At 66.6% G+C, this 57671-nt stretch carries 49 protein-coding genes and 2 pseudogenes (1 of these 51 running past the window's edge); 35 read left to right on the forward strand and 16 right to left on the reverse strand.

The window, feature by feature from the left end; translation table 11 throughout:
• From A9G05_RS27820 to A9G05_RS12075, 4 genes and pseudogenes are all read left to right on the forward strand, one after another.
• A pseudogene (locus A9G05_RS27820) lies at positions 1-695 on the forward strand (type VI secretion system tip protein VgrG); the annotation flags it as partial.
• Between the two features lie 16 nt (positions 696-711).
• Positions 712-2901 (forward strand): phosphatidylserine/phosphatidylglycerophosphate/cardiolipin synthase family protein, encoded by a 2190-nt coding sequence (locus A9G05_RS12065; protein ID WP_069561212.1) that lies wholly within the window; start codon positions 712-714, stop codon positions 2899-2901.
• Between the two features lie 49 nt (positions 2902-2950).
• Positions 2951-3787: a tetratricopeptide repeat protein gene (locus A9G05_RS12070; protein WP_069561213.1), complete on the forward strand. Its 837-nt coding sequence runs from the start codon at positions 2951-2953 to the stop codon at positions 3785-3787.
• Between the two features lie 201 nt (positions 3788-3988).
• Positions 3989-4825, forward strand: coding sequence for a tetratricopeptide repeat protein (locus A9G05_RS12075; RefSeq protein WP_069561214.1), 837 nt, complete (start codon positions 3989-3991; stop codon positions 4823-4825).
• A gap of 213 nt (positions 4826-5038) precedes the next feature.
• Here the strand turns inward: A9G05_RS12075 and A9G05_RS12080 are convergent, their stop codons facing one another.
• The 4 genes from A9G05_RS12080 to A9G05_RS12095 all read right to left on the reverse strand — a co-directional run bounded on the left by A9G05_RS12080 (position 5039) and on the right by A9G05_RS12095 (position 10359).
• Entirely contained in the window at positions 5039-6388 is a 1350-nt protein-coding gene (locus tag A9G05_RS12080) for an aminotransferase class III-fold pyridoxal phosphate-dependent enzyme (RefSeq protein ID WP_069561215.1), read from the reverse strand.
• Positions 6389-6399: 11 nt separating this feature from the next.
• A complete protein-coding gene (locus A9G05_RS12085; protein WP_069561216.1) occupies positions 6400-7821 on the reverse strand; it encodes an aldehyde dehydrogenase family protein in 1422 nt (473 codons plus the stop codon).
• Positions 7822-7889: 68 nt separating this feature from the next.
• The gene (locus A9G05_RS12090) at positions 7890-9344 is read right to left on the reverse strand and encodes an APC family permease (protein WP_069561217.1); all 1455 of its coding nucleotides are present in this window, start codon (positions 9342-9344) and stop codon (positions 7890-7892) included.
• Positions 9345-9555: 211 nt separating this feature from the next.
• Entirely contained in the window at positions 9556-10359 is an 804-nt protein-coding gene (locus tag A9G05_RS12095) for a helix-turn-helix domain-containing protein (protein ID WP_069561218.1), read from the reverse strand.
• Between the two features lie 84 nt (positions 10360-10443).
• Here A9G05_RS12095 and panB point away from each other — a divergent pair, with 84 nt between their 5' ends.
• Complete coding sequence (panB, locus tag A9G05_RS12100; RefSeq protein WP_069561219.1) at positions 10444-11274, forward strand: 3-methyl-2-oxobutanoate hydroxymethyltransferase; 831 nt, start codon at positions 10444-10446, stop codon at positions 11272-11274.
• Between the two features lie 17 nt (positions 11275-11291).
• Here panB and A9G05_RS12105 read toward each other — a convergent pair whose 3' ends face one another.
• The 3 genes from A9G05_RS12105 to A9G05_RS12115 all read right to left on the reverse strand — a co-directional run bounded on the left by A9G05_RS12105 (position 11292) and on the right by A9G05_RS12115 (position 16869).
• Positions 11292-12302 (reverse strand): two-component system response regulator, encoded by a 1011-nt coding sequence (locus A9G05_RS12105; protein WP_069561220.1) that lies wholly within the window; start codon positions 12300-12302, stop codon positions 11292-11294.
• Positions 12299-16000: a PAS domain S-box protein gene (locus A9G05_RS12110; protein WP_069561221.1), complete on the reverse strand. Its 3702-nt coding sequence runs from the start codon at positions 15998-16000 to the stop codon at positions 12299-12301. The genes A9G05_RS12105 and A9G05_RS12110 overlap by 4 nt, the downstream gene beginning before the upstream one ends.
• 143 nt (positions 16001-16143) lie before the next feature.
• The gene (locus A9G05_RS12115; protein WP_069561222.1) at positions 16144-16869 is read right to left on the reverse strand and encodes a dienelactone hydrolase family protein; all 726 of its coding nucleotides are present in this window, start codon (positions 16867-16869) and stop codon (positions 16144-16146) included.
• A 259-nt stretch (positions 16870-17128) separates the two neighbouring features.
• Here A9G05_RS12115 and A9G05_RS12120 point away from each other — a divergent pair, with 259 nt between their 5' ends.
• Positions 17129-17731, forward strand: coding sequence for a hypothetical protein (locus A9G05_RS12120; RefSeq protein ID WP_069561223.1), 603 nt, complete (start codon positions 17129-17131; stop codon positions 17729-17731).
• Positions 17728-18315 carry a hypothetical protein gene (locus A9G05_RS12125; protein ID WP_069561224.1) on the forward strand — a complete coding sequence of 196 codons (588 nt, stop codon included), beginning with the start codon at positions 17728-17730 and terminating at the stop codon, positions 18313-18315. Before A9G05_RS12120 ends, A9G05_RS12125 begins: the two co-directional genes overlap by 4 nt.
• Before the next feature lie 68 nt (positions 18316-18383).
• On the opposite strand, the gene htpG is transcribed toward A9G05_RS12125, so the two are convergent.
• The 4 genes from htpG to A9G05_RS12145 form a co-directional block, all read right to left on the reverse strand.
• On the reverse strand, positions 18384-20288 hold the full coding sequence (htpG, locus tag A9G05_RS12130; RefSeq protein WP_069561285.1) for a molecular chaperone HtpG: 1905 nt from the start codon (positions 20286-20288) through the stop codon (positions 18384-18386).
• Positions 20289-20445: 157 nt separating this feature from the next.
• Positions 20446-21687, reverse strand: a complete 1242-nt coding sequence (locus A9G05_RS12135) for an MFS transporter (RefSeq protein WP_069561225.1) — start codon at positions 21685-21687, stop codon at positions 20446-20448.
• A 48-nt stretch (positions 21688-21735) separates the two neighbouring features.
• A complete protein-coding gene (locus A9G05_RS12140; RefSeq protein WP_069561226.1) occupies positions 21736-22179 on the reverse strand; it encodes a PaaI family thioesterase in 444 nt (147 codons plus the stop codon).
• Positions 22176-22640: a PaaI family thioesterase gene (locus A9G05_RS12145; RefSeq protein ID WP_069561227.1), complete on the reverse strand. Its 465-nt coding sequence runs from the start codon at positions 22638-22640 to the stop codon at positions 22176-22178. The genes A9G05_RS12140 and A9G05_RS12145 overlap by 4 nt, the downstream gene beginning before the upstream one ends.
• Positions 22641-22758: 118 nt before the next feature.
• On the opposite strand from A9G05_RS12145, the gene A9G05_RS12150 reads away from it, so the two are divergent.
• A complete protein-coding gene (locus A9G05_RS12150; RefSeq protein WP_069561228.1) occupies positions 22759-22977 on the forward strand; it encodes a hypothetical protein in 219 nt (72 codons plus the stop codon).
• Between the two features lie 89 nt (positions 22978-23066).
• Here A9G05_RS12150 and A9G05_RS12155 read toward each other — a convergent pair whose 3' ends face one another.
• From A9G05_RS12155 to A9G05_RS28105, 3 genes are all read right to left on the reverse strand, one after another.
• Positions 23067-23456 (reverse strand): MAPEG family protein, encoded by a 390-nt coding sequence (locus A9G05_RS12155; RefSeq protein WP_069561229.1) that lies wholly within the window; start codon positions 23454-23456, stop codon positions 23067-23069.
• Positions 23453-24181 carry a DUF599 domain-containing protein gene (locus tag A9G05_RS12160; RefSeq protein ID WP_069561230.1) on the reverse strand — a complete coding sequence of 243 codons (729 nt, stop codon included), beginning with the start codon at positions 24179-24181 and terminating at the stop codon, positions 23453-23455. The genes A9G05_RS12155 and A9G05_RS12160 overlap by 4 nt, the downstream gene beginning before the upstream one ends.
• A 311-nt stretch (positions 24182-24492) precedes the next feature.
• Positions 24493-24771 (reverse strand): hypothetical protein, encoded by a 279-nt coding sequence (locus A9G05_RS28105; RefSeq protein ID WP_240919494.1) that lies wholly within the window; start codon positions 24769-24771, stop codon positions 24493-24495.
• 12 nt (positions 24772-24783) lie between these two features.
• Here A9G05_RS28105 and A9G05_RS12165 point away from each other — a divergent pair, with 12 nt between their 5' ends.
• From A9G05_RS12165 to A9G05_RS12190, 6 genes are all read left to right on the forward strand, one after another.
• The gene (locus A9G05_RS12165) at positions 24784-25875 is read left to right on the forward strand and encodes an amino acid deaminase (RefSeq protein WP_256548378.1); all 1092 of its coding nucleotides are present in this window, start codon (positions 24784-24786) and stop codon (positions 25873-25875) included.
• Positions 25876-25950: 75 nt separating this feature from the next.
• The gene (locus A9G05_RS12170) at positions 25951-27303 is read left to right on the forward strand and encodes a gluconate:H+ symporter (protein ID WP_069561232.1); all 1353 of its coding nucleotides are present in this window, start codon (positions 25951-25953) and stop codon (positions 27301-27303) included.
• Positions 27303-28160, forward strand: a complete 858-nt coding sequence (locus A9G05_RS12175) for a MurR/RpiR family transcriptional regulator (protein WP_069561233.1) — start codon at positions 27303-27305, stop codon at positions 28158-28160. The genes A9G05_RS12170 and A9G05_RS12175 overlap by 1 nt, the downstream gene beginning before the upstream one ends.
• A 3-nt stretch (positions 28161-28163) precedes the next feature.
• Positions 28164-29618 carry an amidohydrolase family protein gene (locus A9G05_RS12180; protein WP_069561234.1) on the forward strand — a complete coding sequence of 485 codons (1455 nt, stop codon included), beginning with the start codon at positions 28164-28166 and terminating at the stop codon, positions 29616-29618.
• An 11-nt stretch (positions 29619-29629) separates the two neighbouring features.
• Positions 29630-30022 carry a RidA family protein gene (locus A9G05_RS12185; RefSeq protein WP_139131141.1) on the forward strand — a complete coding sequence of 131 codons (393 nt, stop codon included), beginning with the start codon at positions 29630-29632 and terminating at the stop codon, positions 30020-30022.
• A gap of 4 nt (positions 30023-30026) precedes the next feature.
• Positions 30027-30941 carry a sugar kinase gene (locus A9G05_RS12190; RefSeq protein ID WP_069561235.1) on the forward strand — a complete coding sequence of 305 codons (915 nt, stop codon included), beginning with the start codon at positions 30027-30029 and terminating at the stop codon, positions 30939-30941.
• A gap of 57 nt (positions 30942-30998) precedes the next feature.
• Here the strand turns inward: A9G05_RS12190 and A9G05_RS12195 are convergent, their stop codons facing one another.
• Positions 30999-33143, reverse strand: a complete 2145-nt coding sequence (locus A9G05_RS12195) for a 3-hydroxyacyl-CoA dehydrogenase NAD-binding domain-containing protein (RefSeq protein ID WP_069561236.1) — start codon at positions 33141-33143, stop codon at positions 30999-31001.
• Positions 33144-33303: 160 nt separating this feature from the next.
• Positions 33304-34509, reverse strand: a complete 1206-nt coding sequence (locus A9G05_RS12200) for an acetyl-CoA C-acetyltransferase (protein WP_069561237.1) — start codon at positions 34507-34509, stop codon at positions 33304-33306.
• 662 nt (positions 34510-35171) lie between these two features.
• Between A9G05_RS12200 and A9G05_RS12205 the strand changes: the two genes are divergently transcribed.
• From A9G05_RS12205 to A9G05_RS12295, 21 genes and pseudogenes are all read left to right on the forward strand, one after another.
• A complete protein-coding gene (locus A9G05_RS12205) occupies positions 35172-35531 on the forward strand; it encodes a rhodanese-like domain-containing protein (protein WP_069561238.1) in 360 nt (119 codons plus the stop codon).
• Positions 35531-36325, forward strand: coding sequence for a cytochrome c (locus tag A9G05_RS12210; RefSeq protein ID WP_069561239.1), 795 nt, complete (start codon positions 35531-35533; stop codon positions 36323-36325). Before A9G05_RS12205 ends, A9G05_RS12210 begins: the two co-directional genes overlap by 1 nt.
• Before the next feature lie 90 nt (positions 36326-36415).
• On the forward strand, positions 36416-36859 hold the full coding sequence (locus tag A9G05_RS12215) for a hypothetical protein (RefSeq protein WP_069561240.1): 444 nt from the start codon (positions 36416-36418) through the stop codon (positions 36857-36859).
• Positions 36860-36883: 24 nt separating this feature from the next.
• On the forward strand, positions 36884-39706 hold the full coding sequence (locus A9G05_RS12220; RefSeq protein ID WP_069561241.1) for a DUF4132 domain-containing protein: 2823 nt from the start codon (positions 36884-36886) through the stop codon (positions 39704-39706).
• Positions 39703-39969, forward strand: coding sequence for a hypothetical protein (locus A9G05_RS12225; RefSeq protein ID WP_069561242.1), 267 nt, complete (start codon positions 39703-39705; stop codon positions 39967-39969). Before A9G05_RS12220 ends, A9G05_RS12225 begins: the two co-directional genes overlap by 4 nt.
• 308 nt (positions 39970-40277) lie before the next feature.
• Positions 40278-41186: a glutamate/aspartate ABC transporter substrate-binding protein gene (locus tag A9G05_RS12230; RefSeq protein WP_069561243.1), complete on the forward strand. Its 909-nt coding sequence runs from the start codon at positions 40278-40280 to the stop codon at positions 41184-41186.
• Between the two features lie 162 nt (positions 41187-41348).
• Positions 41349-42095: an amino acid ABC transporter permease gene (locus A9G05_RS12235; protein ID WP_069561244.1), complete on the forward strand. Its 747-nt coding sequence runs from the start codon at positions 41349-41351 to the stop codon at positions 42093-42095.
• Entirely contained in the window at positions 42092-42760 is a 669-nt protein-coding gene (locus tag A9G05_RS12240; protein WP_139131142.1) for an amino acid ABC transporter permease, read from the forward strand. The genes A9G05_RS12235 and A9G05_RS12240 overlap by 4 nt, the downstream gene beginning before the upstream one ends.
• On the forward strand, positions 42757-43491 hold the full coding sequence (locus A9G05_RS12245; RefSeq protein ID WP_044412655.1) for an amino acid ABC transporter ATP-binding protein: 735 nt from the start codon (positions 42757-42759) through the stop codon (positions 43489-43491). Before A9G05_RS12240 ends, A9G05_RS12245 begins: the two co-directional genes overlap by 4 nt.
• Positions 43492-43555: 64 nt before the next feature.
• Positions 43556-45229, forward strand: a complete 1674-nt coding sequence (gene ggt, locus A9G05_RS12250; RefSeq protein ID WP_069561246.1) for a gamma-glutamyltransferase — start codon at positions 43556-43558, stop codon at positions 45227-45229.
• Positions 45230-45289: 60 nt separating this feature from the next.
• Positions 45290-47183, forward strand: a pseudogene (locus A9G05_RS12255) (ATP-binding protein).
• Positions 47180-48502 (forward strand): sigma-54 dependent transcriptional regulator, encoded by a 1323-nt coding sequence (locus tag A9G05_RS12260; RefSeq protein ID WP_069561248.1) that lies wholly within the window; start codon positions 47180-47182, stop codon positions 48500-48502. The pseudogene A9G05_RS12255 and the gene A9G05_RS12260 overlap by 4 nt, the downstream one beginning before the upstream one ends.
• Positions 48503-48826: 324 nt before the next feature.
• On the forward strand, positions 48827-49483 hold the full coding sequence (locus A9G05_RS27235) for a hypothetical protein (protein WP_069561249.1): 657 nt from the start codon (positions 48827-48829) through the stop codon (positions 49481-49483).
• The gene (locus A9G05_RS12270) at positions 49480-49881 is read left to right on the forward strand and encodes a PAAR domain-containing protein (protein ID WP_069561250.1); all 402 of its coding nucleotides are present in this window, start codon (positions 49480-49482) and stop codon (positions 49879-49881) included. The genes A9G05_RS27235 and A9G05_RS12270 overlap by 4 nt, the downstream gene beginning before the upstream one ends.
• Complete coding sequence (locus tag A9G05_RS12275) at positions 49878-50441, forward strand: DUF4123 domain-containing protein (RefSeq protein WP_083272557.1); 564 nt, start codon at positions 49878-49880, stop codon at positions 50439-50441. Before A9G05_RS12270 ends, A9G05_RS12275 begins: the two co-directional genes overlap by 4 nt.
• Entirely contained in the window at positions 50434-50799 is a 366-nt protein-coding gene (locus A9G05_RS12280) for a hypothetical protein (protein ID WP_069561251.1), read from the forward strand. The genes A9G05_RS12275 and A9G05_RS12280 overlap by 8 nt, the downstream gene beginning before the upstream one ends.
• A gap of 181 nt (positions 50800-50980) precedes the next feature.
• Complete coding sequence (locus A9G05_RS26560; RefSeq protein WP_171902715.1) at positions 50981-51640, forward strand: restriction endonuclease fold toxin 5 domain-containing protein; 660 nt, start codon at positions 50981-50983, stop codon at positions 51638-51640.
• 26 nt (positions 51641-51666) lie between these two features.
• Positions 51667-52386, forward strand: a complete 720-nt coding sequence (locus tag A9G05_RS26565; protein ID WP_083272558.1) for an Imm52 family immunity protein — start codon at positions 51667-51669, stop codon at positions 52384-52386.
• 390 nt (positions 52387-52776) lie between these two features.
• Positions 52777-53724, forward strand: coding sequence for a hypothetical protein (locus A9G05_RS12285; protein WP_069561252.1), 948 nt, complete (start codon positions 52777-52779; stop codon positions 53722-53724).
• A gap of 106 nt (positions 53725-53830) precedes the next feature.
• Positions 53831-55489, forward strand: a complete 1659-nt coding sequence (locus A9G05_RS12290) for a VRR-NUC domain-containing protein (RefSeq protein WP_069561253.1) — start codon at positions 53831-53833, stop codon at positions 55487-55489.
• Positions 55486-57671, forward strand: the 5' portion of a protein-coding gene (locus A9G05_RS12295; protein ID WP_069561254.1) for an ATP-dependent DNA helicase. The gene runs 76 nt beyond the window's last position; 2186 of the gene's 2262 nt are visible here — the first part of the coding sequence; it begins with the start codon at positions 55486-55488; its stop codon lies off the right edge, out of view. The genes A9G05_RS12290 and A9G05_RS12295 overlap by 4 nt, the downstream gene beginning before the upstream one ends.

Raw genomic sequence — 57671 nt, forward strand, 5'->3', positions numbered from 1 at the left:
TGGACGACCACCTCACCGTGGGTAATGAGCAGCACATCCAGATCGGTGCTGGGCAGTTCATCGAAGCGGGGCAGGAAATCCACCTCAAGGCCGGGCAGAAGCTGGTGATCGAAGCCGGCATGGAACTGACCCTCCAGGCCGGCGGCAGCTTCATCAAGCTCGACCCCGGCGGCGTCACCGTCAGCGGCCCGCTGGCCAGGCTCAACGCCGGCGGGGCACCGGGCAAGGGCAGCGGCAATCACAACATGCTGCCGATCACGCCATTACCGGCCGACTCCGCTCGCCCTGGCAAAGCCACACAGCGCGCGGTCTCCGAACCTGCCCCTGATGTCATCCACAAGCTCAGCGTCCAGGTCAGTCCGGTGCCTGGCCAACCCGGCTACGCCGACGAGCCCTACACGCTGTATGCAGACGGTGCTCAGATCAAACAGGGGCTGACGGGGCCGGGTGGACAGGTCGTTTTCGAACACATTCCCGGTACCCAGCGTTACGCCATCGAGCTGATCAATGGGCACCGCTTCGAAGTCGATGCCAGTCAGGACACCGCCACCACAGCCAGCTCACTGGCAGAGCGCGTGGCTCGCCAGGGGCATCGGGACTACCAGGCACAGCGGGATCAACTCGAACCGTTGAGCAGCAGCGAGGACTACCTCCTCGCCTCCTGGAACCCCAAAGGCAAACCCGAAACCCCGTGACACAGGGACCGACGTCATGAGCACGCCTCTTTACAGCAAGCAGAACATCGTCCTCACACCCAAGCAGGACAAATCCGCCACCCTCACCATGGACTGGTTCGCCCAGCACGCGCACTACCCGCCCCGAGCCGGCAACCGGGTCATACCGCTGATCAACGGCGAGCAGGCCTTTGCCGAGGTGCACGAGGCCATCCAGCGAGCCACTCGCAGCGTGGACATCATCAGCTGGGGGTTCGACCCGGCAATGCACTTCAAGCCCAAGGCGGATCGCATCGGCGAGTTGCTCGACCTGCGAGGGCGCAACCGGGTCAAGGTTCGTGTCCTTATCTGGAAGAACGCGATCGCCAACTTTCTCGAGAACACCATCATCGGTGACGGCCTGTTCGGTTCTGGCGGTACGGCCCTCGGCTCTGGCATGAGCCGCGGGAGCTCGGCGTCCGGGGACCACCAGCAGACCCGTGAGCAACTGGAGCTGCGCCGCAAAGTCAACCGCAACGAACTGGCGCTCCTTCGGGCCGGGCGCGTGCCTTACTACGACACCCCGGCCAAGCGTCAGCGACGGGAGCAGGAGCTGTTGGAGGAACTGCGCAAGGTAGAAGCCGAACTCAACGCCATGGGCGGGTACAACACCACCGGCGGCTCCGGCGGCACGAAACTCTCGCCGGATGACCAGGCCTTCACCCGCGACTGGTTCCGTCGCGTGCAGCGCGGCCAGATGCCGAACGTGGAGTTCCGCACCCGCGACTTCGCCATCGAAAACCAGGCCTCGATACTGCCCGGTGCGAGCCGCCAGGAGGAGCGGGGTCGCCTCGACATGCTCTACCGCTTGATGCAGGGCGACGGGACGGATACCCAGCTGCTGCACATGCTGGTGCTGGTGTTCTTCGCCAGCCACCACCAGAAGATGGTGCTGGTGGACTATGAGGAGCCAGGTGCCGCCATCGGCTTCGTCATGGGGCACAACATGCACCACAACTACTGGGACAGCAGCGCCCATCTCTACGACGACAAGGCCGCTGGTCGCAGCCCGGGGTTTGGTCCCTGGCAGGACCTGTCCATGAAGGTCAACGGCCCCCTGCTGCACGACCTCAACCACAACTTCTGCACCGCCTGGGATCGCGAAACGCCCTGGTACAAGCAATGGTTCAGCGGCAGCCTGAGCAGCCAGCGGCAAGCCATAAAGCCCGGCTATTTCGAAACACCCGGCAGCAGCCTGGCGCAGATCTGCCGCACACAGCCTCAGGAAGGCGCGGAAACCTCGATCCTGGAGATCTACCGCAAGGCCATTGGCAACGTCCGCAACTACGCCTACTTCGAGAACCAGTACTTCCGCTACCCCGAGTTCGCCCAGCAACTGCGCACCCTGGCCAGCCAGTACCAGGCCCGTGGGCGCAAGCAGGACCTCTATCTGTTCGTCGTCACCAACAACCCCAACAGCGGCCACTTCTCCAGCACCACCTACGCCATGCTCCAGGAGCTGGGGCAGGAACAACTGATGCCCCAGGCCCAACGCACCCTGACCGAGCGGATGCTGACCCGGCGCAGCCGATTGGCCTACCTGGAAGCCAACCTCCACAACGACCCCTATGTACGACGCACGCAGCTCAATGAAATCGCCCAGCTCAAGCGCGAGATCGCCCAACTGGAAGCCCAGGGCGTCTCCCCGGACGTGGAAGCACGCCTCGGCGGTATGCAGCCCAAGGACATTCCGAAGCTGGCGAGCAAGTCAGTTGAGGACGACGACGCACCAAAACCCTACACCCTGCGCGAGCTGGACGGGCTCAAGGTCGTCATCGCCACCCTCACCGCCTGCACCCCGGAGCCCGGGCAAACCCTGCCGGCCGGCAAGCAGGCGTACTTCCGCGACATCTACGTGCACTCCAAGCTGCTGGTGGTGGACGACGTGTTCTGCCTGCTCAGCTCCGCCAATATCAACACCCGCAGCATGCAAACCGACTCCGAACTGGGCCTGGCCACCCCGGACCCGGAGCTGGCGCGGCAGTGGCGGGAAAAGCTCTGGGGGCTGCATGTAGGTGAGGAGTCTATTAATAAAAAAAATGGCCAATGTGACGCCAAACGTAACTTCGACTTATGGAATCAAGTGATGGATAAAAACTGGAAAAACAAGAACAAGAACCTGCCACTGATCTCCCACCTGACCCGTTTCTGGGATGTGGAGACGCCCTATGCGACTGCCGTGGATTGAGGCCCTGTGTCTATGCCTATGCCTTCTTCTACTGCCCGGAGCCCCCACCATGGCCTACCCCCGCTTTACCTGCGCCTACGAAAAAGACCACAACCCACCGCTGGATGCCGAAGGCGAACGCTGGTTCCAGCACGCCCGCACCCTGGAGAAACAGGCGGGCGTCCTCGACTGGCCGGCCATCGTCGATGCCTATGAAAAGGCCATTGCCAAGGACCACTGGAAGGCCATGCACAACCTCGCCCGCCACTATCGCATCGGCCGCGCCGGCATGCCTGGGGTGGAGCAGGACACCGGCAAGATGCTCGCGCTCTACCAGCGCATGGTGGAACTGCAGGTGCCGCTGGGTTACTACAACTGGGCGGTAGCCGCCGAGCACGGCAAGGGCGTGCTCAAGTCCGACCGCATGGCCAGCTCCTTCATGTACCGCGCCGCCCAACTGGGCAGCCCGCTGGCCCAGGTGCGCCTCGGCAACTACTTCGCCTTTGAGCTGCCCCAACACAAGCAGGACGACGACATGGCCGAGTTGTACTTCCGCTGCGCCGGAGCACAGGACAACCCCGACGCCCTTATCGAAACGGCAGCGTTCTACGAAATCGCTCGGCAGAACAAACCCAGGGCCCTCTTCTACTACCAACGGGCCGCGTCTCTTGGCAGTGCCAGTGCATTGGACACTTTAAGCAGGGTATTCAATGAGAAATCCGGCCCTGGTTTCACCTTGGGCTATAAAGCCGACGCCAAGCTGCATGAGTTTTATGAAGCGTTGTACGAACAACTGGATGCCAACCCCGACCTGCGCTTCCCCAACCTGATGACCGAACACCCATTGCCCCCCCATCCGGAGCAGGGCTATGACGCCGAACACCCGGATCGTCGCCCCGAGCTGTAAACCCGTGCCCGGCCCAGGGCCTGCAGGGCACGTGTGGAGAACATGAGCACCCGAGGCCCTCGGCTGGGCGAAAACACCCGCCTTCAGAAACGCCTGCCCATCTGACCCACTTCCGGGATATGGAGACGCCCTATGCGACTGCCGTGGATTGAGGCCCTGTGCCTGTGTCTGTGCCTTCTTCTACTGCCCGGAGCCCCTGCCATGGCCTACCCCCGCTTTACCTGCGCCTACGAAAAAGACCACAACCCACCGCTGGATGCCGAAGGCGAACGCTGGTTCCAGCACGCCCGCACCCTGGAGAAACAGGCGGGCGTCCTCGACTGGCCGGCCATCGTCGAGGCCTATGAAAAGGCCATCGCCAAGGACCACTGGAAGGCCATGCACAACCTCGCCCGCCTCTACCGCACCGGTTGGCCCGGCATGCCCGGGGTGGAGCAGGACACCGGCAAGATGCTCGCGCTCTACCAGCGCATGGTGGAACTGCAGGTGCCGCTGGGTTACTACAACTGGGCGGTGGCTGCCGAGCACGGCAAGGGCGTGCTCAAGTCCGACCGCATGGCCAGCTCCTTCATGTACCGCGCCGCCCAACTGGGCAGCCCGCTGGCCCAGGTGCGCATCGGGCAGTACTTCGCCTATGAGCTGCCCCGAGACAGGCAGGACGACGACATGGCCGAGCTGTACTACCGCTGTGCCGGGGCCCAGGACAACCCGGATGCCATCATGAAAACCGCATCTTTTTACAAGAACGCAAAAGACAACTACCCCAAGGCCCTCTTCTACTACCAACGGGCAGCATCTCTTGGCAGTGCCAATGCACTGATCACCCTGGAGTCGGTCTTCAATGAGAAATCAGGTCCTGGATTCACGCTGGGTTATCCCGCCGATAGCAAACTCAAAACTCTTTACATGGAGCTGTACGAGCAATTGGATGCCAACCCCGACCTGCGCTTCCCCAACCTGATGACCGAACACCCATTGCCGCCCCATCCGGAGCAGGGCTATGACGCCGAACACCCGGATCGTCGCCCCGAGCTGTAAACCCGTGCCCAGCCAAGGGCCTGCAGGGCGCTTGTGGAGAACATGAACACTCATGGCCCTCGGCTGGGCGATAACACTCGCCTTCAGAAACAACTGCCCATCTGACCCACTTCCGGGATACTGATGCTCCTCATCCGCGCTGGGAGGTTGTTGTCGGTCTTCTGGGCAGAGGAAGGCCCGCGCGGCGCTGGCCGCGCGGGCGGGGCCGCGTGGTCAGCGGTTCTGGGCGAGCGCTGCGTCGAGCGCGGCCGCGAGGGTGCCGGCTTCGTCCAGGGTCAGGGTCAGCGGCGGCGAGAGGATGATCTTGTTGCCCACCGGGCGTACCAGCACGCCTTCGGCACGGGCGCTCTCGGCAATGCGGGCGGCGTGCTCGGCAGCCGGGTCCAGGGGTTGCCGGGTGCGTTTGTCGGCCACCAGGTCGAGGGCGATCATCAGCCCCTTGCCACGCACCTCGCCCACCACGTCGTAGCGTTCGGCCAGGGGCAGCAGTTGCTCGATGAGCGCGGCCCCGACCCGTGCGGCGTTGCCGGGCAGGTCCTCGGCTTCGACGATGTCCAGCACCGCCAGGGCGGCGGCGCAGGCGGTGGGGTGCCCGCTGTAGGTGTAGCCGTGCATGACCACGTTGCTGAAGCCGTGGCCGTGCTCGATGGCGTCGCTGATGCGCTGGTTGAACAGCGTGGCGCCCAGGGGGATGTAGCCGGCGGAGATGCCCTTGGCCAGGCAGAGGATGTCGGGGGCGACGCCCCAGCCACGGCTGCCGAGCATGCAGCCGGAGCGGCCGAAGCCGGTGACCACCTCGTCGGCGATCAGCAGGATTTCATGGCGGTCGCAGACCTCGCGCAGGCGCTTCCAGTAGGTGGCCGGCGGCACGATCACGCCACCGGCGCCCTGCACCGGCTCGGCGATGAAGGCGGCGATGCTCTGGGCACCGAGCAGGGCGATCTGCTCGTCGAGCTGGCGGATGCAGTACTCCACCAGTTGCTCCGGGTCGCGGCAGTCCCAGGGGTTGCGGTAGAGCCAGGGGGTGTCCAGCAGGTGGCAGCCGCCCAGCAGCGGGCCGTGGTTATGGTGGTACACGCCGTTGCCCCCCACCGAGGTGCCACCGATATGCACGCCGTGGTAGCCGTTGCGCAGCGACAGGAAGCGCGTGCGACCGGGCTGGCCGGCGGCGATCCAGTACTGGCGGGCCATCTTCAGGGCGGTTTCCACGGCGTCCGAGCCGCCGGAGTTGAACAGCACCCGGGTCATGCGCTCCTGGGCGAACATCGCGGTGAGCCGGTCGGCCAGGTCGAAGACCCGGGGGTGGGCGATGCCGTCGAAGGTCTGGTAGTAGGCCAGTTCGTCCAGTTGCGCGGCGATGGCGGCCTTCACTTCGGCACGGTTATGCCCGACGTTGACGTTCCACAGCCCGCCGACGCCATCCAGCAGGCGGTTGCCGTCGATGTCGGTGATGTGGTTGCCATCCCCCCGGGCGATGACCAGGGTCTTGCCGCGATGGGCAGCGGCGGAGGCACTCATGGGGTGCCAGAACTTCTTCTCGGCGGTCTTGTAACGCTCGTACATGGTGCGGCTCCTCACTGGCTTTCTTGCTTGCGTACGTAGAGCAACTGCTGGGTGGTGAACTCCAGCAGGCCCTCCAATCCGAACTCGACGCCGAAGCCGGAAAGCTTGCAGCCGCCGAAGGGGGTGTTGGGCTGGATCTGGGCGTGGCAGTTGACCCAGGCCACGCCGCTTTCCAGGCGCTGGGCGAGTGCCTGAGCCTCACCGGCATCGGCGCCCCAGACGGAACCGCCCAGGCCCATGTCGCTGGCGTTGGCGCGGGCCAGGACGTCCTCGACATCGCGGTAGGCGATCAGCGGCAGCACGGGGCCGAACTGCTCCTCGTCCACCAGGCGCTGGCCGTCGGTGACGTCGGCAACCAGGGTCGGCGGGTAGAAGAAGCCCTCCCGCTCCAGCCGTGCGCCGCCACACAGCACGCGGCCGCCCCGGGCCTGGGCATCGGCCACCAGGTTCTCCACCAGCGCCAGTTGCTCGGCGTTCTGCACCGGGCCAAAGGTGACCTCGGCTTCCAGGCCGTCGCCGATCACCTGGCGCCCGGCCAGTTCGACCAGGGCCTGGGAGAACGCCTGGTACTGGGACTCATGGATGTAGAGGCGCTTCAGCGCGGCGCAGGTCTGCCCCATGTTGAGGAAGGCGGCCTGGAAGATGGCCTCGGCCACCGGCTCCACCGGCGTGCCGGGCAGGACGATGCCGGCATCATTGCCGCCCAGCTCCAGGGTCAGCCGCTTGAGGTTGCCGGCGGCGGCACGCATCACGCTCTGGCCGGTGGCGGTGGAGCCGGTGAAGACGATCTTGCGGATGCCCGGGTGGCTGGCGATGGCGCCGCCGAAGCCGCGCTCGCCGGTGACGATGTTGATCACGCCCCGGGGCACGTGGCGGGCGATGATTTCCACCAGCTTGAGGGTGCTCAGGGGCGTGAGGCTGGAGGGTTTGCTGACCACGCAGTTGCCGGCACGCAGGGCGGGCATGATGTGCCACACGGCGATCATGAACGGCCAGTTCCAGGGGGTGATGGAGGCCACCACGCCCAGCGGCTTGTGGTGCAGCTCGATGCGCTGGGTGGGGGTGTCCTCCACCAGCCGCACGGGGATCTCGCTCTCGGCGCTGTAGCGGGTCCAGGCGGCGCCGCCCATGATCTCCGACATCGCCAGGGCGAAGGGCTTGCCCTGCTCCTGCACCACCAGGGTGGCCAGGGCCTCGGCTTCGGCCTCGATGTCGTCGGCGATGCGCTGCAGGGCCGTGCAGCGGATGGCGTGGCTGCTGGCCCGCCATTGGCGGAAGGCCACCTGGGCCGCGTGCACGGCCTGGTCGACCTGGTCCAGGGAGCCGGCGGGACACTGCGCGAAGGCACGCCCGGTGGCGGGGTTGATCACCCCGAAGTGACCGTTTTCGCCTGCTACCCAGGCGCCGTCGATGAGCATTCGATAGTCGTGCATGACCGTCCTCCATTAACTTGCCACCGCTTGGGCCGGCGGCCACAGGGTTTGCGTTGGGAAAGGCGCCGCTACAGCGTGTGGCTGCCCAGGGCGTTGAAACGCTCGGGGGAGCGCTTGCGCAGCCGCGCAGCCATGGCGACGCCGAGCAACAGCGCTACCGGGATCACCGCACACAGCCCGTAGGACAGGAGCTTGCTGGAGCCGGTGAGCACGTCGAAGTGCAGCACCGCGATGCCCAGCACCCCCAGCAGGGCAATGCAGGAGAAGCCCGGGAGGATGCGGCTGCGCAGGATGCCCAGGCGCAGCTCGGGGTGGCGGCTGAAGTACACCAGCAGCGCCGCCGAGGTCAGTGCCATCAGCAGCACCAGGCAGAGGGTGGCGAGGCTGGAGAACCAGGCGAACAGCTGCAGGATCGGGTCGGCCCCCAGGGCAGCGAAGACCAGCACCACCACTGCCGCGATCAGGCTCTGCAGGGCCGACCCCATGTGCGGGCTCTGGTGCAGCCGGTGGGTGGTGCCGAGCTGGCGCGGCAGCAGGCCGTCGCGGCCGATGGCGAAGAAGTAGCGGGCGGCGGCGTTGTGGAAGGCCAGCAGGCCGGCATAGATGCTGACCATGAACAGCACGCGGATCAGTGAGGTCAGGCCCGGCCCGACGAAGTGGTCGGACATGCCGTAGATGAAGGTGGTCGGGTCCGGCAGGGCCAGCAGGGTCGGAACGATCTTGTCGACCCCGACGCCGATCACCAGGGACCAGATGGACAGCGCATAGAAGCAGCCGATCAGCAGGACGGAAGCGTAGGTGGCGATGGGGATGGTGCGCTGCGGGTCCTTGGCCTCTTCGCCGTAGATGGTGGTGGCCTCGAAGCCGATGAAGGCGGCGAAGCAGAACAGCAGGCCGATGGCGGGCGCGCCGCTGAGGACATGGGACGGCTCGAAGGAGGCGAAGTTGATGCCGCTGTCGCCGCCGCTGCGCAGGATCGCCACGTCGAGGGTGAGGATCGCCAGGTACTCGGCAATGACGATGACCGACAGCAGCCGTGCCGAGAGGTCGATGTTGCGGTAGCCGAGGATCGCGATGCTGAGCATGGCCAGCAGCGAGTACGCCCACCAGGGCAGGTCCAGCCCGAAGACGCTGGACAGGGTGCCGGCCGCGACGCCGCCGAACATGCCGTAGAGCCCCACCTGGAGGATGTTGTAGGCACACATGGCGAGGACGCCGGCGGCACCACCCGCCAGCCCGCCAAGCCCCCGGGAGGAGAAGGCATAGAAGCCGCCGGCGTTGGTCACATGGCGGGACATGGTGGTGTAGCCGACCGAGAACGCCAGCAGCACCAACAGCGCCAGGACCAGCAGCGCCGGCGTGCCCGGGCCGTTGCCCAGCATGATGCCGATGGGAAAGCCGCCGGCGATGACGCTCAGCGGGCTGGCGGCGGAGACCACGAAGAAGATGATGAAGCCGACGCCCAGTGCGCCGCGCCTCAGCTCGTTGGATGAGGAGCCGTTGACCAACATAGATACGCTCATTTTCTTGACCTTGTTGTATGAGGCAGCCGATGTGAGGTTGTCCGGGAACCGGATGGAGCTTGTTGTTGTGCAATCACAGGCAGGTTCGATCCTAGGGAGATCCCCCCGGGTGCGTTAACCCAAATCGGCAGCATCGGTCACCGTCGCGTGCAGGGGCGACGGCCAGGTCAGGCGGGGGGAGGCGCGCCGGTCGGGCGGCCTCCCGCGTCGGTCAGGCGGCCCCGCCCAGGCGCTTGGCCCAGGCGCCCGGGGTGCAGCCGTAATGGCGCTGGAACAGGGCGATGAAAGCGGAGGTGGAGTCGTAGCCCAGCTCGCCCGCCAGCGCGGTGACGCTGACGCCTTCGGCCAGGCGCGGCAGTGCGGCGAGCAGACGCAGACGTTGCCGCCATTCGCTGAAGGAGAGTCGCGTCTGGGCCTGAAACAGCCGTGCGAGGGTACGGCGGGTGGCGCCCACCTCCTGGGCCCAGGCCTCGATGCCACGCCCGTCGCCGGGGTCGGCGCGCAGGCTGTCGGTGATGCGCCTGAGGCGCGGGTCGGTGGGCAGCGGCAGCTTGAAGGGGGCCTCGGGCAAGGCGCGGATCTCGTCCACCAGCACCCGCAGCAGGCGCGCTTCGACGCCGTCCTCGGGGTAGTCCGGGGCGAAACCGGCAGCGCGCTCCATCAGCTCCCGCAGCAACGGGGTGACCTGCAGCACGGCACAGGGCCGCTGGAAGCCATCGAGGATGCTGGCGTCCAGGTAGAGGCTGCGGAACTCCAGGGTGCCTTCGCTGGAGGCGGTGTGGGCCAGGCCCGGCGGGACCCACAGGGCGCACTGTGGCGGCACCAGGTAGCTGTGGTCTTCGGTCAGCACCTGCATGAGCCCGGAGCGGGCGTAGGTGAACTGCACCCAGGGGTGGCTGTGCAGGGCGATGGGGTGGCCCCCAGGAATGTCGAACATGCGCGGGTACACCGGGCGCGGCAGGCGCGCGCAGGTGGGGATCGGCGGGATCACGGCATCTTGTCCCCGGTGCGGCATGGGCTGTCTCTTCTGCTCAAGTGGGAAGCGAAAGGCCGATGGTAGCCTGCCTCGCGTTTCCATTGCCCTACCCCGGAGTCCGTCATGAGCAGCCACACCCGCATTTCCCGCATCAGCGTCCCCGAACTCGCCCGGCGCAAGGGCCCCGGCAGCATCGTGTCGCTGACCGCCTACAGCACGCCGATGGCGCGCTGGGTGGACGCCCAGGCGGACCTGATCATCGTCGGCGACTCGCTGGGCATGGTGCTCTACGGCCTGCCCAGCACGCTGGGGGTGAGCCTGGAGATGATGATCGCCCACGGCCAGGCGGTGATGCGCGGCTCGGAACGGGCCTGCGTGGCGGTCGACCTGCCCTTCGGCAGCTACCAGGCCAGCCCGGAGCAGGCCTTCCACGCTGCGGCGCGGGTGCTGCAGGAAACCGGGGCGGCCGCGGTGAAGCTGGAGGCCGGCGAGGCACTGGCCGAAACGGTGGCCTTCCTGGTGCAGCGCGGCGTGCCGGTGCTGGCCCATGTGGGGCTGATGCCGCAGCAGGTGAACGTGCTGGGCGGCTTCAAGGCCCAGGGGCTGGATGCGGCCGGCGCCGAGCGGGTGCGCCGCGATGCCCTGGCGATGCAGGCAGCCGGTGCCTTCGCGGTGGTGCTGGAGGGCATCGCCGAGCCCCTGGCCCGGCAATTGAGCGAGGAACTGGCGATCCCCACCATCGGTATCGGCGCGTCACCGGCCTGCGACGGCCAGGTGCTGGTGACCGAGGATGCGCTGGGCCTGTTCGGTGACTACCAGCCGCGCTTCATCAAGCGCTATGCGGCGCTGGCGCCGAGCATCGAGCAGGCCCTGGCGGCCTATGCCGAGGATGTGCGCCAGGGGCGCTTCCCGGAGCTGAGGCATTGCTTTGGTGTGAAGACGATGGTGGGCTGAGGCCCCCTGGGGCGCGGTTACGCCATGTGCCCTTCTTCGGCCCAGCGCGCCTTGACCTCCAGCACGGCGGGCAGTTGCTGGATGAACAGCTCCACCAGGTCGGGGTCGAAGTGCTGGCCGCTCTGCTCACGGAGGAAGGCCACCGCCTCCTCCACCGGCCAGGCCAGCTTGTAGGGGCGCTCGCTGGTGAGGGCGTCGAATACGTCGGCAATGGCGACGATGCGGCCCTCGATGGGGATGTCTTCGCCCGCCAGGCCGTTGGGGTAGCCACTGCCGTCCCACTTCTCGTGGTGGGTCAGGGCGATGCGCTGGGCTATGCGCAGCAACCCGGAAGGGTGCTCGCCGATGATGGTGGCGCCGATGCTGACGTGCTGGCGCATCACCGCCCACTCGTCCGCATCCAGCTTGCCGGGCTTGCGCAGCACGGCGTCGGGGATGCCGATCTTGCCCACGTCGTGCATCGGCGCGGCGTTGAGCAGGTCGTCGCAATCGGCCTCGCTCCAGCCCAGGGCGCGGGCGAGGATGCGCGAGTAATGGCTCATGCGGATGACGTGCAGGCCGGTCTCGTTGTCCTTGTACTCGGCGGCGAGGCCGAGCCGCTGGACGATCTCCAGGCGGGTGCGCTTGAGCTCGTCCAGGCGCACCAGGGACAGGTGGGTGCGCACCCGCGCCTTGACGATGGCCGGACTGACCGGCTTGGTGATGTAGTCGACGGCGCCGACCTCGAAGCCCTTGGCCTCGTCCTCGGTATCGGCCAGGGCGGTGACGAAGATCACCGGGATCTCGCGGGTGGCCGGGTCGTTCTTGAGCTGCTGGCACACGTCGTGGCCGGTCATGCCCGGCATCATCACGTCCAGCAGGACCAGGGCGGGCCGCTCGCGGCCGGCCAGTTCCAGGGCCTTGGGCCCGTCCTTGGCGAACAGCAGGCGGTAGTCGTCCTGGAGAATGTGGCGCAGCACCTGCAGGTTGGTGGGCTCGTCATCCACCAGCAGCAGGCACTGGCGCGGGTCCGGCGAAGTCGGGCTCATGATGGGGATAGCTCTCCTGTCTCCAGCCACGCCTGCAGCTCGGTGAGCTGCTGGAGGGCCTGGTCGAAGTCGAAATCGTCAATGGCATGTTGCAGCGCCTGCAGGCGCGCCTGGGCGGCCTGCCCCTCCAGCCCATGGCGCAACAGGGCGTGGGCGTCGTCGTCCAACCCACCACGGGCCAGCTCGGCAGCCAGACGGCGACTGGCCTCCAGCAGGGACTCCCGCGGGACCGGCGCGGACGCCGCCTCGGCCTGCTCCGGGAACACCGGGACCGCCGCACGGACACGGATCATGATAGCCGCCAGTTGTTGCAGCAGCGCCGCCAGGGCCTGCGGCTGGCCGCCGCTGCCAGCGTGCTCCAGCTCAGCGGCGCAGGCGGCCATCTCGTCCAGCCCGAGGTTGGCGGCAGCGCCGCGCAGGCGGTGTGCATTGACCACCACATCAGTGAAGTCACCCTGCCGCGCCGCCTCGCGCAGGTGCTCGAGGAGGCGCTCCTGCTCGTCGAGGAAGCGCACGATGGCGGTGGCCATCTGCACGGCACCGCCCCACAGGTGCTGGCCCCGGACCCAGTCGAACAGCCTGTCCGGGTCCGCCTGTGACAGGCCCTTCGCGGGACCGGCGCTGCCCTCCCCGGCCTCCCCCCCCAGCAGCCGGCCCATTTCGCAGAGCAGCTCGGCCATCTCCAGGGGCTTGCCGGCAAAACCGTTCATGCCGGCGTCCAGCGCGTTCTGCCGGTCGCGGTCGAGCACGCTGGCGGTGAGGGCGATGATCGGCACAGGGCGCCGTCCGGCAGCCTGCTCCTGCTGACGAATCGCGCGACTGGCCTCCAGGCCGTCCATGCCGGGCATCTGCACGTCCATCAGGACCAGGTCGAAAGCCCGCTCGCCGAAAGCGGCGACCGCGGCCGCGCCGTCTTCCACGCCGTGCACGCTGTGCCCCAGGCGTTCGAGGTTGAGGGTGAGCAGCTCCAGGTTCTGCGCCACGTCGTCCGCTGCCAGGATGCGCAGCGGCGGCAAGGTGGGCGAACTCTGACGCAACGCATTGACATGAGCGCGCTCGCCGGCGGCCAGCGGCACTTCGACGGTGAACACACTGCCCGCGCCTTCCCGGCTCTCGACACGGATGCGCCCGCCCATCAGCTCCACCAGTTGGCGGGAGATGGTGGTGCCCAGCCCGGTGCCGCCAAAACGCCGGCTCATGGAGGCGTCAGCCTGGGCGAAGGGGTCGAAGATCTTCTCCAGTCGGTCGGCGGCGATGCCGATGCCGGTGTCATGAATGGCCAGGCGCAGGGCACCTGGGGTGCCGTCCACCACCAGGCGCACGCGGCCGCGCTCGGTGAACTTGACGGCATTGCCCAGCAGGTTGGTGATCACTTGCTGCAGGCGCAGCGGGTCGCCGCGGAAGTAGTCGCCCAGGTGCGCGGCATAGTCCAGTTCCAGGCTCAGGCCCTTGCGCTCGGCGCCCAGGCGCTGGGAGTCACAGACCTGCTCGCAGAGTTCGCGCAGGGAGAAATCGATGTCCTCCAGCTCGATGGCGCCCCGGTCGAGCTTGGCGGTATCGAGGATGTCGTTGAGCAACCCCAGCAGAGAGCGGGAGGAATGCTGCACGGTGCGCAGGTGACGGCGCTGGGTCTCGTCCAGGGGCGTGTCCAGCAGCAGTTCGGTGAAGCCGATGATGGCGTTCATCGGTGTGCGGATCTCGTGGCTCATGTTGGCCAGGAAGCTGCTGCGGGCGGCGGCGGCCTGCTCGGCGCGGTCGCGGGCGTTGCGCAGGTCCTGCTCCATCATCCGCCGCGGGGTCAGGTCGGTGGCCAGCTTGAGGATCTTGAAGGGGCGGCCGTCGGCATCGAGGATCGGGTTGTAGGTGGCCTGAATCCACACGTCGCGGCCGTCCTTGCCGAGGCGGCGGTACTCCCCGGAGCGGAAGTGACCCTGGCGCAGGTCCTCCCAGAACAGGCGATAGCGCTCGCTGGCCACCAGGGCTGCATCGCAGAAGATGCGGTGGTGCTGGCCGATCAGCTCCTCGCGGGTGTAGCCGAACAGGTCGAGGAAATTCTCGTTCACCTCCAGCACCTGGCCAGTGAGGTCGAACTCGATCAACGCCATGGCCTTGCTGATGGAGGTGACCTTGCCTTCGTACTCGGCATTGCGCAGTTTGGTCTCGGTCTGGTCCAGCAGCACGCCATCCACCCAGCGCGGGACGCCCTGGTCGTCGAGGTCGACGCTACCGCTCTCCCACACCCAGTGCTCATGGCCGTCACGGTCGAACAGGCGGTACTCCACCACGTAGCTGCGTCCCAGGCGGGCGGCGTCGTTCACCTCGTCCAGCACCCGCTCGCGGTCGTCCGGGTGGCACAACTCGATCAGCGAGCGCTCGCCACTCATGAAGGTCTCCGCCGGCCAGCCGGTGACGCGGCGCACGGCATCGCTGACAAAGCGGGTGCTGCAACGCTCGTCCATCAGGCAGCGGAAAGAGACACCGGGAATGTTGCGGATCAACGACCGGTATTGCTGCTCGCTGTCGCGCAGGGCCTGTTCCATGGCCTTGCGCTCACTGATGTCGGCGACGAACACCACGAACCAGGGATTACCGTCGCGCTGGGTCACGCCGAGGCTGACGCGGACGGGGATCTCGCGTCCGTCACGGGTGATACCCGACAGCTCCAACTCGCTACCGGAGAGCCGGGAGAGGCCGGTACGGCGGTACTGATCCAGTGCCTCGGTGAACTGGCGGGTATGCCGCTCGGGCATGAGCAGGCCCATGTGCTGCCCGATCAGCTCGTCCGGCCGCCAGCCGTACAGGCCGGAGACGGCATTGTTGACGGAACGGATGATGCCCTGGTGATCGATGGTGAAGATCACCTCGAAGGCGGCATCCAGCAGCGAATTGAGGTGGTCGCGGCCGGACTCCAGCTCACGGTACAGCTCGCGGTAGCGCAGCAGGCCGTTGACCGCTGCCACCAACAGGCTGAAGGCCACGGTGGCCATGGCCACCGCCATCGCCAGGTAGGCCGCCCCGACCACAGGGCGCGGGATGCTGAACTCCTCGACGCCGGTGAAGCGTGCCGCCGCCATACCGGTGTAGTGCATGCCGCTGATGGCCAGCCCCATCACCGTGCCACTGAGCAGGATGGCCCAAACGCCGCCAACACGCCCCCGCAGGCCGAAGCGCACCCACAGGGCGATGATCGCCAACACCACCGCAACCAGGATCGACAGCCCGAACATCAGCGGGTCGTAGCGCAGCAGCGGCGCCAACTGCATGGCGGCCATGCCGCTGTAGTGCATGGCGCCGATTCCGGCCCCCACCAGCACGCCGCCGGTGGCGAACTGCACCAGCGACACCCGGCGACGTGCCAGCAGGTTGAGCGCAATCCAGGAGGCGAACAGGCTGGGCAGCATCGAGAGCACGGTCAGGCCGGGGTCGTAGCGCACGGCTGCACACAACTGGAAGGCCAACATGCCGATGAAGTGCATGGCCCAGACACCGCCCCCCAGGGCCACAGCCCCCGTGACGAGGGCCAGTTGGCGGTACAGCGGGACGCGGCTGAGGCGAGCCATGCCGGCCAGTTGCAGGGCCATGGCGGAGGTGAAGATGGCGATGCAGACCGACAACAGCACCAGCCAGGGGTCGTGACTGCCGAAGACCAGCAGCGTGGGCTGGTCGTGGTCGAAGAAAAACCGGGAGAGATCGAACATCGGATGGGTCTCGGGGCAGCGACTGGCATGTCTGGAGTCAATGCCCTCTTGCCCATCCGGTCAAATGCCGGCAGGCGCAATCAGGGGGCGGGACTCCGGCAAAATGCCATCATCCCATTCCCTTGCCAAGCGCCGGCTGGCCGCTACAGGAAGACTTCATCCAGCAATGCGTCCATGGCGGCGAAGGCCCGCCGTGCCACCTTCGGGTTGTACTGCGCGACGCCGGGGCGATCCGCTTCGGGGTCGGTGAAGGAATGCACCGCCCCGCCGTAGCTGAGCAACTGCCAGTCAACCCCGGCGGCGCTCATTTCCTCGGCGAAGGCCGGCAGTTGCGTGCGCGGCACCAGCGGGTCGGAGGCGCCGTCCAGCACCAGCACGGCACCCTTGATGTGGCGGGCATCGGTGGGGTCGGAGGTGTCCAGCGCGCCATGGAAGGAGACGAAGGCCTTGAGCTCGGCCCCGGCACGGCCCAACTCCAGCGCGCAGGTGCCGCCGAAGCAGAAGCCGAAGGCCGCCAGGCGCTGGGGATCGATGGCCACCGCGTGTTGTGCAAGCAGGGCCTGCAACGCGGCCTGCATGCGGCGGCGCAGCAAGGCGCGATCCTCCTTTAGCGGCTGCATGGCAGCAGCCGCCGCCTCGGCATCCTTCGGCCGCACCTCGGCGCCATAGAGATCCGCCACCAGCACCACACGCCGCTCCTCGGCCACCTGGCGCGCCGTCTCCACGGCGGTCTCGGTGATGCCGAACCAGTTGGGCGCCATCACCAACCCGGGGCGCGGGTCCTGCACGCTGGGGTCGTAGACCAACTGGCCTTCGAAGGCCTGCCCGTCGAGTTCATAACGGATGGCATGGGCGCGGATCTGGGTCATGGATCACCTCTCTCGGGACGGATGGGTCGGGCAGCCACTCGGCGGGGCCTCATCGGCCGGCAGTGGAGCTTAGCGCTACCGCGCACCAAGCGCATGCGACCGTTTGGACAGGCTCCGCCGGCCATTCGTGCAGGGTTTCGCGTTTCGCTGTATGGGATCACGGTGCCCCGTTGCAGCGGCGCCATCATATCGGCATCATCTCGCCGCCGTTTTCCCGGCACCAAGAACACTCAACCATTTCCCTCACAAGGAGCGTGACATGAAGGGGCCTTTCGCCGCTGTCCTTCTCGCCCTGTCGATGCTGACCGGGTGCGCTACCGTGCCCCAGGGCACGGACTTCCCCACTCCCGACAAGACCGCCACCACCAGCCAGCAGAGCGTCGCCCTGGCCAGCGTGGAGGTCACCGACAAGACCTTTGTCAACTGGAATGCCGGAAAGACCCAGTCCACCGGCATGACCCTCAGCCTGGGCAACTACCTCAAGGCGAGCAATCGGTTCAGCAACGTGCGCATGCCCGGCCAGGCCATCACGGCCGATGACCAGGTGCTCTCGTTCAGCTTCGACACCTACAACGTCCACCGTCGGCCCTATGGCGGCTACTTCCCCTTCGCCATCGTGACCCTGACCGGCTACATCTGGTTCGGCGGCACGACCCACATCGACGAGTCCAACGTCAGCGGCCGCCTCCAGGTCAGCGATGCACAGGGCAAGCTGCTCTACAGCTACCAGACCCGCCAGCACGCCGAACACAGCGTCTCGCTCTACTCGATGGGCACCGTCAACGGCAGCCCGGAGCGCCGCAGCGCGCTCGACGACCTGCTCAACCAGTATCAATCCGACCTTGGGAAACACACGAAATGACCCGTCTCCTGCGAATCTCCGCCCTCTTCCTGGGCCTGGCCCTGCTCACCGGTTGCGCGGGCTTCCGCTCCGGCGAAACCGCTGACCTGGGCGCCTGGCCGGCGGCCAAGGAACAGAAGCCTTCGATGCGTTATGTCGTGGAAGGCCAGATCAGGATGAACGATGAGCAAAGCGCCGTTCCACCGGCTGCCGTCAAAGCGTGGTCAGACATCGTCGGCAAGGCCTACAAGGAATCGAACCTGTTCTCCTCGGTCAATGAAGGCTTCGGCGATGCGGACATCACGGCGGAAGTGAAGGTGACCAGTGACGGCCACGGGAGCATGGCACTGGCTTTCATCAGTGGCTTCACATTCGCCGTCATCCCGGCAACTGCAGAAGAGCATGTGATCACTGAAACCATCTACCGTGATCGCAGCGGGCAGGAACTGGCCAGGCTGTCCAAGCAGGATGGCGTCCGCACCTGGTTCCAGATTCTCCTGCTTCCGGGTGCTTTCATTGCCAACCCCTTTACCCAGCTGAATCAGGTTCACTACGACAACAACAAGGCCACCATCCTGGAGGCCAGCAAGCAAGGCATCTTCTGATCGCCAATGCCCCATGAAAAAGCCCGCTGACGCGGGCTTTTTCATGGCAGCGGTTACGACCGTTCGACTCAGGCGGAGAGTTCCACCAGCAGCTTGTTCAGGCGGCGCACGTAGGCGGCCGGGTCCTTCAGGCTGTCGCCGGCGGCCAGGGCGGCCTGGTCGAAGAGGATGTGGGACAGCTCGCCGAAGCGCTCTTCATCCTGCTCGTTGTCGAGCTTCTCGATCAGCGGGTGGCTGGGGTTGAACTCGAAGATGGGCTTGGAGTCCGGCACCTTCTGCCCGCTGGCTTCGAGGATCTGGCGCATCTGCAGGCCCAGGTCCTGTTCGCCGATGGCGAGGATCGCCGGGGAATCGGTCAGGCGGTGAGAGACACGCACCTCGGCCACCTGCTCACCCAGTGCGCCCTTCAGGCGCTCCACCAGCCCTTCCTTGGCCTTGGCGACTTCTTCCTGGGCCTTCTTGTCCTCTTCCGAGTCCAGCTTGCCGAGGTCCAGGTCGCCACGGGCGACGTCGACGAACTGCTTGCCGTCGAACTCGGTGAGGTAGCTCATCAGCCACTCGTCGATGCGGTCGGTGAGCAGCAGCACTTCGATGCCTTTCTTGCGGAAGACTTCCAGGTGCGGGCTGTTCTTCACCTGGGCGTAGGACTCGCCGGTGAGGTAGTAGACCTTGTCCTGGCCGTCCTTCAGGCGGCCGATGTAGTCGGCCAGGCCGACGCTCTGCTCGCCGCTCTCGTCGTGGGTGGAGGCGAAGCGCAGCAGGCCGGCGATCTTCTCCTTGTTGGCGAAGTCTTCCGCCGGGCCTTCCTTGAGGACCTGGCCGAAGTTCTTCCAGAAGCCCTTGTATTGCTCGGGTTCGTTCTTGGCCAGTTTCTCCAGCATGTCCAGCACGCGCTTGGTCAGTGCCGACTTCATGGAGTCGATCACCGGGCCGTTCTGGAGGATCTCGCGGGAGACGTTCAGGGACAGGTCGTTGGAGTCCACCACGCCCTTGATGAAGCGCAGGTACAGCGGCAGGAACTGCTCGGCCTGGTCCATGATGAACACGCGCTGGACGTAGAGTTTGAGGCCCTTCGGCGCTTCGCGGTGGTACAGGTCGAACGGTGCGCGGCCCGGTACGTAGAGCAGCGAGGTGTATTCCAGCTTGCCTTCGACCTTGTTGTGGCTCCAGGACAGCGGGTTCTCGAAGTCATGAGCGATGTGCTTGTAGAACTCCTGGTACTCCTCGTCCTTCACCTCGGTGCGCGGACGGGTCCACAGGGCGCTGGCGCGGTTGACGGTCTCCCACTCGGGCTCGGCCGGCTTGTCCTTCTCTTCGCCGTGGTGCTCCTTCGGCAGTTCGATGGGCAGGGCGATGTGGTCGGAGTACTTCTTGATGACGTTGCGCAGGCGCCAGCCATCGGCGAACTCTTCCTCACCGGCTTTCAGGTGCAGGACGATGCGGGTGCCGCGCTCGGCCTTCTCGACGTTGGCGATGTCGAACTCGCCCTCGCCGCGGGAGGACCAGTGCACACCCTCGGCGGCGGAGAGGCCGGCGCGGCGGGTGAACACGTCCACCTTGTCGGCGACGATGAAGGCGGAATAGAAGCCCACGCCGAACTGACCGATCAGGTGCGAATCCTTCTTCTGGTCGCCGGAGAGGTTCTTCAGGAAGTCGGCGGTGCCGGACTTGGCGATGGTGCCGAGGTGGGCGATGACTTCATCGCGGCTCATGCCGATGCCGTTGTCTTCGAGGGTGACGGTCTTGGCGTCCTTGTCGAAGCTCACGCGGATCTTCAGCTCGGCACCGCCTTCGAGCAGCTCGGGCTTGGCCAGGGCTTCGAAACGCAGCTTGTCGGCGGCGTCGGAGGCGTTGGAAATCAGCTCGCGGAGGAAGATTTCCTTGTTCGAATAGAGGGAATGGATCATCAGGTGAAGCAGCTGCTTCACCTCGGTCTGGAAGCCCAGGGTTTCTTTTTGAGTTTCCACACTCATGGTCATCTAGCTCCAAGGACGGTTGAAGCCGCAGGGGCGGCGGATGTCAGCCGAGATGGGGCCATGCTGTGGAATTTCAAGGGCTTTTTTCACACGACGCTACGAGCGGCGTCGCCAGGGTGCGCGGGAGCGCACGCCTGGCGGGGTGGAAGCGGGTTCAGGGCTCCAGCAATTCGATCCGGGCGATTTCTTCGGGGCGCAGCACGAAGCTGGCGGAACCGGCACCGGAGACGTTGCGCTGGATGACCACCTGGCCATCGGGGTTGATCCCGGTGAAGCGCCCTTCCACTTGGCTGCCTCGGGCGGTCTGCACCCGTACCGTGAGGTTCTGGTAGCGGTTGGGGTTGGTCAGCAGGCGTTCCAGGGAAAAGCGCTGGCGGCGGTCCACCGGGCGGCTGGGGCGCGCCTCTTCGGGCTCGGCCTCGGCGGTGGCGGGCTTGGCCTCCACGGCGGGCAACGGCGGGAAGGCATCACCACGAATGGTCCAGCCACGCAGGTCGCTCTTGAGGAACTGCAGCGGCAGGCGCTGGGCCACGCCGTCGATGCGGGCCTCCACGTCCAGGTCCAGGTCGCGGGCCGGCAGGCTCACCGGGGGCAGATGGGTGACCTGCACCTCGCGGGTGGCGAAACGACGTTGCAGGTAGTCACGGGCGACGTAGGCCAGGGTGTCCTGGGAGTCGTGGCGCAGATCGACCTGGCCGTTGACGTAGCGCAGGCGGTCGGTGAACAGCTCCAGATCGCCGCTCAAGGTGGTGCGCAGTTGCGGCGGCAGCACCAGGTGGAAGCCGCCGGCCAGCGTATTGGGGCCGGTGCGCTTGAGGTCCAGGTGCAGGGTGTAGCCCTTGCTCAGGCGGCGGGCCTCCGGCAGCTCCTGCTCGGGGAGCAACCAGCTTATTTCCACTTCGGGCTTGCTGCCCGGATCGTCCGGGAGAATGTCCAGGCGCACGTCGCCCTCGGGCTGGCTGGGCAGGCGGATGCTCACCTCGCGGCGGGCGAAGAAGTCCTGCCCTTCGCGCAGGCTCAGCACACCGTCGATCAGCTCGGCCTGCTGGGGCATGAAAGGCTGGCCGTTGAGTTCGCCTCGCAGGTGGATGACCAGTTCGCCAGGGGCCTGCTTCTCCGGCTTGGCCCAGTCGAGGCTGAGCAGCGCGTGCAGGCGCTCGGGGTCGCGGTAGGCGAGCATGGTCAGGCCCACCACCAGCGGGATGATGCCCAGCGCAAGGAGCATCACGGCCTTGCGCGCAGTGCGCCAGTGCGCCGCGATGTAGGCCAGGGTGATCGGCGGCAGCAGCAGGCTGCCGAAGCCCCACAGCAGGCTGGTACCGAAAGCCAGCATGACCAGCCAGACCAGGCTGAAGAGGATCGACAGCAGGCCGCCGAGGATCAGGAGTGCATCCATCCAGGATTCCTTGTTGCATGGACCGGGCACATCGCGCCCGGCCACGGGTCAGGGTTCGTCGACCTTGAAGTGGGCTCGAGCAGTGGCAATGGGCTCGGTCTGAGTGGTTTGCCAGGCGGTGATGGCGACGTTGGCGACACGCCGCCCCTGTCGCCAGACCTGGCAGTGGGCGTAGGTGTCACGATAGTGCCCGGCGCGCAGGTAATCTATCGAGAAGTCGATGATTTTGGGCAAATGTGGCGTGCCCATGAAGGTCAGCAGGTGCAGCATCGCCGCGTGTTCCATGAACCCCGCGATCACCCCGCCATGGATCGCCGGCAAGGTCGGGTTGCCAATGCTGTCCTTGCTGGCGGGCAGGCGAAAGACCATGTCGTCGCCCAGCCGCAGGCACTCGATACCCAGCAGACGCGCATAGGGGATGGCGCTCACCAGGGCGTCGTAATCGTTCTTCTCGTGGGCTTCGCGCACCAGGGCGCTCAGGTCCAGGCTCATGCCGCACCTCCAGCTTTGCCGGTCTTCCCGCCAATGGCCTTGCCCATGCGCATGAAGGCGCCGACCACGTGGGCGATAGGCTGCTCGGGGTCGTCCTGGTAGGCATAGCCACGGGTGAAGATCACGTTCGGTGTGACGCGGTAGCACTCGGCGAACCCGTAGACGTCCTTGTTCGGCTCGGCCGGGTGCATGTAGTCGATGCGCAGGTCCAGGGTCGGGCAGATCTCGAAGGACGGCAGCACGCATACGGTGGAAATGCCGCAGGTGGTGTCCATCAGGGTGGTGATGGCGCCGCCATGGATCACGCCGGTCTCCGGGTTGCCGATGATCTGCTCGCTGTACGGCAGGCAGAGGGTCAGGCCCTTGTGGTCGGCGCTGTGCACGCGCATCCCGAGGACCTGACAGTGACGCAGCACAGCGAGGAATCGCTGGGCGTTATCGAAGATCGGGTTTTCGCTCATCCGGTACTTCCCATGGCGTTGGCGGTAAGGCGCGCATGATACCGCCGTCGGTCAACCGCCGGGCAGCCCCGGCTGGCGGCCTCATGCCCTAGCGTCCGCCTTGTCCAGGAGGACCACCGTGCGCAAACACTTCGCCCTGCCCCTCTGTCTCGCCCTCGCGCTGGCGCTCAGTGCCTGCGAACCCACCATCGAAGACCGCCTCGCCGCTGCCGAGGAGTCCGCCTCCCAGGCGCTGGACTCATTGCTCGCGGCCAGCCAGCCGTCCCAGGACGAACCGGCATGCCCGGCCACCCGGGACGCCTACGCCGGGCGGCCGTCCGCCGCCCGTGGTGGGTGAGGTTGCGCATACTGGCTTGAAGGGCCAGGCGCTGCTCGGCTGGCAGCGCTCGGCAGAAATGCGCCCCGGCCTGACCGGGGCCATGGGGATCAGAGTGCCGGGCTGAGCATCAGCACCAGGGAGCACAGCAGGCTGACGAACCAGGCCAGGCTGCGCGGGGTCGACAGGTCGCGCCAGTAGCAGAACAGGAACACCAGCCGCGCCGCGATGAAGGTCAGCGCCAGGCCATCCACCAGCCAGCCACGGGTATCGGTGGTGTGGGCCATCAGCACCCCGGCGACGAACAGTGGGAACATCTCGATGCTGTTGAGGTGCGCCGCCAGAGCCCGCGCCCCGAAACCGGTGAGGCGCGCCTGCTGAGCCCGGGGGTTGTGATTGTCGTAACCACTGCCCTCCTCCTTCATCGCCTTGCCCACGGGAATCCGTGCGATGTAGATCAGCAACGCGGCGAAGAACACACACCAGAACGGCAGACTCATTCCTCTTTCTCCTTGGGCGGCTCGGGTGCCCGGGTCGGGGTGTAGACCATCACGTCCAGAACAGCGGAATGGAACTCGCGGCGGTACAGCACCAGCACCACGCCCGCTGTCACGATCATGAAGAACCAGGGGTTGATGAACCAGGCCAGCATGGCCAGGCCGAAGTAGTAGCTGCGCAGGCCCAGGTTGAACTGGTTGGCCGCCAGGGAGATGACCCGTGCGGCGCGCACGGCGAAGTCCTTGCGCTCCTGATCACCCACGTTGCGCTCGCCGATCAGCGGGGCCGAACCCACCAGCACGGCGGCGAAGTTGTACTGGCGCATGCACCAACTGAAGGTGAAGAAGGAGTAGACGAACACCACTGCGATGGACAGCAGCTTCACCTCGGAGATGCCGCGGGTGGCCGACTGCACGAACGGCAGGTCGGCGAGGACCGACACCGCGCGCTCGGTAGAGCCCAGCACGGTGAGCACGCCGGCGAGGATGATCAGGGTGCTGGAAGCGAAGAAGGAAGCATTGCGCTCCAGGTTGGCGATCACGCTGGCATCGGCGATGCGGTTGTCGCGCATCAGCAGCCGACGCATCCAGTCCTCGCGGTAGAGGTGCATGACCGAGGCGAGGCAGGGGGTGTCGCGCCCCTTCCAGATGGCGTAGCGGGTGTAGCCGACCCAACAGATGATGAACCAGATGATTGCGATGACGTTGTGCAGAGCGTGGCTCGACATGGAGGCTCCTATGCAGAATGCCGCGCATTATAGCGGCCGACAGTCGCCCAGGTGCGTGCGGACAGCACGTTGCGCAGGCCTGCCGAACCACCGTCCCCACCCTTGCGTCCGACCGGAGCCGGAAGACTCATGGAGAGTTCGAGAAGCGGATAGAACCGATTAGGACGGGTTCGCCGTCCCATACCGGGACTGCAATCGACCACAGCGGCTGATGAATTCGATCCCGACCCGGCCAGCCTGAGCGAATCTCACCTCAGGAATCCGACACCCCCTTTCTGAAGCCCCGCCTCATCCCTGGATCTGCGACTGATTCACCTGGCTGACAGGAGTGCATCGGCCAACGCCTGCTCGCGGTTGCCGGCCAGTGGCGCCCTCCACAACGGATTGGTACTTCTTTTCACAAAGCCATGGAGGAACACGCGGTGGATGAAAATAAGTTTCAAGAGCGCCCCCTCGATCCCAACGGCAAAGGCCTGGGCCCGAGCCCTGCCAACAGCCGCATTGGCGATGTCCCGATGCTGGGCTGGGAGCTTCTCGCTGACGATGTCAGCTTGCCCGTAGCCGTCCTGCGCCAGGATCGTATCGAACACAACCTGGCCTGGATGAGCCGGTTCATCCAGGCCTATGGCGTGCAACTGGCCCCCCATGGCAAGACCACCATGAGCCCGGCGCTGTTCCACCGGCAACTGGAACACGGCGCCTGGGGTATCACCCTGGCCACCGCGCCCCAGGTCCAGGCCGCACGCAACCACGGTGTGCGCCGCGTGCTGATGGCCAACCAGCTGGTGGGCAAGGCCAACATGACGATCATCTCGCGCCTGCTTCGCGACCCGGGCTTCAGCTTCTGTTGCCTGGTGGAATCCGCGGCCAACGTCGAGGCACTGGGGCGCCATTTCAGCGAGGCCGGCCAGCGCCTGCGGGTGCTGCTGGAGTTCGGTACGCAGGGAGGGCGCACCGGCGTTCGGGATGCAGCCCAGGAAGCCGAGGTGCTGGCCGCCATCGCACGCTGGCCCCAGACGATCAGCCTGGTGGGCTGCGAGGTCTACGAAGGCGTGCTGCAGGAGGAGCATCAGGTCCGCCAGTTGCTCGGCCATGTGCTGGAGCGCACCCGCCGACTGGCCAGCGAGGGCCGCTTCGGCGAACCCGAGGTGATTCTCTCCGGTGCCGGCTCCGCCTGGTTCGACGTGGTAGCGGAGACCTTCAGCGGCCAGGACATCGGCAGGCCGCTGCAGGTGGTGCTGCGCCCGGGCTGCTACCTGACGCACGACGCCGGCATCTACCGCGAGGCGGCCCGGCGCATCCACGCCAGCAATGCCGTGGCCCGGGAGATGGGCAGCAGCCTGCTCCCGGCATTGCAGCTCTGGGCCCATGTGCAGGCCCTGCCCGAACCGGGCCTGGCGATCGTGGGCCTGGGCAAGCGCGACGCCGCGTTCGATGCCGGCATGCCGCTGCCGGCGCTGCACCACCGCCCCGGCGAAGGAAACCAGCCGACAGCCGCGCCAGCGGCCTGGACACTCACACGGATGATGGACCAGCACGCCTTCATGGAAACGCCTCCCGACGCCGACCTGCGCGTGGGGGACATGCTGGCTTTCGACATTTCCCACCCCTGCCTGACCTTCGACAAGTGGCGCCAGCTTCTGCTGGTGGATGACGGCTACCGCGTCCGGGGCGCGGTGGAAACCTTCTTCTAGCCCCCATCCCACGAACGAGCCGCCCCGCCCCTGCGCGCGGGACGGTCGGCCTTTGCCTCGACCAAGGAGGACACGATGCCCGCCACCGCCGGCAGTCACCTGCTGCTCCACGCTCTCATCGCCATCATCGCCCTGGTGCTGCTGATCGCGCGCTACCGCCTCAACCCCTTCATCGTCATCACCCTGGTTTCCATGGGGCTCGCCCTCTCCGCCGGGATGCCGCCCCACGAGATCATGACCGCCTACGAGGCCGGCGTCGGCCGCACGCTCGGCCACATTGCGCTGGTGGTCGCCCTGGGCACCATGCTCGGCAAGATGATGGCCGAGTCCGGCGGTGCGGAACGCATTGCACAGACCCTGATCGCCTGCTTCGGCGAGCGCAATGCGCATTGGGCCATGGCGGCCATCGCCTTCCTGTGCGGCCTGCCGCTGTTCTTCGAAGTGGGCTTCGTGCTGCTGGTGCCCATCGCCTTCACGGTGGCCCGCCAGGTCGGCGTGTCGATCCTGATGACCGGCCTGCCCATGGTGGCCGGGCTGTCGGTGGTCCACGGGCTGGTCCCCCCCCACCCCGCTGCCATGCTGGCGGTGGGTGAATACTCGGCCCAGGTCGGGCGGACGGTCTTCTACGCCATCCTGGTGGGCGTACCCACTACGGCAATCGCCGGCCCGCTCTTCACCCGGCTGGTGGCACCGCACATCCACCTGCCCGCCCACAACCCCATCGGCGAACAACTGCTCCGCGCCGAGGGCTCATCCGCTTCGCTGCCAGGCTTCGGCATCACCCTCGGCACCATCCTGCTGCCGGTGGCGCTGATGCTGCTCGGAGGCTGGGCCGATGCGCTGAGCCCCCGGGGCAGCGGGCTCAACCAGGTTCTCTCGTTCGTCGGCAACTCGGTGGTCGCCCTGCTGATCGCCACCCTCTTCAGCTTCTGGAGCCTGGGGCTGGCGCGAGGTTTCAACCGCGACGCGATCCTCAAGTTCAGCACCGACTGCCTGGCGCCCACGGCCGCCATCACCCTGCTGGTGGGGGCCGGTGGCGGCCTCAATCGCATCCTCATGGAGACCGGCATCACCACCGAGATCGTCGCCCTGTCCTCGCACTTCGAGCTGTCGCCCCTGCTGCTGGGGTGGCTGGTCGCCGCGCTCATGCGCATCGCCACCGGCTCGGCCACCGTGGCCATGACCACCGCCGCCGGCATCGTCGCCCCCATCGCCCTGGCCAGCGGCTACCCCCATCCGGAGCTGCTGGTACTGAGCACGGGTGCGGGCTCGCTGATCCTCTCCCACGTCAACGATGGCGGCTTCTGGCTGATCAAGGAGTACTTCAACCTGTCCGTGCTCCAGACCCTGCAGACCTGGACGGTGCTGGAAACACTGATCTCCCTGATCGCCCTGGCGCTCACCGGCGGCCTGGCGCTGGTGCTCTGATGGACATCCTGTACCTCATCCGCAGCCGCCGGGAAAAGCTCAGCGGCAACGCCGCCCGCATCGCTGAGGCAGTGCTGGACGACGTCGCCTTCGCCGCAGCGGCCAGCATCGACCAATTGGCCAACAAGGCCGGCGTGAGCAAGGCCGCCATGTCGCGCTTCGCCCGGCTGATGGATTGCGACGACCTGCGGGAACTGCGCCTCAAGCTGGCCCGGGCCTCGCGGGTCGGCCAGCGCTTCCTGGCGGGAGCGGCAACGCCGGTCTCGCCCTTCCACGGCCAGATGCTGGCGGACATCGAAACCAGCCTGCGCCGCCACCTCGACGGGCTCGACAGGGCACGCCTGGAGGCCGCCGTCGACCTGCTGGCCGGCGCGCGGCGCATCCATGCCTTCGGCATGGGTGGCTGCTCCACGGTGTTCTCCATGGAGGTGCAATACCGGCTGGTACGGCTGGGCTATCCGGTCTCCGCCTATCACGACCCGGTGATGATGCGCATGGTCGCCTCGACCTGCGCGGAGGGCGACGTGCTCATTGTCCTCTCCCTCACCGGCGCGCTCCCGGACATGCCGGACATCCTGCGCCTGGCGCGTGGCTATGGCGCCCGGATTCTCGCCATCACCCGCGAAGACGGGCCGCTGGCCCCACTGGCGGACGTGGTGCTCGGGCTGCACCTCGACGAAACCGACTTCATCCACAAACCGACGGCAGCCCGCTACGGGATGCTGCTGGTCATCGACCTGCTCGCCACGGAACTCGCCTTGCGCAACGTCGACGCCAGCCAGGAACTGCTGCGCCGGGCGAAGCTGGCACTGGACGAATACCGCCAGGACGGCGACCGACTACCACTGGGGGACTGAGGCATGACGCACTACGACACGCTGATCCGAAACGCACGGGTCATGGATGGCAGCGGCACGGAGGAATTCGTCGCCGATGTCGGGCTCAGCCAGGGACGCATCGCCCACATCGGCGAGACCGCCGGCGGCAGCACGGCCAACCGGGTGTTCGACGCCGAAGGGCTGATCCTGGCCCCGGGCTTCATCGACGCGCATACCCACGACGACATGGAAGTGATCAAGCGCCCCGCGATGCTGCCCAAGCTGGGCCAGGGCGTGACCACCGTGATCGTCGGCAACTGCGGCATCAGCGCCGCCCCCGTCAGGCTGTCCGGCGACCTGCCGGACCCGATGAACCTGCTGGGACCGGCCGAAGCGTTCCGCTATGGGCGCTTCGCCGACTACCGAGATGCGGTGGAGCAGGCGGCACCGTCCGTCAACGTCGCCGCCCTGGTGGGGCATACCGCCCTGCGCAACAACCACTTGGACCGCCTCGATCGCAGCGCCACCCAGTCCGAAATCCGGGCCATGCGAGCGGAGCTGGCGGCCTGCCTGACCGATGGTGCCATCGGCCTGAGCAGCGGGCTGGCCTATGCATCGGCCCGCGCTGCGGACATCGAAGAGGTGCGCCAACTGGCCGAGGAACTGGCCCTTCACGGCGGCCTGTACGCGACGCACCTGCGCGATGAGTTCGACGGCATTCTCGACGCGCTCGACGAAGCCTTCGCCATAGGCCGCCACGCCGACAGCCCGGTGGTGGTGTCCCACCTCAAGTGCGCAGGGGCCGGCAACTGGGGGCGCAGCGCCGAGGTGCTCGCCCACCTGGAAGACGCCAGCACGCGCCAACCCCTGGGCTGGGACTGCTACCCCTATACCGCCAGCGCCTCGACCCTCGACCTCGGCCAGGTCACTGATGCCTACGACATCCTGATCACCTGGTCGGAGCCCCATCCCCACATGGCGTGCCGCACCCTCGCCGATATCGCCGCCACCTGGGACCTGCCCCTGCTGGAGACGGCACGACACCTGCAACCCGCCGGCGCGGTGTACCACTGCATGAACGAGACGGACGTGCAACGCATCCTCGCGCACCCGCTGACCATGATCGGCTCGGACGGCCTGCCGGAAGACCCGCACCCGCACCCCCGTCTCTGGGGCACCTTCGCCCGGGTGCTTGGCCACTACGCCCAGGACATCGGCCTGTTCAGCCTCGAAGAAGCCGTGCGCAAGATGACCTCGCTTCCCGCCGGTCGCTTCGGGCTGGCGCAACGTGGCCTGATCCGCACTGGCCATTGGGCCGACCTGGTGCTCTTCGATCCACTGAGCATTTCAGACGTCGCCAGCTTCGCGGACCCGCTGCGCCCTGCAGCCGGCATTCATGCCGTATGGGTGAACGGCACCCTGGCCTACCGCCCAGGCGAAGCCTGCCCGAACAGGGCTGGTCGCTTCCTCACCCGCAACCCACTCGAACGGACCTGAAGGAGTTCCCCATGACCGAGTTGAAACGCTATGCCCGGGCCACCGGCAGTGCCACCCAGCCCATGCCATTCGCCCGCGCCGTGGAGGCCGACGGCTGGCTCCATGTATCGGGCCAGACGCCGCTGCTGGACGGTGTGCTGGTGGACGGCGGCATCGTCCCCCAGGCGCGCCAGTGCCTGCGCAACCTGGTGGCGATACTCGAAGAGGCCGGCTACGGGCCCGAGCACGTGGTGCGCTGCGGTGTCTGGCTGGACGACCCCCGGGACTTCACCGCCTTCAACGCCGTGTTCCTGGAGTTCTTTGGCGAACACCCGCCAGCGCGGGCCTGCGTGGTCTCCAGCATGGTGATCGACTGCCGCGTCGAGGTGGACTGCATCGCCTATCGCGCACCCGAGCGGGGGTGATCGCATGCGCATCGCCTGCCTTGGGGAGTGCATGGTGGAACTCGCCGGAACCCCGCTCAGGCGCGGCTTCGGCGGCGACACCCTGAACACCGCCCTCTACCTTGCCCGCCTGCTGGCCGGGACAACGCACCAGGTCGAATACCTCAGCGCCCTCGGTGACGACCCCCTCAGCGAGCAGATGCTCCACGCCTGGAAAGACGAAGGCATCGACACCCGCCGGGTGGCCAGGCTCCCAGGCCAACGCCCGGGGCTGTACCTGGTGGAAGTCGATGCGCTGGGCGAGCGCCGCTTCCACTACTGGCGCGGGGAAAGCGCCGCGCGCCGCTGGTTTTCCGGCGAGATCGCGCTGGAGGAGCGGCTCGCCCGGCCGCCCCTCGACATGCTCTACCTGTCCGGCATCAGCCTCGCGCTGTTTCCGCCGTCGCGGCGCGAGGCGCTGCTGGCGGCGCTGGCCGACTTCAGGACCAAGGGCGGCCGGATCGGCTTCGACAGCAACTACCGGGCGGGCCTCTGGAGCGTCGAAGAAGCACGGCCCGTGCACCAGCGGATGCTGTCCCTGACGGACATCGCCCTGCTGACGCTGGATGACGAATGCCGACTGCACGGTCCCCATGAGGCACAGGCTGCAGCGGATCGGGCGCTCCAACTGGGGTGTGCGGAAGTGGTGATCAAGCGCGGTGCCGCTGCCTGCCTGGTCGCAACCGCCGATCAGTGCATCGAGGTGCCCGCTCTCCCCGTCTCGCGCGTGGTGGACAGTTGCGCAGCCGGCGATGCCTTTGCTGCGGGCTACCTGGCCGGACGCATCCAGCGGCGACCGCCCACCGTATCCGCCGAAGACGGGCACCGCCTTGCGGCTGCCGTGATCGGCCATCCCGGCGCGATCATCCCCCGCAGCGCCATGCCGACAGCCTCCGCCTGATCCCCAGGAACGACAAAGCCGGCGCAAGACCGGCTTTGTCGTGACGCCATCAGAGGATCAGAACCCCTCCCCCCTGGCCGCCTTCTCCAGCAGCAGCGCCGGCGGCTCGAAACGCTCGCCGTACTGCTCGGCCAGGTAGCGGGCACGGGCGACGAAGTCGTCCAGGCCGTACTGGTTGATGAACTGCAACGCCCCACCGGTCCAGGCGGCGAAGCCGATGCCGAAGATCGAGCCGATGTTGGCGTCGGCGGTGGACAGCAGCACGCCCTCCTCCACGCAACGCACGGTCTCGATGGCCTGGATGAACAGGATGCGGTCGCGCACGTCCTCCTGCGGGATATGCCGGTCGGCCTTCTCGAAGCGCGCCTTCAGTTCCGGCCACAGGTGCTTCTTGCCGCCTGCCGGGTACTCGTAGAAGCCGCCGCCGGCCGCTTTGCCGGGGCGCTTGAACTCGTTGACCATCAGGTCGATCACGGCGAAGGCCGGGTGCTGCGGCATCGCTTTGCCTTCGGCCTTGAGGTCGGCGGCGGTCTGGTTGCGGATGTGAGTCATCAGGCTCATGGAGACCTCGTCGGAGATCGCCAGCGGGCCCACCGGCATGCCGGCCTTGCGGGTCTCGTTCTCGATCATCGCCGCCGACACGCCCTCGCCGAGCATGGCGATGCCTTCGTTGGTGAAGGTGCCGAACACCCGCGAGGTGAAGAAGCCACGGCTGTCGTTGACCACGATGGGGGTCTTCCTGATCTGCAGCACGTAGTCGAAGCCACGGGCCAGGGTCTCGTCCGAGGTCTTCTCGCCGCGGATGATCTCCACCAGCGGCATCTTGTCGACCGGGCTGAAGAAGTGCAGGCCGATGAACTTCTCCGGCTTGGCCACGGCAGTGGCCAGCCCGGTGATGGGCAGCGTGGAGGTGTTGGAGGCGATCACCGCATCCGGCAGGGCAGCCGCCTCGGCGGCAGCGGTGACCTTGGCCTTCAGCTCGCGGTTCTCGAACACGGCCTCGATGATCAGGTCGCAGCCGTCGAAGTCGGCGTCATCCACGGTCGGCTTGATGCGAGCGAGGAAGGCGTCGCGCTTCTCCGCGCTCATGTGGCCACGGGCGACCTTCTTGTCCAGCAGGCCGGCGGAGTACGCCTTGCCCTTCTCGGCGGCTTCGATGGAGACGTCCTTGAGCACCACCTCGATGCCGGCGGCGGCGGAGACGTAGGCGATGCCCGCGCCCATCATGCCGGCGCCGAGCACGCCGACCTTTTTGGTTTCATAGCGGGCCGGGCCCTTGGGCCGGGAGCTGCCGGCGTTGATCTCGTTCAGCTGGAACCAGAAGGTGCCGATCATGTTCTTCGCCACCTGGCCGGTGGTCAGCTCGGTGAAGTAGCGCGCCTCGATCAGTTGGGCGGTGTCGAAGTCCACCTGGGCGCCTTCGACGGCGGCGCACATGATCTTCTCCGGCGCCGGGAAGCAGCCCTTGGTCTTGTCCCGCAGCACGCTCGGGGCGATGGCCAGCATCTGCGCCACGGCCGGGGTCGACGGGGTGCCGCCGGGGATCTTGTAGCCCTTCACGTCCCAGGGCTGCACGGCAGTGGGGTTGGCGGCGATGAAGGCGCGGGCCTTGGCCAGCAGCTCGTCACGGTCCTTGGCGATGTCGTGGATCAGGCCGGCCTTGAGGGCCTGGTCCGGGCGTACCTTCTTGCCTTCGGCGAGGTAAGGCAGCGCCTTCTCGATGCCCAGCAGGCGCACCATGCGCACCACGCCGCCGCCACCAGGCAACAGGCCCAGGGTGACTTCCGGCAGGCCGAGCTGAACATGGCTCTCGTCGATGGCGATGCGGTGGTGGCAGGCCAGGCAGATTTCCCAGCCGCCGCCCAGGGCCGCGCCGTTGATGGCGGCGACCACGGGCTTGCCGAGGCTTTCCAGGCGGCGCAACTGGCCCTTGATCTTGAGGATCATCTGGTAGAAGCCGTTGGCATCGGCCTGGGTGACCTTGATCAGCTCATTGAGGTCGCCGCCGGCGAAGAAGGTCTTCTTGGCGGAGGTGACGATGACCCCGGCGATGGAGTCCTTCTCGGCTTCCAGGCGGTCCACGGTGGCGCCCATGGCCTCGCGGTACACCGCGTTCATGGTGTTGGCGCTCTGGCCGGGCATGTCGATGGTCAGGACGACGATGTTGTCCGGGCCTTTTTCGTAACGGATGGCGTCAGTCATTTTTTCAATCCCAATGTTCGGGGAGCGCATCAGGGACGTCGCGAGCGAAGGTCAGGCAAGGCGGAAATCGGAAGGGAGGCGGAGTTTACGCCTGTAAATGAGCATTCCCTGAGGATTTCCAACGCAGCCTGGCCGAGCGCAGCAGCCCCTGATAGCTCGTTCAGATGCGCTCGATGATTGTCGCGATACCCATGCCGCCGCCGACACACAAGGTGGCGAGGCCGTAACGCAGATTGCGCTTCTCCAGCTCGTCGAGCAGGGTGCCGAGGATGGCGCAGCCGGTGGCCCCCAGGGGGTGGCCCATGGCGATGGAGCCGCCGTTGACGTTGACCTTCTCCTCCGGCACGCCCATGTCCTTCATGAACTTCATCACCACCGAGGCGAAGGCTTCGTTGACCTCGAACAGGTCGATGTCGCCCACCGACAGCCCGGCCTTGGCCAGGGCCTTGCGGGTGGCCGGCGCCGGGCCGGTGAGCATGATGGTCGGGTCGGTGCTGGTCACCGCCGTGGCGACGATGCGTGCGCGGGGCTTGAGGCCCAGCTCCTTGCCCTTGGCGGCGGAGCCGATGAGCATCGCGGCGGCACCATCGACGATGCCGGAGCTGTTGCCCGGGGTGTGAACGTGGTGGATGCGCTCGACGTGGCTGTACTTGCGCAGCGCGGTGGCGTCGAAACCCATCTGGCCCATCATCTCGAAGCTCGGTTTGAGGGCGCCGAGGCCTTCGAGGGTGGATTCGCCGCGGATGAACTCGTCGTGGTCCAGCAGTACGATGCCGTTCTGGTCGGTGACCGGCACCAGGGATTTGTTGAACGAGCCGTCGGCGCTGGCGCGGGCGGCCTTCTGCTGGGAGCGCAGGGCGAAGGCGTCCACGTCCTGGCGGCTGAAGCCTTCCAGGGTGGCGATCAGGTCGGCACCGATGCCCTGGGGCACGAAGCTGGTGTGCAGGTTGGTTTCCGGGTCCATGGCCCAGGCGCCGCCGTCGGAACCCATGGGCACACGGGACATGGACTCCACGCCACCGGCCACCACCAGGTCCTCGAAGCCGGAGCGCACTTTCATCGCGGCGAGGTTCACGGCCTCCAGGCCCGACGCGCAGAAGCGGTTGATCTGCTGGCCCGAGACGGTCTCGTCCCAGTCGGCCACCAGCGCGGCGGTCTTGGCGATGTCGGCGCCCTGGTCACCCACCGGGGTCACGCAGCCGAGGACGATGTCGTCCACCTGGCTGGTGTCCAGCGTGTTGCGCACCTCCAGGGCCTTGAGCAGCCCGGCGATCAGGTTGACCGGCTTGACGCTGTGCAGCGCCCCGTCCTTCTTGCCTTTGCCGCGGGGCGTGCGCACCGCGTCGTAGATAAATGCTTCGGTCATGGCGTTCTCTCTTGTCGTTAGGCAGATGGGCCGGCCCGGGGTCGACCGCGGTGGGTCTACCTTAACGGCGACGCCCGCCGGCTCAATGACCGAACTGCTCAGCGCCATTGACCACGGCGCTCAGACGAACGGTCGGCTGACCCCGGGGTCAACGCGAGGCTCTGGCCCAAGGCTCACCCCTGCCGCTATGGCAAAGCTACGGGTAAAGGCCGGCGGCTTGATCCCAAGCGTTCTAAGCCGCCGGGCGGGCCGCACCTAGTGTTCAATGGGCAAGGGGCCGTTGCGGGGTCATGCCGGAGCGGTCGATCAGCAACGCCACGGGGTTTCCGCGCCGGGCCAGGCCGTAAGGGCCCGACGCCAATCCCCAACAAGAAGAAAGGCAGTTGGCCATGTTCAAACAGCCGAAGATGCGGCAGGCGAGCCTTATCGTCTTTGCCACCACGCTCCTCCTGATCCTTCCCAATCTGACTCGCCTGGTCGGTTGACCATCACCTGCCTGCGCTACGCCCCGCTCAACGCGGCGCGGCGCGGGCGGGCTCGCCGGCGCGCCGCCATCGGAGCGGCATCTCCCGCAGCGCTGGAGCCCCTATTCCAAAGCGGTCGAGCGGCCCTTTGAGAGTGTGCTAGGGTCCAACCGGTCACTGTTTGGAAGGAACTGAACCATGCGCTCTCTGATCACCCCGCTCGCCCTCTCCCTCAGCCTCCACGCAACCGCCGGCGACGTCGACCAGGCCGCCGCCCTGGAGGCTCTGAAGCAGGAGGGCGCCGTGCTGATCGATGTGCGTACACCGGAGGAGATCCAGGAAGGCGCGCTCCCCGGTGCCCGCTACATCGGCTTCGAAGACATCGGCGAGCGCATCGCCGAGGTCGCGCCGGATACGTCCACCCCCATCATCCTGTACTGCCGCAGCGGCCGGCGCTCCGGCATCGCTCAGGACGACCTGCTCGCCCGGGGCTACACCAACGTGCAGAATGCCGGCGGCTACGCCCGGCTCAAGCCCTTGTTGGAGAATGCCCCCTGATGCGTCACCTGCTCCTTGCCTTGCTGCTCGCCACCGGCCTGGCCCAGGCCGCCGACCTGACCCTGGAACTGCCCGACGGTACCCGCACCCTGAGTACCGCCGAGCTGCTCGCCCACCCCCAGGCCCAGGAGGTGCGCATCCCCCATGACGTCGCCTACAAGCGCGCCATGACCTACCGGGCCGTGCCCCTGGCCGCCCTGCTGCCCGGTGTGGCGCCGGAGCAGCACCTGCAGGCCGTGGCGACCGACGGCTTCGCCGCCGAACTCAGCGCCGCCCCGCTGCTGGCCCGTGAGGGCGCCCGCGCCTGGCTGGCCGTGGAGGACCCGGCCAGGCCCTGGCCGGGCCTGGCCGAGGGCAAGCCCAGCGCCGGCCCCTTCTACCTGGTGTGGACCGCCCCCGAAGCCGGCGGCATCAGCCCCGAGCAATGGCCCTTCCAGGTGGCGAAGATCCGCGCCCTGGCCTCCGTCGCCGAGCGTTTCCCCGCGCTGCTGCCAGCCAAGAACGCCAGCGCCGACATCCAGGCCGGCTTAGCCCTGTTCCAGAAGAACTGCCTGGCCTGCCACCGCCTCAACGGCGCCGGGGACGCTCAGTTCGGCCCCGACCTGAACCTGCCCTACAACCCCACCGAGTACTTCGCTGAAGGCTTCCTGCAGCGCTACATCCGCGATCCGCAGAGCCTGCGCCGCTGGCCGGAAGCGCGTATGCCGGCCTTCCCCGCCCAGGTCATCGATGACGCGCAACTGGAGCAACTGGTCGCCTACCTGCGCCACATGAGCGGCCGCAAGACGCCGTGACCGCCGCCACGAACCCGCGCAGCCGGCCTTTCCTGCCGGCCGCGCCGGCGCTACGCTCGCCCACCTGAATCGCCGGCCTGGAGAGCCAGCATGAGCACCGAGCTGCACGTCGAGAGCCTGGTCCTGCGCGGGGCCCGCAACGAAGCCTTCACCCCCGACCTCAACCTGCACCTGGAGGACTCCCGGCTCACCCTGGGCGAGCTGATCCGCCGAGTGGTGCTGCACCAGGTGGCCGAACGGACGGTCGCCGGCTGGCTGGACCGCCTCCAGTCCAGCGCCCCTGCCGACTACCTCAGCGACGACGAGATCAGCCGCCAGGCCGCGCGAGGTGCCATCAAGCCGCACGCCGAGCGCCCCGACGCCCCCCGGGTCGACGCCGAAGCCGAAGTTCAGCGCGCCCTGGCGGGCTTCCGCCAGCGCCGCTACCGCATCCTTCTCGACGGCCAGATGCTCAACGACCTCGACCATTCCCTCGACCTGCCCGCCCAGGCCCGGCTCACCTTCCTGCGCCTGGTGCCCCTGGTCGGCGGCTGACCCCCAACACGAACGGACGCCCCCATGCAGCACTACCAAGCCGATGCCCACCAGCAGGCCCGCATCGCCCTGCTCGACGCCTTCCTCGACCGCACCCTGGATGCCCTGCCCGAACGCGACGCGCTGCTGGCCGAAGACGGCCACCATCACCCGTTCTGGGATGAGGTGGACGGTCTGGCCCTGGCCGACGCCTTCCTCGCCGAAGCCGGCCCCGACGGCCAGCAGGCCCTGGTGGACGCCCTGGTCTTCCCGCGCAGCTTGGGCCACGACGAAACCGAACACCGCTACACCCGCCAACGCCTGCTGCAGATCACCAGCCGCGCCGGTGTCGCCGCCTACCCGAGCGCCCACAGCTTCCAGGCCCTGGAGCGGCGCGTGCGGCACATGCTGACCCACGCCTTCGAAGACAGCGACCACGCCCTCCACCCCGGCTACGTGGCCCGCCATTACTGGCACGATCCCGCCAACGCCTGGACCACCCCCAACCTGGCAGACTGCCTGGAGCTGCTGGCCGAACACCCCGTCGACAATGCCTGGCTGGACGTTGCCCAGTGGCTGCTCAGTGGCGACTGGGACCGCCGCAACCCCCTCGAAGACGCCTATCACCCACGGCTGGCCGGGAGCTACCAGGGCAGGGCCGAGGACGCCATCCGGCGCTTCGCCGTGGGCCTGGCCGACGCCGGCCGCCTGGATGCCGCCCTGCACGAGCACGCCGTGCGCACCTGGGCCGAGAGCCTGTGCACCCTGCCGCCGCTCGCAGCAGGCAGCAGCCCAGGCGAACAACGGCTGGACGCACTCAACGCCGACTTCGTCCAGCGCTCGTTGGCCCAACTGCCGGAAAGCGCCGAGCAGCTGCGCAGCCTGATCGGCCAGCGCGGCACCTCCACCGCCCACTGGCTGCTGGCCGGCGTGCGCGAGCTGACACGCCTCGGCCTGGAGCGGGGCACCCTCAACGACCACTACGACAACTCCCAGGGCCGGGCGCTGATTGCCCTGCTCGATGTCGGCCAGCTCGACTCGACCGAGTCCGCTGCCCTGCCTGGGCAGCTCGCCGGTTTCCCCCGCACCAGCCTGCTCACCGCCCTGCCCTACAGCGGCGCGGCCAGTGAAGCCGTGCTGGACGCCCTTGGCTGGAGCGACCTGAAGCCCCTGCAGCGCCTTTACCTCGACCTGGCGCTGGCCGTCGACCACAGCGGGCGCCTGGTGGAAGACCTGCAGAGCAGCGACGACCCGGAGCTGGGCGTGGTGGACCGCGACGCCCTGCAAGCCGCCCTGGACCAGGCCGACGCCGGGCACCTGGCCGACTACCTCGCCGCCCTGGAAGGCACCCCCTGGGCCTTCCCCAACACCCGCCTGCTGCTGGACGCCTTCCGCGGCCTGGAGCGCAAGGCCCTGGAGAAGAAGCTGCAACGCCACGCCCAGGCCGCCCTGCGCGCTTACGGCCTGTTGCCCATCAGCGGCGCGGACGAAACCCGCGAGCGCTACCTGGCCCTCAAGCGCTACCACCGCGAAGTCGAGCGCTACGGCGCCGAGCGCCAGGCCAACTCCCAGGCCGCCATCCAGGCCGGGCTGGAGAACCTCGCCCGCACCGCCGGCTACGGCGACGCCACCCGCCTGGAATGGGCGATGGAAGCGGAGATCGCCGAACAGACGCCGGACCGCCTGCACCTGGACGGCTACGACCTGTGGCTGGAGTTGCAGGGGCTCACCCCGGTCCTGGTCGCCGGCAAGGGCGGCAAGCGCCTGAAGTCCGTACCCGCCGCCCTGCGCAAGCATGACGGCCACGCGGAGCTGAAAGCCCTGCAGGGCCGCATGAAGGACCAGATCCGCCGCTTCCGCCTGACCCTGGAAGCCATGATGGCGCGCGGCGAAGCCCTGGAACCGGCGCAACTGCGCCAACTGCTGCGCATGCCGGCGGCGCGCCTGCTGCTGGACCACCTGGTGCTGCGCGATGGCGACGGCCGGCTGGGCTGGCTGGACGGCGACGCCTTCACCCTCTGCCCGCTGGCAGGGCCGGCCCGTGCCATCGACGGCCCGCTGCTGATCGCCCACCCGTTGCACCTGTACCAGGCCGGCGCGCTCTCCGCCTGGCAGCAGGCCCTGGTGGCCCAGCGCCGGGTGCAGCCCTTCAAGCAGGTGTTCCGCGAGCTGTACCTGCTGACCCCGGCCGAACGGGAGAACGGCCTGAAATCCATGCGCTTCGCCGGCCACGTGCTGCGCAGCGCCGTGGCCGCCCGCCTGCTGCGGGCCCGGGGCTGGACCACCCACGACGGCGAGGAGGTATTCCGCAACTGGGGCCAGGGCCTGTATGCCTTCGTCGACTTCCCCGATGCGCAGCGCTACTTGCCGCTGACCGAGACCATCACCCTGCAGGCCATCGAATTCGTCCGTGACCGCGCGCGCCTGCCCCTGGAAGAGGTCCCGCCGCTGGCGTTCTCCGAAACCCTGCGCGACGCCGACCTGATCGTCTCCGTGGCCTTCACTGATGAGACCAGCACCCACGCCGGCAGCGCCGAGGTCATCCAGCGCCGCGCCGAGCTGGTGCAGGCCCTGGTGAGCAACCTGGGGTTGGCCAACGTGCGCTGCGAGGGCCACCACGCCCACATCACCGGCAGCCGCGCGCACTACCGGCTGCACCTGGGCAGCGGCGTCATCCATATCGAGCCGGGCAACTACCTGTGCATCGTCCCGGCCGGCAAGCCGGCGGATGACCTCTACCTGCCCTTCGCCGACAGCGATGCGCGTACCAGCGAGATCATCAGCAAGCTGTTCCTGCTGCTGGACGACGGGGCGATCGACGACCCGAGCATCCTCGAACAGATCCGCCGCAGCGAAGCGCCGGCATGAGCGCCACGCTGAACGAGCGGCTGGAACAGGTGGAGGACGCTGCCAGCTTCCTCGCCTTCGTCCGCGCCCTGCGTGAAGACCGCCTGCGCGCCGTCGCCACCCCGGAGACCGGCGCCTGGGCCCACGACACCATCGAGGACTTCCTCGACAGCGCCCTGGCCTGGGCCGACGCCAGCGACTTCGGCGCCCGCCAGGGCCTGGCAGGCGCCAACCCCTGGCGCTGTGCTGCCACCTTTCTGCTGTGCGGCAGTCTTTACGAATAGCCGCCTTTCCAGACGCTATGCCCCTGAGATTGTTGCGATGCCGAGCTGGTTATCGAGTTCTGCGGATCTCTTTAAAACACCGCCCTCCACGTTCGGATAACCGAACGCCTTTCCCTCCAATGTCCGAACCACCGAACAAAGCCCCTCGAAGACCAACTACCCATAAAGATAAAAACCAATAAATTCAATTAGTTACAAACACATCTCAACACCATACAGATGGCACGCATCCTGCCATTACAGATCCCCGACGGCGCCGAAAACCGCATCGCGCCGATAAGAACAAACAAAGTCGAGGACTGAAACACATGCGTACCCTTCCCAAGGTTCTGGCCGCCGCCATCGCTGCGACCCTGATTTCCGCTCCCGCCATCGCCGACGAACTGACCGGCACCCTGAAGAAGATCAAGGACAGCGGCACCATCGTCCTCGGTCACCGCGACGCCTCCATCCCGTTCTCCTACCTCGGCACCGAGCCGGGCAAGCCCATCGGCTACTCCCATGACCTGCAACTGAAGGTCGTCGAAGCCGTGAAGAAGGAACTGGCCCTGCCGGACCTGAAGGTCCGCTACAACCTCGTCACCTCCCAGACCCGCATCCCACTGGTGCAGAACGGCACCGTGGACATCGAGTGCGGCTCCACCACCAACAACCTCGAGCGCCAGAAGCAGGTCGACTTCTCCGTCGGCATCTTCGAAGTCGGCACCCGCCTGCTGTCGAAGAAGACCGCCGGCATCAACGACTTCGCCGACCTCAAGGGCAAGAACGTGGTGACCACCGCCGGCACCACCTCCGAGCGCCTGCTCAAGTCCATGAATGCTGAAAAGCAGATGGGCATGAACATCATCTCCGCCAAGGACCATGGCGAGTCCTTCCTGATGCTCGAGTCCGGCCGCGCCGTCGCCTTCATGATGGACGACGCCCTGCTCTACGGTGAGATGGCCAAGGCCAAGAAACCCGACGACTGGGTCGTCACCGGCCAGCCGCAGTCCTACGAGATCTACGGCTGCATGGTTCGCAAGGGCGACGAAGCCTTCAAGAAAGTGGTCGACAAGGCCATCGCCGACGTCTACGCCTCCGGCGAGATCAACGGCATCTACGACACCTGGTTCACCCAGCCTATCCCGCCGAAGAACCTGAACCTGAACTTCCCCATGAGCGACGAGCTGAAGAAGCTCATCGCCACCCCCACCGACAAGTCGGCCGAAGAGCTCTGACCTGTTGCGCCCGCCTCCCACAAGGAGGCGGGCCGGGCGTGAGGGCGAACGGGCGTACCACGCCGCCTTCGTCCCGTCCCCCTGCCAGCGGCAGGGGGCGCCCCCTTCCGCTGCCGTCAACCGCAACCGCAGACCGACAAAGACCCTGAGGGGACCACCCTGATGAATTACAACTGGGACTGGGGCGTATTCTTCAAGTCCACCGGCATCGGCGATGAAATCTACCTGGACTGGTTCGTCACCGGCCTGGGCTGGACCATCGCCATCGCCCTGGTGGCCTGGATCGTCGCCTTGCTGCTGGGCTCGCTGCTCGGCGTGATGCGCACCGTGCCGAACCGCCTGGTGTCCGGCATTGCCACCACCTACGTGGAGATCTTCCGCAACGTACCGCTGCTGGTGCAGCTGTTCCTCTGGTACTTCCTGGTACCGGACCTTCTGCCCGAGCCGCTGGAAATCTGGTTCAAGCAGGACCTCAACCCGGCCACCTCCGCCTACCTCAGCGTGGTCGTGTGCCTCGGCCTGTTCACCGCCGCCCGCGTCTGCGAGCAGGTGCGCACCGGCATCCAGGCCCTGCCCAAGGGCCAGCTCGGCGCCGCCCGCGCCCTGGGCTTCGGCCTGCCGGCCATCTACCGCTACGTGCTGCTGCCGCAAGCCTTCCGCATCATCATTCCGCCGCTGACCAGCGAGTTCCTCAACATCTTCAAGAACTCCTCGGTGGCCTCGCTGATCGGCCTGATGGAGCTGCTGGCGCAGACCAAGCAGACCGCCGAGTTCTCCGCCAACCTGTTCGAAGCCTTCACCCTGGCCACCCTCATCTACTTCACCCTGAACATGAGCCTGATGCTGATCATGCGCCTGGTGGAGCGGAAGGTCGCCGTGCCCGGCCTGATCGCCGTAGGGGGTAAATGATGGATTTCTCCGCGATCATCCCCGCCCTCCCCGGCCTCGCCGACGGGCTGCTGATGACCCTGCAACTGATGGTGCTGGGCGTGCTGGGCGGCGTCGCCCTGGGCACCGTGCTGGCCCTGATGCGCCTGTCCCACAACCCGCTGCTGTCGAAGATCGCCGGGCTCTACGTGAACTACTTCCGCTCGATCCCGCTGCTGCTGGTGATCACCTGGTTCTACTTCGCGGTGCCCTTCATCCTGCGCTGGATCACCGGCGAGGACACCCCGATCGGCGCGTTCACCTCGTGCCTGGTGGCCTTCATGATGTTCGAGGCCGCCTACTTCTGCGAGATCGTCCGTGCCGGCATCCAGGCCATCCCCAAGGGCCAGATGGGCGCGGCCCAGGCCCTGGGCATGACCTACGGCCAGTGCATGCGGCTGATCATCCTGCCCCAGGCCTTCCGCAAGATGACCCCGCTGCTGCTGCAGCAGAGCATCATCCTGTTCCAGGACACCTCGCTGGTGTACACCGTCGGCCTGATGGACTTCCTCAATGCCGCCCGCTCCCGTGGCGACATCATCGGCCAGCCCCATGAGTTCCTCATCTTCGCCGGCCTGGTCTACTTCAGCATCAGCTTCATCGCCTCCCAGCTGGTCAAACTCCTGCAGAAAAGGTTAGCCGTATGATTTCCATCAAGAACGTCAACAAGTGGTACGGGGACTTCCAGGTGCTGACCGACTGCAGCACCGAGGTGAAGAAGGGCGAAGTGGTCGTGGTCTGCGGCCCGTCCGGCTCCGGCAAGTCCACCCTGATCAAGTGCGTCAACGCCCTGGAGCCCTTCCAGAAGGGCGACATCATCGTCGACGGCACCTCCATCGCCGACAAGAACACCGACCTGCCCAAGCTGCGCTCCCGCGTCGGCATGGTGTTCCAGCACTTCGAACTGTTCCCGCACCTGTCCATCACCGAGAACCTCACCATCGCCCAGGTCAAGGTCCTCGGCCGGGGCAAGGCCGAAGCGCTGGACAAGGGCCTCAAGCTGCTCGACCGCGTCGGCCTCAAGGCCCACGCCCACAAGCACCCCGGCCAGCTCTCCGGCGGCCAGCAACAGCGCGTCGCCATCGCCCGTGCCCTGGCCATGGACCCGGTGGTGATGCTGTTCGACGAACCCACCTCCGCGCTGGACCCGGAGATGGTCAACGAAGTGCTCGACGTGATGGTCGAGCTGGCCCAGGAAGGCATGACCATGATGTGCGTGACCCACGAAATGGGCTTCGCCCGCAAGGTTGCCGACCGGGTCATCTTCATGGACCGCGGGCAGATCGTCGAAGACTGCGCCAAGGACGAGTTCTTCGGCGACGTCAGCCAGCGTTCCGACCGCGCCCAGCAGTTCCTCGCCAAGATCCTGCAACACTGACGCCCCAACGCCCCCGGCCTGCCGGGGGCCTTCCCCTCTTCACAACAACAACAGGGAACCCGTCATGCACTCGAAGCGCCTCAGCCCCCTCGCCCTCGGCCTGCTCCTGGCCGCCGCCCACGGCAGCGTCCTCGCCGCACCCCTTGAAGGCGGCGCCGTCGCCGCACCGGACAGCTACGGCGCCCAGGTTGCTGCCGACGTCCTCAAAGCCGGCGGCAACGCCGTGGACGCCGCCGTCGCCACCGCCTTCACCCTCGCCGTCACCTACCCCGAGGCCGGCAACATCGGCGGCGGCGGCTTCATGACGCTGTACATGGACGGCAAGCCCTACTTCCTCGACTACCGCGAGATCGCCCCCAAGGCCGCCAGCAAGACCATGTACCTGGACGACAAGGGCGAAGTGATCGAGAACCTCAGCCTGGTCGGCGCCCGTGCCGCCGGCGTACCGGGCACCGTGATGGGACTGTGGGAGGCCCACCAGCGCTTCGGCAGCAAGCCCTGGAGCGAGCTGATCACCCCCGCCATCGGCTACGCCCGCAACGGCTTCAAGGTCGCCCAGCAGCAGTACCAGTACCGCGAGGACGCCCTCGCCCTGTTCAACGGCAAGACCAACTTCAACGACTACTTCGGCACCCTCAAGCCCGGCCAGACCTTCAAGCAGCCGGAGCTGGCCAGCACCCTAGAACGCATCGCCGCCAACGGCCCGGACGAGTTCTACAAGGGCAAGACCGCCCAGCTGCTGGTCGCCCAGATGAAACAGGACAACGGCCTGATCAGCGCCGAAGACCTGGCCGGCTACCGCGCCAAGTGGCGCGAGCCCATGCGCATCGACTGGCAGGGCAACACCCTCTACACCGCCCCGCTGCCCAGCTCCGGCGGCATCGCCCTGGCCCAACTGATCGGCATCAAGGAAGCCCGCGCCGCCGACTTCAAGGGCGTCGAGCTGAACTCCGCGCGCTACATCCACCTGCTCGCCGAGATCGAGAAGCGCGTGTTCGCCGACCGCGCCGACTACCTGGGCGACCCGGACTTCTCCAAGGTGCCGGTGCAGCAACTGACCGACCCGACCTACATCGCCCAGCGCGCCCGCGAGGTGAACCCCAGCGCCATCTCCGCCACCGAGAAGGTCCGCCCCGGCCTGGAACCGCACCAGACCACCCACTTCTCCATCGTCGATGCCCAGGGCAACGCCGTCAGCAACACCTACACCCTCAACTGGGACTTCGGCAGCGGCGTGGTGGTCAAGGGCGCCGGCTTCCTGCTCAACGACGAGATGGACGATTTCAGCGCCAAGCCCGGCGTGGCCAACGCCTTTGGCGTGGTCGGCAGCGACGCCAACGCCATCGAACCCGGCAAGCGCATGCTCTCCTCCATGAGCCCGAGCATCGTCACCCGCGACGGCAAGGTCAGCCTGGTGCTCGGCACCCCTGGCGGCTCGCGCATCTTCACCTCGATCTTCCAGGTGCTGAACAACGTCTACGACTTCAAGCTGCCCTTGGAGAAGGCCGTGGCCGCCCAGCGCGTGCATCACCAGTTGCTGCCCAAGGACACGATCTACTACGACGCCCACGCCCCGCTCACCGGCCCGGTGGCCGAGCAGCTCAAAGCCATGGGCTACACCCTGGAGGACCAGGGCTGGAACATGGGCGACATCCAGGCCATCCGCGTCGAGGGCAGTACCCTGGAAACCGCTTCCGACCCCCGCGGCCGTGGTGTCGGCCGGGTGGTGAAACACTGACCCAGGCAGCCCGCCGCCAACCGGGCGGCGGGCTGGCACGGCCCGGATGACTATGATGCAATGCCCCACCACCAGCCTCCGTGCCGTCCCGCCCGCCCTCACCGTGAAGCCGCGCCTGCTCCGCCACCTCTCGCTGACCCTCCTGCTGCTCCTGGCCATGCTGGGCGCCGGCTGGGTGGTCTATCACCTCAGCGAACAGGCCGGCATCCGCGCCCTGGCCAGCAACGGCGAACGCCAACTGGAACTCCACGCCCGCGCGGTGGAGAGCGAGATCAACCGCTACACCTACCTGCCCAGCCTGCTGGAGCTGGAGTCCAGCGTCAGCCACCTGCTGCTCAACCCCACGCCCTACCGGCGCAACCTGGTCAACGACTACCTCGAAGGGCTCAACCGCCGCAGCGGCAGCCGCGCCACCTTCCTGCTCGACACCGAAGGCCGCGTGCTGGCCACCAGCAACTGGCGCGATGCCGACAGCTTTCTCGGTGAAGACCTGGCCTTTCGCGCCTACTACCAGGACGCCATGAAGGGCCTGCCGGGCCGCTTCTACGGCATCGGCAGCACCACCGGCGAGGCCGGCTACTACCTGGCCCACGGCCTGCGCTACCAGCAGCGGATCATCGGCGTCGCCGTGGTCAAGGTGAAGCTGGAGGCCCTGCAGGAGCGCTGGGAAAAGGCCCGCCTGCACGCCTTCGTCAGCGACGAGAACGGCATCATCATCCTCTCCAGCGACCCGGCCCTGCGCATGAAGGCGGTCCGCCCGCTGTCCGCCGACGACCGGGAACGCCTGGCCCGCAGCCTGCAATACCACTGGTCAGCCCTCGACGAATGGCAGCCCAGCGCCCGCCAGGACCTGGGCGAGGGCCTGGAGATCATCAGCTTCCCCAACGGCGCAGGCACCGGCAGCGTCGCCTACCTCTCGCAGGCACGCCTCCTCAACGACACCCGCTGGCACTTCACCCTGCTCTCGCCCCTGGCCGACCTGCGCCGCGAAGCGGTGATCCACGGCCTGCTCGCCGCCGCCGGGCTGGCCCTGCTGGCCTTCCTCGGCATCGCCTGGAACGAACGGCGCAAGGTCCTCGCCACCCGCCTCGCCGCCCGCGAAGCCCTGCTCGCCGCCAACAACGAACTGGAACGCAAGATCGGCGAGCGCACCCAGGACCTCATCGCCAGCAACCAGCGCCTGATGGACGAGATCCGCGAGCGCAAGCAGACCGAGGAAAACCTGCGCAAGGCCCAGGACGGCCTGGTGCAGGCCGGCAAGCTGGCGGTCATCGGGCAGATGTCCACAAGCATCGCCCACGAACTCAACCAGCCCCTCGCCGCCCTGCGCACCCTCTCCGGCAACACCGTGCGCTTCCTCGCCAGGGGCGCCCTCGACGTGGCCAGCACCAACCTCACCGCCATCAACGAACTGGTGGACCGCATGGGCCGCATCACCGCCAGCCTGCGCGCCTTCGCCCGGCGCGCCGACGACCATGGCCAGGCCTCCCTCGGCAAGGCCGTGGACGCCGCCCTGTTCATCCTCCACACCCGCCTGGAGAAGAGCCCCATCACCCTGCACCGCACCTGTGCCGAAGCCGAACTGGCCATCGACCAGACGCGCCTGGAGCAGATCCTGGTCAACCTCATCGCCAACGCCCTGGACGCACTCGCCGGCCACGACGACGGCCAGATCTGGCTGGAAGGCCGCGACGAACAGGGCCGCTACCGGCTGGAAGTGCGCGACAACGGCCCCGGCATCGCCCCCGACGCCCGCGTGCACCTGTTCGAGCCCTTCTTCACCACCAAGCCCGGCGAGCACGGCCTCGGCCTGGGGCTGACCCTCTCCGCCAGCCTGGCCACCGCCGCCGGCGGCAGCCTCGGCGTGCGCCACCCGGAAGCCGGCGGCACCGCCTTCGAACTGCTCCTGCCCTACGCCGCTCACCGCGAGCCCGCGCCGAGGACCCCGACATGACCGAGCCCCTCACCGTCCTCATCGTCGAAGACGACCCCCATGTGCTGCTGGGCTGCCAGCAGGCGCTGATCCTCGAGGACATCCCCTGTATCGGCGTCGGCAGTGCCGAGGAAGCGCTGGCCCAGATCGGCGCCGACTTCGCCGGCATCGTCATCACCGACATCCGCCTGCCGGGCATCGACGGCCTGGAACTGCTCAGCCGCCTCAAGGCCCGCGACCGCAGCCTGCCGGTGGTGCTGATCACCGGCCACGGCGACATCAGCATGGCGGTCAACGCCATGCGCGACGGCGCCTACGACTTCATGGAGAAGCCCTTCTCCCCCGAACGCCTGGTGGAGGTCGCCCGCCGCGCCCTGGAGAAACGCAGCCTCGACCGCGAGGTCAGCGCCCTGCGTCGCCAACTGGCCGGGCGCCAGTCCCTGGAGCAGCGCATCATCGGCCGCTCCCCGGCGATCCAGGCCCTGCGCGAGCTGATCGCCAACGTCGCCGACACCGCCGCCAACGTGCTGATCGAAGGCGAGACCGGCACCGGCAAGGAGCTGGTCGCCCGCTGCCTGCACGACTCCAGCCGCCGCCGCGACCACGAGTTCGTCGCCCTCAACTGCGGCGGCCTGCCGGAGAACCTGTTCGACAGCGAGATATTCGGCCACGAGGCCCACGCCTTCACCGGCGCCGGCAAGCGCCGCATCGGCAAGATCGAGCACGCCAACAAGGGCACCCTGTTCCTCGACGAGATCGAGAGCATGCCCATCAACCTGCAGATCAAGTTCCTCCGCGTGCTGCAGGAGCAGACCCTGGAGCGCCTCGGCTCGAACCAGCCGATCCCGGTGGACTGCCGGGTGATCGCCGCCACCAAGACCGACCTGGACGACGCCGGCAAGGCCGGCACCTTCCGCAGCGACCTGTACTACCGCCTCAACGTGGTGACCCTGGAACTGCCGCCCCTGCGCGAACGGCGCGAAGACATCCTCATGCTCTTCGAGCACTTCCTGCAGCTCGCCTCCCTGCGCTTCGACCGCCCCGCGCCGACCCTGGACAACGCCACCGCCTCCAGCCTCATGGCCCACGACTGGCCGGGCAACGTGCGCGAGCTGCGCAACGTCGCCGAGCGCTACGCCCTCGGCCTGCCGGCGCTGAAGAAGAGCGGCCAGGCCCCCGACGGCAACGCCCCGTCCTTCGCCGAAGCGGTGGAAGTCTTCGAGCGCAACCTCATCGGCCAGGCCCTGGAGCGCCACGCCGGCAACATCAGCCAGGCCGCCCTCAGCCTCGGCATGGCCAAGACCACCCTGTTCGACAAGGTCAAGAAATACGGCCTCTGAGCACCTTGCCCCGTAGCCCGGACTTCAGTCCGGGAACCCGGCCTCCCCCCCTGAATGCCGCGCGAAGCCCAGGCGCTGCAACGGCCGGAAGAGTCGAGGCTCGACCACGCCACCATCGAGCCCTACACCATGCTCAAGTCAATACTGGTGCGATGACTCCCAAGGAAAAACGCTTACCCCGTTTCAACCCCTGCCTTCTGAAATAGCGCACAGCAAAGCGGTCTCCCGCGACGGTGACAGGGCTGTGGCCGGCCTCACACACTCCAACCCCTGATTGAAAAGGGAACGTCGCTGCTGCCTCAGGAGCGCGTACAGGAGTCAGGGATGCATGGTCCAACCTTCACATCGTCTATACGGCTCTATGGCCTGTTCAGCGATGACCTGAATGATTCGGCTAACGATCTACTGGTCACCCACGACGACAGTGGCCACAGCGCAATTCGCGCGTTCGTCTCACGCCTGGACGCCGAAATTGTCTTAAACGCCTGCGGCGCGCAGGGCTATCACGCACGTTTGCTCTCACAGTGCTTTGACCCCAATGCCTACCTTCGGGCACATCAGGGCTGGTTGAGGCTGCACATCTGTTACGGATTCGCAGCACATCAATACAACCTGCTTGAAATGAATGAGTGGTTTGTACCCGTGGGGCGGCTCGCGCAAGTACATATCGGTAAGTGGACAGCCGCGCACTACCTGAGTTGGGGACAGGAACTCACCCAATTACTACAGACCTGCTATGAGCAAGCAGGGCTACGTAACTACAACGCCCAGCTCAATGAATGGGATGACGCCAGCGCATCAGAAATACGCTGGCAGGCAAACGAAGCCCTGAGGGCCATGCCACCTCGCCTTTCCGGCCACGAACCCCTCTCCCAGATCGCCTTGTTCGACGCCGTCGAATGCCGCTGGTGCTTTGCAAGTACCAACAACGACGCGCGCGCCTTACGCACCCAAACACCACCTCAAGGAACCTTGTCATGAGCGGAAAACCTGCCGCACGAGTGGGAGACCCTGCCGCCTGTCCAATACCAGGACACGGCGTCAACCCCATTGTCAGCGGCTCACCGGATGTCCTCTTCGATGGTATGAGCGCAGCCCGACAAACTGACAGCACCGCCTGTGGTGGTGCCTTGGTGGGCAATGTGATCCCCAATGTGCTGATTAACGGCTTGCCGGCGACCACCGTCGGAACGGTCGGGAGCCACGGGAACATCGTGATCGGCGGCTCCGGTACCGTCATCATCGGAATGACGGGCGGTGGTGCAGCGTTCACCCCATCCGTGATCAACACCCCGACCCTGTGCCTGCCGTGCTTGTTGCTGGCAGCAAAGCGCAACGCCGCCTTCGTCCCCCTGGCCAAATTGGGGGCCGCCCCATGAGCCCGGCCACGCAAAGCAGCCGCCAAACCCAGCGCATCTACGAGGCAATACAGCACTACCGGTTTCAGAATCCGCAGCTCCGGCATTTCGCCCTGATCGATGGCGCAACCTATACGACCCTGGGTAATCGGCTCGCTCAAGCAAAGGATGTCCATCAATGGCAGTGGCTGCTCGAAGGTACAGAGCTGGATGGCCTCAAGCAGGCCGGTCCAGCCTTGGTCGCCTTCGAGGACAGCGATGCGCAGGGCAGCCCACTGCTGGAGTGGTTGATACAGCGCGACATCGCCTCCCCACTGCTGTCCTGGCTGTGGAGCATGCAACCCTTCGAGCCCCTCGCCGAACACCTGCGCAAACACCTGTTCACACGTTTGCCGGACGGCCGAAGAGCCTTGCTCCGCTACTACGACCCGAAGGTCCGGCGTGCCCTGGATAGCGTACTCAGCAAAGACCAGCACGCCGAACTGATGGGCCCCATCGCTTACTGGCAGATCTGGCAGCCCCTGAGAAACGAATACCTGACCTTCGTCCCGCCCCAAACCGCAGAGGTGGCCGATGCTTGAACTCACACCCGAGCAACTCGAACACCTGGAAAAGGCACGCGAAGACGAAGTCATCGAAAAACTGCTGCTTGAAATCCGCAGGCATGACCCCGCCTGGCTCGAAGAGATGGGTGAACGGCCCGCCTACCTCTACCTCAGAGAACAGCGCGAAGATGCCTGGCGCCTTGGCATCCGAGACCCCGACCAGGTCGAACGGTTCCTGCGCTATAGCCTGTGGACACCTGATTTCCAGAAGAGCGCGCCGTTCATCAAGTGGATGCAGAGAGCCGTCGAAGACAGCCCCGAACAGCGTTTTCGTGACTACGACAGCGTTATGCAGTTCCTGCGTGCCTTGGACCAATGGCCTACTGACCAGTAACAACAGGGAATGACCGAACATGAGCAACCCCTTCAAACCCTCTGCTGGAACAGGGAATGCTGGCAAATTGGCATTTCGTGGTCCTCCTGTTCTCCCCAGGAGTGGCGGCCCCCGAGTGCCGATAGAGGCACTGGAGGTCCCCCCCAGTAGGCTGCCGATACCGCCACCCAGACCAGCCCCCATGCCTGCACCCTCTACCCAGCCTGCCCCCAGACCGATGCCGCAACCGCAGGTGCAGCCCAAAACACAACAACACACCGATGCGCCCCCCATGACCCGCACACAAACCCGAGAAAAAGAGGAGGTCTGCAAATCGGACGATCAAGATTGCCTCGAATGCCCGCCCGAACAGGGCATGATGGCCATCGCCAATGACGGCAAAGGGCACACCATGTCTGACCTGTCAGCGCGCTATCAGCATTGGGTCACCAACTTCCCCTATCCCCATGAATGGTTATGGAGCGGAACCTGGTGGGATGGTTTCGATAAAAGTCGCTGCACCTTGCTGGAAGCGAAGGCGAATTATGCGTTTATGTTTATTCCTATCCTCAATACCCCTCGCCTATGGTCAGGTGTTGAGAAAAAACTGTTGATACCCGCCGAGAGACACTCAAAAAAAGCGCAGCCCACTCCGCCTGTTTGGGTGGAGTGGCATTTTTTACAGAAAAATGTATATGAATACTGCACCAAGCAATTTACGGAGCTAGGTCTTGCAAACATTAAGACATTTTGGAACCCCATGCCCGGAAGCGAAGATTATCAGGAGTATGAAAAATTGAGAGAAGAAGAAGAGAGGCACTGGAACGAGTACATAAAAAACAACCCAGACCTGATTGCATAAACACACAGAGAGTTTGTGAGGAATACATGTTTAACTACAGACGCTTTGTTTTCGTCCTCCGCTTTAATAAGAAAAAAATCATCAACGTCCCCCACAGCATACAAATTGAAAGAAGCTTAGATTTTCTGCAAGCGCTTGGCGATATATCCCCTCTCATGAGCAATTGGTATTTAAAGGGTGACAGTCTTCAGGATGCCCTTACAAGAAATATCATTCTTAATTCAAATTTCTTGATAGAAGAAATTCAAGAAAATTATGATCCAGAGTATCCTGATGAACTACGATTTTCCGTCTGGAATGGTGAGGAAGATATTCTCAAGGGCGGACTGGCCTTTAGTTACAGCGCACACAACCTAAATAGCGTATCAGCCATGCGCTTTGAGGATGCAGGTACACTACTTGCCGCATTACCGGACGCCTATTCGGTTTTATTAAAAATAATCACCCTAGCAGTGAATATATGGCCCGAGATTGACTGGATAACCATTGCTCCTGACACATACTACCGATCGGGCCAGGTGTTCAAGGATCGGGAAACCATCGGCTGGATTGGCTATTGCCCGCACACCTTAACGAAAGAAATGCTCCCTGAAGCAGAAGCGCTTATCCCTATTCCTGAACGAGGCACCATCGTAGTGTCCTGTCCTGATGTCATGGACGAAAAAAACAAGGCTCACTACGAGCGGCTCGGGGACATTGATACAAAACTAGTCGAGTTGGGTTACTTGCCAATGTTTAATACTTAAAAGCCTTCGATCTAATTCAGCGCAGAGATCGCCCGCCGCTCTGGTATAGCCTGCCACTCATTCTGGCGGCCATACCTGCGCAATCAGCACGTTATCGGTATTGGGTAGCCAATTTCCCTTATCCCCACGAATGGCTGTGGAGGAATCTGGTAGGACTTTTCAATAGATCCCGCTGCTACTTTCTGGACGAAAAGGCTGATGTGGAAGTCTTCGGGCGCAACCTCATCAGCCAGGCCGCCCTCAGCCTCGGCATGGCCAAGACCACCCTGTTCGACAAGGTCAAGAAATACGGTCTCTGAATCCGCCGGGCGGGTCGGGTGTGAACCCGATGGCGGCAGGGCCGAACCGTTTTGTGGTCCAATGCCGCCCCTCGACAGACAAGGACGCACGATGACCGCACGGATACTCGCCCTGCCCCTGCTCGCCACCACGCTCCTGCTGGGTGGCTGCGACAGTGATTTCGCCACCCTCACCTTCGAGCGCTCGGTGCGCAAGGCCCCGTTCGGCGACGAGCTCCTGCCGGTCTACCGCGAGCAGCTGGAGGCGCTGATGCAGGCACAAGGCATCGACCCGACCCGCATCACCCCACGCATCAAGAACAGCCTGGGCACGGAGCTGGTGCTCAGCGAACCGATCTTCGGCGGCCTGGAACCGGCCCAGAAGACCGCCCTGCAGGCCGCCCTCAAGGCCATCGTCGATGCCCGCCAAGCACCGCTGGACATGCACCTGACCCTGCACCCCGACGACATGCCCCCGAGCCTCCCCCGCGCACGGGAAAAAGCCCTCGAACTACCCCGCGAGTACGACGCCCACTTCACCCTCGACGCGGTGTCCCTCAGCGTGGCGTTCGGCATGACCGACCTGCTCAAAGCAGTCCTGAAGGGCTCGCTGAACATGCAGAGCGAGGTGATGTGCAACGTCACCGCGCAGTTCGAACCCGCCCTGCCCTTCATCGGCATGAAGGTGCCGGAAGAGGAAGGCCCCTACCGCACCCTGATGGTGAAGGACCTCGCCAGCGCTTACTCCTACGACGAGATCCCGGTGGAACTGCGTTTCGCCGACCCGGACCTGCAGGCCCTGGTGAGCCAGCAGAAGGTGCAGGTCACCTCGGCCATTACCGACCGCTCGACCCCCTTCCGCAACAAACGCGGCCTGAAGCAGTTCGAGTTCATCATCGGCCCCGTCGGCACCGTCAATCACGAGAACGCCCAGGTGGATTTCCATTCCCACACCGACCTGGCGGTGAAATGCGAGCACCTGGCCGGCGCCCTTGGCCGCCCCTTCAGCTACAAGCTGGGCGACTCGCTGGATCGGCTGGCTTCGGTGGTCTTCTACTGAGGCACGGCGGGGTGGCGGCACGGGCCACCCCACTGATCGAAATCCGGTTGGGCGCCGGCGCGGATAGCTGTATAAACAGCCAGCCATTCGCCCACCCTGTTCCGCCATGCCCAGCGCCCTCGACGACCCGTTCTATTACCTGAACAACTTCCGCACCGTGCTCGACTGGATCGGCTCGCGCTACGACGACCTGCTGCTGGACGAGGAGCGCACCTTCCTCGCCGCCTTCGCCGGGCTGCCGCGCGAAGCCCAGGCGCTGCTGGTGCGCATGGTGATGCGCAAGGGCGAGCGCTTTCGCGAGAGCAAGCTGGTGTACGCCGAGATCGGCCCCACCCGCGAAGCGGCGCGCCCGCTGCTGGCGCTGGGCTGGGTGGATGCAGCGCCCGCGCTGGACCTGGAGCAGCTCTTCGCCCTGCTGCGCAAACCGGAGATCGCCACCTGCTTCGGCGCCGAGTTGGGCCGGGGTGACGCACGCAAGGCCGAGCAACTGGCGCGGCTGCAACCCCTGTACCCCGAGCTGCGCCCCTTCGACGCCTGGTGCCCGGCGCTGGACGACCGCGTCTACGCGCTGCGCCTGATGCCCCTGTGCGACCGGCTGCGGCTGATGTTCTTCGGCAACCTGACCCAGGACTGGTCCGAGTTTGTGCTCGCCGACCTGGGCATCCACCAGTACGAGCAGGTGGCGCTGGAAGCCGATGCCCGCGGCTTCCGCCACCGCGACGACGTGGACCTGTACCTGCACCTGCACCAGTGCCGCGAGCGGCTGGAAGCCGGCGACGCCTGTCCGGCCACGCTGCTGGCGGACATCCCCCCGGCCAACGACAACCCCTGGCTGCAAGGCCGGCGCGCGCGGCTGCTGTTCCAGCTCGGCCAGCACTGCGAACGCCTTGGCGAGCTGGACCTGGCCCTGGCCGTCTACCGCGACTGCCCCTGGCCCGGCGCACGCATCCGCCAGTTGCGGGTGCTGGAGCGTCTGGAAGCCTTCGAGCAGGCCCACGCGCTCGCCCTGGCCATGGCCGACGCCCCCGGCGACGAGGAAGAGCGCCAGCACCTGGCGCGCATCCTCCCGCGCCTGCAGCGCAAGCTCGGCCTGCCCCGCGCCGGCGCCCGCAAGCCGGCACCGGTCCAGCGGCTGGACCTGCACCTGCCGCGCCCCGAGCCATTCGTCTCGGTGGAGCACAGCGTGCTGGCCCACCTCAGCGACGACGACGGGCCGGTGCACTACGTCGAGAACACGCTGATCAACTCGCTGTTCGGCCTGCTGTGCTGGGAGGCCATCTTCCACCCGCTGCCCGGGGCCTTCTTCCACCCCTTCCATGCCGGCCCGGCCGACCTGCTGGCCCCGGACTTCCACGCCCGCCGCGCCGAGCACTTCGCCGCCTGCCTGGCCCGGCTGGACGACGGCAGCTGGCGTGACGCCATGCGCCACACCTACCGCACCAAGCACGGCCTGCAATCGCCCTTCGTCTACTGGGGCGTGCTGGACGAAACCCTGCTGGAGCAGGCCCTGCATTGCCTGCCAGCCGACCACCTGAAGCACTGGTTCCGCCGCCTGCTGCAGAACATCAAGGCCAACCGCGCCGGGCTGCCGGACCTGATCCGCTTCTGGCCCGGCCAGGGGCGCTACCAGATGATCGAAGTGAAGGGACCCGGCGACCGCCTGCAGGACAACCAGTTGCGCTGGCTGGACTTCTGCGCCGAGCACGGTATGCCGGTGAGCGTGTGCTACGTGCAATGGGCCGACACCGAGGCCCTCCCGGCATGACCTACCGCGTGGCGGTGCGGGCCCTGTGCGAATTCACCGCCAAGCGCGGCGACCTCGACCTGCGCTTTACCCCCTCTCCCACGGCCCAGGAAGGCATCGCCGGCCACGCCCTGGTGGCGGCCCGGCGGGGCGACGGCTACCAGCGCGAAGTGCCCCTGGCCGGCGCGTTCGGCCCGCTGCAGGTGCGCGGTCGCGCCGACGGCTACGACCCGGCAGGCAACCGTCTGGAAGAGGTGAAGACCCACCGCGGTGACCTGGCCCGCCAGCCCGACAATCACCGTCACCTGCACTGGGCCCAGGTGCGCGTCTACGGCTGGCTGCTGTGCGCCGAACGCGGGCTGGACGAGGTGGAGCTGGCACTGGTCTACCTCGATGTCGCCAGCCAGAAGGAGACCCTCTTCACCACCCGCGCCAGCGCCGCCGAACTGCGGGCCTTCTTCGAGGCCCAGTGCCAGGCCTTCCTCGCCTGGGCCGAGCAGGAGCTGGCCCACCAGGCCCGGCGGGACGGTGCCCTGCAGGCCCTGCGCTTTCCCCATGCCAGCTTCCGCCCCGGCCAGCGGGAACTGGCCGAGGCGGTGTACAAGGCCGCCAGCACCGGCTGCTGCCTGATGGCCCAGGCGCCCACCGGCATCGGCAAGACCCTGGCCACCCTGTTCCCCCAGCTCAAGGCCCTGGGCGGCGGGCGCCTGGAGCGCCTGTTCTTCCTCGCCGCCAAGACACCCGGCCGGCAACTGGCCCTGCACAGCCTGGCGACCCTGCGCGACAGCGTGGACGGGTGGCCCGTGCGGGTGCTGGAGCTGACCGCCCGCGACAAGGCCTGCGAACACCCCGGCAGCGCCTGCCACGGCGACGCCTGCCCCCTGGCACGGGGTTTCTACGACCGCCTGCCGGCGGCCCGCGAGGCGGCTGCGGAACGGCGCTGGCTGGACCGCGCCGCCCTGCGCGAGGTGGCCCTGGCCCACGGCGTCTGTCCCTATTACCTGGGCCAGGAGATGGCGCGCTGGAGCGACGTCGTGGTGGGGGATTACAACTACTACTTCGACCTCGGCGCCCTGCTCTTCGGCCTTGCCCAGCTCAACCAGTGGCAGGTGGGCGTGCTGGTGGACGAAGCCCACAACCTGGTGGAGCGCGCCCGCGCCATGTACAGCGCCGAGTTGCGCCAGGGCACGCTGAAAGCCCTGGTCCGCAGCGTGCCCGGCCCGCTGAAGAAGCCCCTGGAGCGGGTGCAGCGCTGCTGGAGCGAGCTGAACAAGGCCCAGTTGACGGATTACCAGGCCTACGACGAACCGCCGCAGAAGCTGCTGGGCGCGCTGCAGAACGCGGTCACCGCCATCACCGACCACCTGGCGGACCAGCCCGGCGCGCCGCTGGACCCGGCGCTGATGACGTTCTACTTCGATGCCCTGCACTTCACCCGCATGGCCGAACTCTTCGACACCCACTCGCTGTTCGACCTGAACGCCTGCGGCAGCGGCCGCAACCGCCACTCCACCCTGTGCCTGCGCAACCTGGTGCCGGCTCCCTTCATCGGCCCGCGCCTGGAGGCCAGTCGTTCCACCGTGCTGTTCTCCGCCACCCTCAACCCGCGCCGCTACTACAGCGACCTGCTGGGGGTGCCGGGCAACACGCCGTGGCTGGAGGTGCAATCACCCTTCACCGCCGAGCAGCTGCAGGTACGGGTGGCCCAGCGCCTCTCCACCCGCTACCAGCACCGGGCGCAGTCCCTGGAGCCCATCGTCGAGCTGATGGCCGACCAGTTCTACCAGCGCCCCGGCCATTACCTGGCGTTCTTCAGCAGCTACCAGTACCTGGAGCAGGTGGCCACGCTGTTCGCCGAGCGGCACCCCTTCATCCCGGCCTGGAGCCAGTCGCGGAGCATGGGTGAGGCCGAGCGCCTGGCTTTTCTAGAACGCTTCACCGAGAGCGGGCGCGGCATCGGCTTCGCCGTGCTCGGCGGGGCCTTCGGCGAGGGCATCGACCTGCCCGGCGAGCGCCTCATCGGCGCCTTCATCGCCACCCTCGGTCTGCCCCAGGTGAACCCGGTGAACGAGCAGTTGAAGCAGCGCATGGCCGCGATCTTCCAGGCCGGCTACGACTACACCTACCTCTACCCGGGCCTGCAGAAAGTGGTGCAGGCCGCCGGCCGGGTGATCCGCACCCAGCGCGACCGGGGCGTGGTGCA

The organism is Pseudomonas sp. ENNP23, from assembly GCF_001728945.1.
Classification (GTDB): domain Bacteria; phylum Pseudomonadota; class Gammaproteobacteria; order Pseudomonadales; family Pseudomonadaceae; genus Metapseudomonas; species Metapseudomonas otitidis.

Coding starts and splice junctions, on each gene's coding strand:
- A9G05_RS12145 (WP_069561227.1), bottom strand. CDS start 22,640: ATGAGCGAAAACCCGATCTTCGATAACGCCCAGCGATTCCTCGCTGTG.
- A9G05_RS12135 (WP_069561225.1), bottom strand. CDS start 21,687: ATGGATGCACTCCTGATCCTCGGCGGCCTGCTGTCGATCCTCTTCAGC.
- A9G05_RS26565 (WP_083272558.1), top strand. CDS start 51,667: ATGTTTAACTACAGACGCTTTGTTTTCGTCCTCCGCTTTAATAAGAAA.
- A9G05_RS12180 (WP_069561234.1), top strand. CDS start 28,164: ATGACGCACTACGACACGCTGATCCGAAACGCACGGGTCATGGATGGC.
- A9G05_RS12095 (WP_069561218.1), bottom strand. CDS start 10,359: ATGCCGCACCGGGGACAAGATGCCGTGATCCCGCCGATCCCCACCTGC.
- A9G05_RS12230 (WP_069561243.1), top strand. CDS start 40,278: ATGCGTACCCTTCCCAAGGTTCTGGCCGCCGCCATCGCTGCGACCCTG.
- A9G05_RS12185 (WP_139131141.1), top strand. CDS start 29,630: ATGACCGAGTTGAAACGCTATGCCCGGGCCACCGGCAGTGCCACCCAG.
- A9G05_RS12275 (WP_083272557.1), top strand. CDS start 49,878: ATGAGCCCGGCCACGCAAAGCAGCCGCCAAACCCAGCGCATCTACGAG.
- A9G05_RS12225 (WP_069561242.1), top strand. CDS start 39,703: ATGAGCGCCACGCTGAACGAGCGGCTGGAACAGGTGGAGGACGCTGCC.
- A9G05_RS12170 (WP_069561232.1), top strand. CDS start 25,951: ATGCCCGCCACCGCCGGCAGTCACCTGCTGCTCCACGCTCTCATCGCC.
- A9G05_RS12240 (WP_139131142.1), top strand. CDS start 42,092: ATGATGGATTTCTCCGCGATCATCCCCGCCCTCCCCGGCCTCGCCGAC.
- A9G05_RS12210 (WP_069561239.1), top strand. CDS start 35,531: ATGCGTCACCTGCTCCTTGCCTTGCTGCTCGCCACCGGCCTGGCCCAG.
- A9G05_RS12090 (WP_069561217.1), bottom strand. CDS start 9,344: ATGAGCGTATCTATGTTGGTCAACGGCTCCTCATCCAACGAGCTGAGG.
- A9G05_RS12120 (WP_069561223.1), top strand. CDS start 17,129: ATGAAGGGGCCTTTCGCCGCTGTCCTTCTCGCCCTGTCGATGCTGACC.
- A9G05_RS12125 (WP_069561224.1), top strand. CDS start 17,728: ATGACCCGTCTCCTGCGAATCTCCGCCCTCTTCCTGGGCCTGGCCCTG.
- A9G05_RS12195 (WP_069561236.1), bottom strand. CDS start 33,143: ATGACTGACGCCATCCGTTACGAAAAAGGCCCGGACAACATCGTCGTC.
- A9G05_RS12205 (WP_069561238.1), top strand. CDS start 35,172: ATGCGCTCTCTGATCACCCCGCTCGCCCTCTCCCTCAGCCTCCACGCA.
- A9G05_RS12070 (WP_069561213.1), top strand. CDS start 2,951: ATGGCCTACCCCCGCTTTACCTGCGCCTACGAAAAAGACCACAACCCA.
- A9G05_RS12285 (WP_069561252.1), top strand. CDS start 52,777: ATGACCGCACGGATACTCGCCCTGCCCCTGCTCGCCACCACGCTCCTG.
- A9G05_RS12220 (WP_069561241.1), top strand. CDS start 36,884: ATGCAGCACTACCAAGCCGATGCCCACCAGCAGGCCCGCATCGCCCTG.
- A9G05_RS12190 (WP_069561235.1), top strand. CDS start 30,027: ATGCGCATCGCCTGCCTTGGGGAGTGCATGGTGGAACTCGCCGGAACC.
- A9G05_RS12155 (WP_069561229.1), bottom strand. CDS start 23,456: ATGAGTCTGCCGTTCTGGTGTGTGTTCTTCGCCGCGTTGCTGATCTAC.
- panB (WP_069561219.1), top strand. CDS start 10,444: ATGAGCAGCCACACCCGCATTTCCCGCATCAGCGTCCCCGAACTCGCC.
- A9G05_RS12065 (WP_069561212.1), top strand. CDS start 712: ATGAGCACGCCTCTTTACAGCAAGCAGAACATCGTCCTCACACCCAAG.
- A9G05_RS12115 (WP_069561222.1), bottom strand. CDS start 16,869: ATGACCCAGATCCGCGCCCATGCCATCCGTTATGAACTCGACGGGCAG.
- A9G05_RS12175 (WP_069561233.1), top strand. CDS start 27,303: ATGGACATCCTGTACCTCATCCGCAGCCGCCGGGAAAAGCTCAGCGGC.
- A9G05_RS12085 (WP_069561216.1), bottom strand. CDS start 7,821: ATGCACGACTATCGAATGCTCATCGACGGCGCCTGGGTAGCAGGCGAA.
- A9G05_RS12200 (WP_069561237.1), bottom strand. CDS start 34,509: ATGACCGAAGCATTTATCTACGACGCGGTGCGCACGCCCCGCGGCAAA.
- ggt (WP_069561246.1), top strand. CDS start 43,556: ATGCACTCGAAGCGCCTCAGCCCCCTCGCCCTCGGCCTGCTCCTGGCC.
- A9G05_RS12235 (WP_069561244.1), top strand. CDS start 41,349: ATGAATTACAACTGGGACTGGGGCGTATTCTTCAAGTCCACCGGCATC.
- A9G05_RS27235 (WP_069561249.1), top strand. CDS start 48,827: ATGCATGGTCCAACCTTCACATCGTCTATACGGCTCTATGGCCTGTTC.
- A9G05_RS12270 (WP_069561250.1), top strand. CDS start 49,480: ATGAGCGGAAAACCTGCCGCACGAGTGGGAGACCCTGCCGCCTGTCCA.
- A9G05_RS12080 (WP_069561215.1), bottom strand. CDS start 6,388: ATGTACGAGCGTTACAAGACCGCCGAGAAGAAGTTCTGGCACCCCATG.
- A9G05_RS12260 (WP_069561248.1), top strand. CDS start 47,180: ATGACCGAGCCCCTCACCGTCCTCATCGTCGAAGACGACCCCCATGTG.
- A9G05_RS12075 (WP_069561214.1), top strand. CDS start 3,989: ATGGCCTACCCCCGCTTTACCTGCGCCTACGAAAAAGACCACAACCCA.
- A9G05_RS12160 (WP_069561230.1), bottom strand. CDS start 24,181: ATGTCGAGCCACGCTCTGCACAACGTCATCGCAATCATCTGGTTCATC.
- A9G05_RS12105 (WP_069561220.1), bottom strand. CDS start 12,302: ATGAGCCCGACTTCGCCGGACCCGCGCCAGTGCCTGCTGCTGGTGGAT.
- A9G05_RS12280 (WP_069561251.1), top strand. CDS start 50,434: ATGCTTGAACTCACACCCGAGCAACTCGAACACCTGGAAAAGGCACGC.
- A9G05_RS12110 (WP_069561221.1), bottom strand. CDS start 16,000: ATGTTCGATCTCTCCCGGTTTTTCTTCGACCACGACCAGCCCACGCTG.
- A9G05_RS12215 (WP_069561240.1), top strand. CDS start 36,416: ATGAGCACCGAGCTGCACGTCGAGAGCCTGGTCCTGCGCGGGGCCCGC.
- A9G05_RS12140 (WP_069561226.1), bottom strand. CDS start 22,179: ATGAGCCTGGACCTGAGCGCCCTGGTGCGCGAAGCCCACGAGAAGAAC.
- A9G05_RS12290 (WP_069561253.1), top strand. CDS start 53,831: ATGCCCAGCGCCCTCGACGACCCGTTCTATTACCTGAACAACTTCCGC.
- htpG (WP_069561285.1), bottom strand. CDS start 20,288: ATGAGTGTGGAAACTCAAAAAGAAACCCTGGGCTTCCAGACCGAGGTG.
- A9G05_RS12165 (WP_256548378.1), top strand. CDS start 24,784: ATGAGCCGGTTCATCCAGGCCTATGGCGTGCAACTGGCCCCCCATGGC.
- A9G05_RS12245 (WP_044412655.1), top strand. CDS start 42,757: ATGATTTCCATCAAGAACGTCAACAAGTGGTACGGGGACTTCCAGGTG.
- A9G05_RS26560 (WP_171902715.1), top strand. CDS start 50,981: ATGCCTGCACCCTCTACCCAGCCTGCCCCCAGACCGATGCCGCAACCG.